Origin of the sequence: Lysobacter sp. 22409 (genome assembly GCF_052045105.1) — a bacterium.
In the GTDB taxonomy this organism is placed as follows: domain Bacteria; phylum Pseudomonadota; class Gammaproteobacteria; order Xanthomonadales; family Xanthomonadaceae; genus Lysobacter; species Lysobacter antibioticus_B.
Map to the genome: position 1 here is coordinate 33092 of NZ_JBQEOE010000019.1, position 44285 is coordinate 77376.

At 67.8% G+C, this 44285-nt stretch carries 31 protein-coding genes and 1 pseudogene; 9 read left to right on the top strand and 23 right to left on the bottom strand.

The window, feature by feature from the left end:
* Positions 1-1065: 1065 nt before the first annotated feature.
* The 6 genes and pseudogenes from ACTJJK_RS11785 to ACTJJK_RS11810 all read left to right on the top strand — a co-directional run bounded on the left by ACTJJK_RS11785 (position 1066) and on the right by ACTJJK_RS11810 (position 10113).
* Positions 1066-2235, top strand: a complete 1170-nt coding sequence (locus tag ACTJJK_RS11785; protein WP_440730296.1) for a nitrate/nitrite transporter — start codon at positions 1066-1068, stop codon at positions 2233-2235.
* A gap of 20 nt (positions 2236-2255) precedes the next feature.
* Positions 2256-4709 carry a nitrite reductase large subunit NirB gene (gene nirB, locus ACTJJK_RS11790; RefSeq protein WP_036148771.1) on the top strand — a complete coding sequence of 818 codons (2454 nt, stop codon included), beginning with the start codon at positions 2256-2258 and terminating at the stop codon, positions 4707-4709.
* Between the two features lie 3 nt (positions 4710-4712).
* Positions 4713-5057 carry a nitrite reductase small subunit NirD gene (gene nirD, locus ACTJJK_RS11795; RefSeq protein ID WP_031372318.1) on the top strand — a complete coding sequence of 115 codons (345 nt, stop codon included), beginning with the start codon at positions 4713-4715 and terminating at the stop codon, positions 5055-5057.
* A complete protein-coding gene (locus tag ACTJJK_RS11800) occupies positions 5057-7879 on the top strand; it encodes a nitrate reductase (protein ID WP_440730277.1) in 2823 nt (940 codons plus the stop codon). Before nirD ends, ACTJJK_RS11800 begins: the two co-directional genes overlap by 1 nt.
* Before the next feature lie 79 nt (positions 7880-7958).
* A pseudogene (gene cobA, locus ACTJJK_RS11805) lies at positions 7959-8669 on the top strand (uroporphyrinogen-III C-methyltransferase); the annotation flags it as partial.
* Between the two features lie 292 nt (positions 8670-8961).
* Entirely contained in the window at positions 8962-10113 is a 1152-nt protein-coding gene (locus ACTJJK_RS11810) for an XVIPCD domain-containing protein (RefSeq protein ID WP_440730278.1), read from the top strand.
* 167 nt (positions 10114-10280) lie between these two features.
* On the opposite strand, the gene ACTJJK_RS11815 is transcribed toward ACTJJK_RS11810, so the two are convergent.
* The 23 genes from ACTJJK_RS11815 to ACTJJK_RS11925 form a co-directional block, all read right to left on the bottom strand.
* A complete protein-coding gene (locus ACTJJK_RS11815; RefSeq protein WP_440730279.1) occupies positions 10281-11882 on the bottom strand; it encodes a DUF6519 domain-containing protein in 1602 nt (533 codons plus the stop codon).
* Positions 11883-11900: 18 nt separating this feature from the next.
* A complete protein-coding gene (locus tag ACTJJK_RS11820) occupies positions 11901-14153 on the bottom strand; it encodes a hypothetical protein (protein WP_440730280.1) in 2253 nt (750 codons plus the stop codon).
* An 8-nt stretch (positions 14154-14161) separates the two neighbouring features.
* Entirely contained in the window at positions 14162-17320 is a 3159-nt protein-coding gene (locus ACTJJK_RS11825; protein WP_440730281.1) for a putative baseplate assembly protein, read from the bottom strand.
* The gene (locus tag ACTJJK_RS11830; RefSeq protein ID WP_440730282.1) at positions 17317-19827 is read right to left on the bottom strand and encodes a putative baseplate assembly protein; all 2511 of its coding nucleotides are present in this window, start codon (positions 19825-19827) and stop codon (positions 17317-17319) included. The genes ACTJJK_RS11825 and ACTJJK_RS11830 overlap by 4 nt, the downstream gene beginning before the upstream one ends.
* A 19-nt stretch (positions 19828-19846) precedes the next feature.
* A complete protein-coding gene (locus tag ACTJJK_RS11835; RefSeq protein WP_031372326.1) occupies positions 19847-20203 on the bottom strand; it encodes a GPW/gp25 family protein in 357 nt (118 codons plus the stop codon).
* A gap of 28 nt (positions 20204-20231) precedes the next feature.
* Positions 20232-20591, bottom strand: a complete 360-nt coding sequence (locus ACTJJK_RS11840; protein ID WP_031372327.1) for a hypothetical protein — start codon at positions 20589-20591, stop codon at positions 20232-20234.
* Positions 20592-20601: 10 nt separating this feature from the next.
* Entirely contained in the window at positions 20602-21144 is a 543-nt protein-coding gene (locus ACTJJK_RS11845; protein ID WP_031372328.1) for a phage baseplate assembly protein V, read from the bottom strand.
* Positions 21141-22268, bottom strand: a complete 1128-nt coding sequence (locus ACTJJK_RS11850) for a hypothetical protein (RefSeq protein WP_440730283.1) — start codon at positions 22266-22268, stop codon at positions 21141-21143. Before ACTJJK_RS11850 ends, ACTJJK_RS11845 begins: the two co-directional genes overlap by 4 nt.
* Before the next feature lie 4 nt (positions 22269-22272).
* On the bottom strand, positions 22273-22596 hold the full coding sequence (locus ACTJJK_RS11855) for a hypothetical protein (RefSeq protein WP_031372330.1): 324 nt from the start codon (positions 22594-22596) through the stop codon (positions 22273-22275).
* Between the two features lie 66 nt (positions 22597-22662).
* Complete coding sequence (locus ACTJJK_RS11860; RefSeq protein ID WP_031372331.1) at positions 22663-23316, bottom strand: hypothetical protein; 654 nt, start codon at positions 23314-23316, stop codon at positions 22663-22665.
* A gap of 24 nt (positions 23317-23340) precedes the next feature.
* Positions 23341-24132, bottom strand: a complete 792-nt coding sequence (locus ACTJJK_RS11865; protein ID WP_440730284.1) for a hypothetical protein — start codon at positions 24130-24132, stop codon at positions 23341-23343.
* A complete protein-coding gene (locus ACTJJK_RS11870) occupies positions 24132-24767 on the bottom strand; it encodes a hypothetical protein (protein WP_223620173.1) in 636 nt (211 codons plus the stop codon). The genes ACTJJK_RS11865 and ACTJJK_RS11870 overlap by 1 nt, the downstream gene beginning before the upstream one ends.
* 106 nt (positions 24768-24873) lie before the next feature.
* Positions 24874-25587: a hypothetical protein gene (locus tag ACTJJK_RS11875; protein WP_440730285.1), complete on the bottom strand. Its 714-nt coding sequence runs from the start codon at positions 25585-25587 to the stop codon at positions 24874-24876.
* Positions 25584-28103 (bottom strand): eCIS core domain-containing protein, encoded by a 2520-nt coding sequence (locus ACTJJK_RS11880; RefSeq protein ID WP_440730286.1) that lies wholly within the window; start codon positions 28101-28103, stop codon positions 25584-25586. Before ACTJJK_RS11880 ends, ACTJJK_RS11875 begins: the two co-directional genes overlap by 4 nt.
* Entirely contained in the window at positions 28100-28360 is a 261-nt protein-coding gene (locus tag ACTJJK_RS11885; RefSeq protein ID WP_223620176.1) for a hypothetical protein, read from the bottom strand. Before ACTJJK_RS11885 ends, ACTJJK_RS11880 begins: the two co-directional genes overlap by 4 nt.
* Positions 28357-30474: an ATP-binding protein gene (locus ACTJJK_RS11890; RefSeq protein WP_440730287.1), complete on the bottom strand. Its 2118-nt coding sequence runs from the start codon at positions 30472-30474 to the stop codon at positions 28357-28359. The genes ACTJJK_RS11885 and ACTJJK_RS11890 overlap by 4 nt, the downstream gene beginning before the upstream one ends.
* Entirely contained in the window at positions 30471-31754 is a 1284-nt protein-coding gene (locus ACTJJK_RS11895) for a DUF4255 domain-containing protein (RefSeq protein ID WP_440730288.1), read from the bottom strand. The genes ACTJJK_RS11890 and ACTJJK_RS11895 overlap by 4 nt, the downstream gene beginning before the upstream one ends.
* Positions 31751-32713, bottom strand: a complete 963-nt coding sequence (locus ACTJJK_RS11900) for a hypothetical protein (protein WP_440730289.1) — start codon at positions 32711-32713, stop codon at positions 31751-31753. Before ACTJJK_RS11900 ends, ACTJJK_RS11895 begins: the two co-directional genes overlap by 4 nt.
* Positions 32710-33492, bottom strand: coding sequence for a hypothetical protein (locus ACTJJK_RS11905; RefSeq protein ID WP_152566252.1), 783 nt, complete (start codon positions 33490-33492; stop codon positions 32710-32712). Before ACTJJK_RS11905 ends, ACTJJK_RS11900 begins: the two co-directional genes overlap by 4 nt.
* Positions 33489-34013, bottom strand: a complete 525-nt coding sequence (locus ACTJJK_RS11910) for a phage tail protein (RefSeq protein WP_031372341.1) — start codon at positions 34011-34013, stop codon at positions 33489-33491. The genes ACTJJK_RS11905 and ACTJJK_RS11910 overlap by 4 nt, the downstream gene beginning before the upstream one ends.
* A gap of 30 nt (positions 34014-34043) precedes the next feature.
* Positions 34044-35951 carry a phage tail sheath family protein gene (locus tag ACTJJK_RS11915; protein ID WP_031372342.1) on the bottom strand — a complete coding sequence of 636 codons (1908 nt, stop codon included), beginning with the start codon at positions 35949-35951 and terminating at the stop codon, positions 34044-34046.
* 28 nt (positions 35952-35979) lie between these two features.
* Positions 35980-36246 carry a hypothetical protein gene (locus tag ACTJJK_RS11920; RefSeq protein WP_031372343.1) on the bottom strand — a complete coding sequence of 89 codons (267 nt, stop codon included), beginning with the start codon at positions 36244-36246 and terminating at the stop codon, positions 35980-35982.
* 194 nt (positions 36247-36440) lie between these two features.
* A complete protein-coding gene (locus ACTJJK_RS11925) occupies positions 36441-37481 on the bottom strand; it encodes a sigma 54-interacting transcriptional regulator (protein ID WP_440730290.1) in 1041 nt (346 codons plus the stop codon).
* 406 nt (positions 37482-37887) lie between these two features.
* Between ACTJJK_RS11925 and ACTJJK_RS11930 the strand changes: the two genes are divergently transcribed.
* The 3 genes from ACTJJK_RS11930 to ACTJJK_RS11940 all read left to right on the top strand — a co-directional run bounded on the left by ACTJJK_RS11930 (position 37888) and on the right by ACTJJK_RS11940 (position 44268).
* Positions 37888-38910 carry a N(4)-(beta-N-acetylglucosaminyl)-L-asparaginase gene (locus ACTJJK_RS11930; RefSeq protein ID WP_031372345.1) on the top strand — a complete coding sequence of 341 codons (1023 nt, stop codon included), beginning with the start codon at positions 37888-37890 and terminating at the stop codon, positions 38908-38910.
* 8 nt (positions 38911-38918) lie between these two features.
* Positions 38919-39647 (top strand): copper homeostasis protein CutC, encoded by a 729-nt coding sequence (locus tag ACTJJK_RS11935; protein WP_031372346.1) that lies wholly within the window; start codon positions 38919-38921, stop codon positions 39645-39647.
* A 1720-nt stretch (positions 39648-41367) separates the two neighbouring features.
* A complete protein-coding gene (locus tag ACTJJK_RS11940) occupies positions 41368-44268 on the top strand; it encodes a TonB-dependent receptor plug domain-containing protein (protein ID WP_031372271.1) in 2901 nt (966 codons plus the stop codon).
* Positions 44269-44285: the final 17 nt, after the last annotated feature.

Genomic DNA, 44285 nt, shown 5'->3' on the forward strand with positions numbered 1-44285 from the left:
TACCTTTCTTTTGTTGCTTATGACAAAAGAAAGTAACCCGCCGCTTTAGTGGCGGAAGCTCTTAGCGTTTGATCCTGATCCTGATCTTACTTGAGCGATGCGCCGCAAGACCGAAACGACGCGGTGGCGGCTTGTGACCGAAGGAAATCCAGTAGGGCGCCGCTCCTACTCTTAGATGCCACGACCACGCGTCTCAATCTCTCGTCGCTTCCGGCTGGAGGTCAGGGTAGGAGCGACGCAAGTCGCGACCGCGTCCTGTCGTTCTCCGGCGTTTCCGGCCGTAGGATAGCGAAGCAACATCAAGTGCAGAGCTTCCGTCCGCTGACGCGGCCGGGTTACTTTCTTTTGCTAAGCCCAAAAGAAAGGTAACCAAAGAAAAGGGCTCTCCTTGCAAGGGCACAGGCCACGAGTGCGATGCTGTCGCCGGGATTTTTCGATAGGACATCCTTGTCCTATCGAAAAACGGCGCACGTCCTGTGCGCCGCCCTCCGGGTCTCCATTGGACCGGTAAAGCGAGAGCCACAGCCAGAGCCACAGCCAGAGCCAGAGCCAGAGCCGCGGCCTGAAATCGGTACTCGCTGCATGGATCTGCCCGGGCATAGCCAAAACCGCCATCCGCTCGGGACGCTGACCCAAGCGCCAAAGACACCGAACCTACCCCCCCCCCCTGATGCTGCGTTGCACAAACATGGTGCAAGCCCGCTCGATTTTGGAGCGCGACGCTCCCCAGGCACCGAGCACGCATCCGTGTCGCTCACCCAAGTGATTGAAATCGTGACGAACCCAGCTCGTTCGCTTCGATGCGCATAGTTGGCACGGCTATTGCGTAGCCTAGTAGGCGGGTGCAACGGCGCGTCCGCGACAACCTGATTCCGGCAGACGGGCCAACGGCGGTCCGGCCTGTCGAAGACAACGGCGTCTTTCCGGTGCGAACCGGGAAGGCGCCGTTTTCGTTTCTCCCCCTCACGGCCGCTGCGGGACGCCTGGATCGGGCGTCCGCCGCGGCCCCGTTCGGAGATTGCGCGGATGGATCGATCCTTCTGGCGGGCCGGGCATACGCCCACGCTGTTGTCGGCTTTTCTGTATTTCGATTTGAGCTTCATGGTCTGGTACCTGCTCGGGCCGATGCAGGTGCAGATCGCCCAGGCGCTGCATCTGGATACGCAACAGCGTGCCTTGATGGTGGCTGCGCCGATTCTCTGCGGTGCGGTGTTGCGCTTGTTCCTGGGGATGTTCGCCGACCGCGTCGGCGCCAAGCGCGCCGGCTTGATGGCGCAGACGGTGGTGATCGCGGCTTTGTTGGCGGCGTGGTGGCTCGGCGTCGACAGTTTCGCCCAGGCCTTGTTGCTCGGCTTGATGCTCGGCGTCGCCGGGGCGTCGTTCGCGGTCGCCTTGCCGCTGGCCTCGCGTTGGTACCCACCCGAGCATCAGGGCACGGCGATGGGCATCGCCGGCGCCGGCAACTCGGGCACGGTGCTCGCGGCCTTGTTCGCACCGGCGTTGGCGGCCGCGTTCGGCTATCAGAACGTGTTCGGCCTGGCCTGCATTCCGCTGGTGCTGGTGCTGGCGGTGTTCGTGGTGTGCGCCAAGGACGCGCCGGTCGACACGCCGAGCAAGCACTGGGCCGATTACGGCCGGGTGCTGGTCGGCAACCGCGACTCGTGGTGGTTCATGCTGTTCTACGCGATCACCTTCGGCGGTTTCGCCGGCTTCGCCAGCGCTTTGCCGGGTTATTTCCACGACCAGTTCGGCTTCGAGCCGAAGATCGCCGGCTGGGCGACCGCGGCCTGCGTGCTCGCCGGCTCGGTGATGCGGCCGCTCGGCGGTGCTATCGCCGACCGCATCGGCGGCACCCGCACCTTGCTTGCGGTGTATCTCGCGGTCGCGACCCTGGTCGCCGTCGCCGCGCTCGGCATCGGCGGCCCGGTCGCAACCGTGGCCTTGTTCGTACTCACTCTGCTATGCCTGGGCGCCGGCAACGGCGCGGTGTTTCAGCTCGTGCCGCAGCGCTTCGGCGCCGACATCGGCCTGATGACCGGCTTGATCGGCATGGCCGGCGGCATTGGCGGGTTCTTGCTCGCCGCCGGCATGGGCGTGCTGAAGCAGCATACCGGCAGTTATGCGCTGGGTCTGTGGCTGTTCGCCGGCTGCGCGGCGTTGGCCTGGGGCTTGTTGGCGAGCCTGCGCCATCAGTGGCGCCACCGTTGGGCGGCGCTCAGCGCCGCACGCGTCTGAACCGGCCCCGGAGCGAACTCATGAAGAAACCCAGATTGGTGGTGGTCGGCAACGGCATGGCGGGCGCACGCACCCTCGAAGAGCTGTTGAAGCTGGTCCCGGACATGTACGACATCACGGTGTTCGGCGCCGAGCCGCATCCGAACTACAACCGCATTCTGCTGTCGCCGGTGCTGGCCGGCGAGCAGGCCTTCGACGATATCGTGCTGAATTCTCTGGCGTGGTACGCCGAGCACGGCATCCGTCTGCATCTGGGCAAGGAAGTCAGCCGCATCGATCGGGTGCGGCGTCGGGTCATCGCCGCCGACGGCACCGAGGCCGAGTACGACCGTCTGCTTATCGCCACCGGTTCGCTGCCGATCGTGCTGCCGGTGCCGGGCAAGGACCTGAAGGGCGTGATCGGCTACCGCGACATCCACGACACCCAGGCGATGATCGACACCGCCAAGGTGAAGCGGCATGCGGTGGTCATCGGCGGCGGCCTGCTCGGGCTGGAAGCCGCCAACGGCCTCAAGCAGCGCGGCATGGAGGTGACGGTGGTGCACCTGGCCGGCTGGCTGCTGGAGCGCCAGCTCGACCCGGTCGCCGGGCAATTGTTGGAGAAGTCGCTGACCGAGCGCGGGCTGAAGTTCCGCCTCAACACTGCGACCCAGGAACTGATCGGCAACGAGCAGGGCGAAGTGACCGCGGTGCGCTTCTCCGACGGCAGCGAAGAGCCGGCCGACCTGGTGGTGATGGCGGTCGGCATCCGCCCGAACATCCAGTTGGCCCAGGCCTCGGGCATCCACTGTGCGCGCGGCATCGTCGTCAACGACTCGCTGCAGACCTTCGACCCGCGCGTTTACGCCGTGGGCGAATGCGTCAGCCATCGCGGCATCGCCTACGGCCTGGTCGCGCCCCTGTTCGAGCAGGCCAAGGTCTGCGCCAATCACCTGGCGAACTACGGCATCGGCATCTACAGCGGCTCGGTGTCCTCGACCAAGCTCAAGGTCACCGGCATCGACCTGTTCTCGGCCGGCAACTTCATGGGCGGCGACGGCAGCGAGGAGATCGTCCTGTCCGACCCGGCCGGCGGCGTTTACAAGAAGTTGGTGATCAAGGACGACCGTTTGATCGGCGCCTGCCTGTACGGCGATACCAACGACGGCGGTTGGTACTTCAAGCTGCTCAAGGACGGCAGCCGCATCGACGACCGCCGCGACCAACTGATGTTCGGCGAGAAAGCGCTCGGCGATTCCGGCACCGCCGGGCAGAACCGGGCCAGCGCCATGACCGACCGCGACGAGGTCTGCGGCTGCAACGGCGTGTGCAAGGGCACCATCGTCAAGGCGATCAACGAGCAGGGTTTGTTCACCGTCGACGAGGTCAAGAAGCAGACCAAGGCGGCGAGTTCCTGCGGCTCTTGCACCGGCCTGGTCGAGCAGATCCTGATGAACTGTCTGGGCTCGAACTTCCAGGAAACCCCGAAGACCAAGGCGGTGTGCGCCTGCACCGACCACAGCCACGGCGACGTGCGCAAGGCGATCCGCGAGCACCGGCTGTACACCCATGCCGCGGCCTACGCCTTCCTGGAGTGGCGCACGCCGAACGGCTGCGCGACCTGCCGGCCGGCGATCAACTATTACCTGCTGTCGACCTGGCCGCGCGAAGCGGTCGACGACCCGCAGTCGCGCTTCATCAACGAACGCGCCCACGCCAACATCCAGAAGGACGGCACCTTCTCGGTGATCCCGCAGATGAAGGGCGGGGTGACCAATGCCGGCGAACTGCGGCGCATCGCCGATGTCGCCGACAAGTACGCGGTGCCGATGTTGAAGGTCACCGGCGGCCAGCGCATCGACCTGCTGGGCATCAAGAAAGAAGACCTGGTCGATGTGTGGAAAGACCTCGGCATGAATTCCGGCCACGCCTACGGCAAGTCGATCCGCACGGTGAAGACCTGCGTCGGCAGCGAGTTCTGCCGCTTCGGCACCCAGAACAGCACGCAGATGGGGATCGACCTGGAAACCATGCTCGCCAACATGTGGAGCCCGCACAAGGTCAAGCTGGCGGTGTCGGGCTGCCCGCGCAACTGCGCCGAATCCGGGATCAAGGACGTCGGCATCATCGCCGTGGACTCGGGCTGGGAAATCCACATCGGCGGCAACGGCGGCATCAAGACCGAGGTCGCGCGCTTCCTGGTCAAGGTCAAGACCAGCGACGAGGTGCGCGAATACACCGGCGCTTTCCTGCAGCTGTACCGCGAAGAGGCCTATTACCTCGACCGCACCGTGCATTACATCGCCCGCGTCGGCATGGACTACATCGTCCAGCGTGTGGTCGAGGACGCGGCTAACCGCAAGGCCTTGTTCGAGCGCCTGCTGTATGCGCTGGAAGGCTTGCCCGACCCCTGGGCCGCGCGCATCGCCGGGGCGCGCCCGCGCGAGTTCCAGCCGCTGCGCATTCCTGCCACGCTCGTCGACGCGGAGGCCTGAGCCATGGAATCGACTGCCTCCTGGTTGCGGGTATGCCGGCTCGACGACATCCCGGTGTTGGGCGCGCGGGTGTTGGAAATGGCCGGGGCCGACAACATCGCCTTGTTCCGCACCGCCGGTGATCGCGTGTTCGCGATGGTCGACCGCTGTCCGCACAAGGGCGGGCCGCTGTCGCAGGGCATCGTCGCCGGCGACAGCGTCACCTGTCCGCTGCACGGTTGGAACATCGCCCTGGCCAGCGGCGAAGCCTGCGCGCCCGACGTCGGTTGCGCGCGCAAGTTCCCGGTGCGCATCGACGGCGACGAGGTGTGGCTGTCGCTCGACGCCACCGCGCGGAGCGAGGCTTGATGGAAGATCTGGCGCTGCACGAGGAGATCGACACGGTGCCGGCGGCGGCGCCCGAGTTGCGGCGCACGCGCACGCGTTCGATCTGCTGTTACTGCGGGGTGGGCTGCGGGGTGTTGATCGATGCCGAACACGGCCCCGACGGCAGCCGCATCGTCGGCATCGAAGGCGACCCCGAGCATCCGGCCAACCAAGGCCGGCTGTGCACCAAGGGCCGCAGCCTGCCGCAGACCGCGAGCAGCCTGAGCGGGCGGTTGTTGGCGCCGGAGCTGCGCCACCTGCGGCAGGAGCCGCGCCGCCCGGTCGATTGGGCGCTGGCGCTGGATACGGTGGCCGACCGCCTGGCCGGCATCGTCCAGCAGCACGGCCCGGACGCGGTGGCGTTCTATATCTCCGGGCAATTGTTGACCGAGGATTATTACGTCTTCAACAAGCTCGCCAAGGGCCTGCTCGGCACCAACAACATCGACACCAACTCGCGCCTGTGCATGTCCAGCGCGGTCGCCGGCTACAAGCTGGCGCTCGGCGCCGACGGCCCGCCGACCTGTTACGAAGACCTGGAACTGGCCAAGACCGTGCTGTTCGCCGGCAGCAACATGGCCTATGCGCACCCGGTGTTGTTCCGGCGCCTGGAAGCCGCACGCGAGCGCGACCCCGAGGTGCGCTGGATCGTGATCGACCCGCGCCGCACCGACACCGCGGCGATGGCCGACCTGCATCTGCAGATCCAGCCCGGCACCGATGTGGCGCTGTTCAACGGCATGCTGCATCACTTGATTTGGGAGGGGCGGGTCGATGCGGCGTTCATCGCCGAACACACCGACGGCTATGCCGAACTGAAGCAACTGCTGCGCGACTACACCCCGCGTATGGCCGCCGAGTTATGCGGCATCCCGGTCGCCGACCTGATCCAGGCGGCGGACTGGTTCGGCCGCGACGCTGCGGCGTTGTCGCTGTACTGCATGGGCCTCAATCAGTCCGCGCACGGCACCGACAAGAATCTGGCCCTGATCCATCTGCATCTGGCCACCGGCCAGATCGGCAAACCCGGCGCGGGGCCGTTCTCCCTGACCGGCCAGCCCAATGCGATGGGCGGGCGCGAAGTCGGCGGCATGGCGACCATGCTCGCCGCGCATCGCGAGATCGGCAACGACGCCGACCGCGCCGAACTCGAACACCTGTGGGGGCTGCCCGGACACAGCCTGTCGGCCAAGCCCGGTCTGTCGGCGGTGGCCTTGTTCGAGGCCTTGCGCAGCGGTCGGGTCAAGGCGGTCTGGATCGCCTGCACCAACCCCGTGCATTCCATGCCGGACATCGGCCAGGTGCGCGAAGCGCTGCAACAGGCCGAGTACGTGATCGTGCAGGAAGCCTTCCGCAACACCGACACCGTGCCCTATGCCGACGTGCTGCTGCCGGCGACGAGCTGGGGCGAAAAAGAAGGCTCGGTGACCAACTCCGAACGGCGCATCTCGCGGGTGCGTGCGGCGGTGCCGGCGCCCGGCCAGGCCAGGCCGGACTGGTGGATAGCCAACGAAGTGGCGCGGCGCCTGGAGGCGCGCTTGGGGCCGCCCGGCTTCGCACCGTTGTTCGCGTTCGATGGGCCGGCGCAGATCTTCGACGAGCATCGCCGCCTCACCGTCGGTCGCGACCACGACATCGGCGGACTCGACTACGCACGCCTGGACAGCCAGGGGCCGCAGCAATGGCCGTTCCCGGCCGGCGCCGCGCAGGGGCAGGCGCGGCGCTACGGCGACGGCGTGTTCGCTACCGCCGATGGCCGCGCGCGCTTTCACCCCACGCCGTATCGGCCGGTGGCCGAAGCGACCTCGGCGCGTTTTCCGCTGCGTCTGTTGACCGGCCGCCTGCGCGATCAATGGCACGGCATGTCGCGCAGCGGAAGAGTGCCGGGCCTGTTCGCGCACAGCCCCGAACCGGGCCTGCGCATGCAGCCGCAGGACGCGGCACGTCGCGGGCTGGCGCACGGCGATCTGGTCAAAGTGATCAGCAAGCGCGGCGAATTGGTGCTGCCGCTGGAACTTTCCGACGAGGTCGCCTCCGGCACGGTGTTCGCGGCGATGCACTGGAGCGGGCAGTTCCTGTCCAGCGGCGGCATCAACGAGGTCAGTCAGCCGGCGGTGGATGCGCGTTCGTTGCAGCCGGAGCTCAAGCATGCGGCGGTGCGGATAGAGAAAGCCGAATTCGCCTGGCATCTGCTCGCGGCGCGGCGCGGCGATGCCTTGAGCCTGCAGGCCGCGGTGCAACCGCTGCTCAGGGATTGCGGCTTCGCTGCGATCACCCTGAGCGCCGATGGCCAGGTCGACGGGCGCGATGGCGAGGGCGTTAGCGATTCCGCCTGGCTGGTGCTGCGCGCTGCCTTCGAGAATATTCCGCCGAGCGAGTGGCTGGAGGCCTTGAGCGAAGCGCTGCAGTTGCACGCCGGCCGCGACACCCTGGAGTACCGCGACGCGCGCCGCGGCTTGTTGAAGCGGGTGTCGTGGCGCGCCGATTGCGGCGACAACCGCATCGACGGCCTGCTGTTGACCGATGCGCAGCGCCACGGTGCCGGCGAGAACCTGCTCGATTCGGCCCTGTCCGAGCGGCCTTGGAGCGGCTCGCGTCTGGCGGTGTTCGCGCAGTCCGGCGGTGGCGGCGCGCGCGATGCGGTGGTGTGCAACTGCCTGCAGATCCGCGAGTCGAGCATCCGTGCCGAGATCGCGCGCGGCGCCGGCGTCGCCGAACTCAAACAACGCCTGGGTTGCGGCACCGTCTGCGGCTCCTGCGGGCCGCAACTGAACCAGCTGTGCCGCCAGGCGGCGCAGGCGTGATCGCGAATTCCCGGGCCATCACTACGGAGTCATCATGGATCGCATCGTTTCCGACTCGTTCCGGCGCGCACCCAGCGAAGTGGTGTTGCTGTCGGCCGGCCCCGGCGACCTGGAGCTGCTGACGATCAAGGCCGCGAAAGCGCTCGCCGCCGCCGAGGTGGTGCTGCTCGACGAATTGGTCGACCCGCGCATCGTCGAACTGGCGCCGCTGGCGCGAGTGATCCGCGTCGGCAAGCGCGGCGGTTGCCGTTCGACCCCGCAAGCTTTCATCTGTCGCTTGATGCGCCGTTATGCACTGCAAGGGCAGCGGGTGGTGCGGGTCAAGGGCGGCGACGCGCTGTTGTTCGGCCGGGCCGGCGAAGAGATCGATTTTCTGCGACGCGCCGGCATCGAGGTGCGCATCGTCAACGGCATCAGCGCCGGTTTCGCCGCCGCGGCGAGCCTGGGCGTGTCGCTGACCCATCGCGATCACTGCCACGGCATCACTTTCGTCACCGCGCATACCCACGACCACGGCGAACCGGACTGGGCCGCGCTCGCGGCCACCGGCACCACCCTGGCGATCTACATGGGCATGAGCCGGATTGCGAACGTCGCGAACGGCTTGCTGCGGCATCTGCCCGCGCAGACACCGGCGGCGATCGTGCAGGGCGCGAGCCAGGACGGCGAAACGCGCTTGTTGACGACATTGGAGCGATTGGCCGGCGACGCCGCGGGCATCGGTATGGGTACAGGCGGCGGCCGGCCGGGTGTGATCCTGGTCGGTGCGGCGTTGGCCGCAGCGCGCGCTAACGCTGCGAACACCCTTGCGGGTCGAGTCGGTCTGGCCTGGAAGAATTGTGTCGACCGGTACAAATCTTCGCGTCTGTCGTTGAGATCGCAATCGTTATTCGAGCCGATCCGTACCGAAACAGAATGCGTTGACTAGCGCAAATACTCGTGTCTGCAGTTGAATTCGGGCTTGCGCTGCGTGTTTTTATTCGTACATGCTTCAAGTGCTCGACGGTGTCGGGCATGCGCTGACGTCATGGTTTACGGATGTGCGCATCCAGGACAACTGTGTATTTCTCAGGAGATCTTCCATGCCGACGTCCGATCCAAGCGGCTCCTCTTCCGGATTTCTGTCGGGCCTGTTTGGCCGCTTCCAAGGTCAACCGCGGCCCACGCCCGAGCCGGTGCAGCCGCAGCGTCCCAAGCTCGATCCGGTCAGCGCCGCGGCGATCATGGAAGACGGCTACCAGCCCAAGAGCACCGGCAAGACCGGCGATTGGCAGCGCGTCGACGACGACATGCTGAAGAAGCTCAATCTGGACCCAGGCAAATTCCACAGCAGCCCCAGCGGCATGCATGCGACCTTGTATCGCAAACCCGGCTCCGCCTCCGAGTCCGAAGGGTTCGTGCTGGATTATCGTGGTACCGCCCGACTCGGTGATTGGTCGGCGAATTTCCGCCAGGCCCTCGGCATGAAGAGCGCGCAGCACGAGGAGTCGATGACGCTCGGCAAGGAAGTCAGCGCTGCACTCGGTCCGAGCCTGGTCGGGGTGACGGGGCATTCCAAAGGCGGCGGCCAAGCGCTGCTGGTCTCACACGCGATCGGCGTCGATTGCGTCACCGCGAACCCGGCCTGGCCAAGCCAGGGCACGCTCAAGGCCTACGGTTTCAACCCCGAGACTTTTCACAACGGCAAGGGCGGCCCATCGGTGACCAACCTGGTCGTCGGGGGCGAACCCTTGCAGAGCCTGCAAAGCACTGGTGCGGTCTCGCTAGTGCCGCCCAGGCAGGGAACGGAGTTGCAGGGGCCGAAGTTCGAGTTCAAGCCTCAGCAGCACAGCGGTCTGCGCGGTCACGAGCCCGGCGACGACCCGGACCTGGACATGGCGCGTTCCATGTTCGCAGCCATGGATGGGAGCAAGCATCTGCTCAAGTTGCACGGCATCGGAACGGTGCGCGACGCGCTGCAGAATCGCGAGGTCGCCGAGTTGGCCGACATCGCGCAGAAACGCGGGCTGTCGAAGGTCGATCACATCGTTGCGGAGAAAGACGGCGGCAACGGCCATTTCCTGGTCGAGGGCAAACTCGGCGATCCCAGCGCGAAGTACGCCAAAGTCGAGGGCGCCTTGCCGAGCGGTGTCTTGGGCCAGCAGTTGATCCAGAGCATCAACCAGCATGAAACGTTGAATCGTCAGCAGACTCCGCTACAAGTGGCGATCCAGCCGCATACGCGCTACGTCTGAGGCGCGCGCCATGTCTCAAGGACGCCGGTCTTAACCGCACCGGATCCGGGCGCTGTCGGACGCGCGGATCGAGTCGCGGCAGCGGTTCGGTCCGCGCAGCGCACGCCGGCGTGCAGGCCGGTGGCCTTCACGGTCACGCGGCCGGCGTCCGCGTGTTCCGGTCCCACCTATTTTTCCGTCCGTTTGCGTTTCGTCGTTGTAGTTTTCTTGGCCACGGCGGTGTCCTGCGGCGCGCGCTTGACCGCCTTGACCGTTCCGATGGTGGTGTCGCCGGACACCGCGTCGTTGAAGCGTTCTTGGGTACCGCAGCTGCGGTCGGGGTAGACGACGCAGGTGCAGGGGTCGACCCCCGTCATACCGTCGACGTTGAGGCCGACGAAACCGAGCGGAGCGTAGCGGTGTTCGACCCCGAGCGGCGGCCGCAGTTCGGCGACGCCGCCGTTGCGCGGCCATTCGATGTCGCCGGTGGCGACGCGCGCCGGAATCAGCCAGTAGTCGCCGCTGCGATACTCGCCGTCGGCGGCGAAACGGATCTGGATGCCGTCCTCGAGCGCTATCCAGTACAGCTCGCCGGGCTTGAGTGGCTTGCCGTCGTCGGGCTTGTCCACCGGCACCGCGCCGTCGACGAGCGCGATGTCGCCCGTACCGACATGGTCCCAGCGCCGTACCTTGGTCGTCGCATTGGGGCTGCGGCCCTGGGCCTGGGTCAGCGTCAACACGTTGCCTTCGACGCCGCTGATCTGGCTCAGCTGGCCGGGACGGCCGAGCAGGTCGTCTTGTTCGTCGGTGATCTCGACCCATTGGCGCTCGCGGAAGTCGCGCGCGTTGGCGACTTCGAGCTTGTCGCCGCCGCCGCCGATCCAGCGCGTCAGCACGCTGCCGTTGTCGCGCGACCATTTGAAGGTAGCGCCGAGGTTGCCGTTCTCGTTGCCGCGATGGATCTCGACCCGGTACAGATGGTTTTCGGCGCCGCGATACGCCGAGTCTGGGTCGGTGACACAGGGGTCGTCGAGGCGCGGCAGTTCTTGCAACTGCGCGGCAAGTTTCGGCCGTTGCCGATCGAACAGCAGCAGCGGTGCGGGGCAGGCCGAGCGATAGTCTTCCTCGAGTTGGTCCAGGCCCTGTTGCAGGCGTTCGATTTCCTGTTTCAGGCGCTCGCGCTCGGCTTCGTCCTGGGTTTGTTCGAGGCGTTCGTTGAGGACTTCGATGCGCTCTTCGAGCCGCTCCTGGATCGTCTCCAGTTTCAATGCGCGCACTTGCCAGATCACCTGGCGCCGGCTGCAGGTGTCGGGCCCGCCGAGTGCGACCTCGCGCAGCTGCGGCATTTCCACCGCGGTGAGATGGCGCTCCCACACGTCCAGATAGACCCAGAAACGGCTGTCGTCCTGGTTGGAGGACGATTCCAGCCACGATCGCAATGGATCGCCCGAGCCGGGCTGCTCGCTGGCCGCCGCCGGGGTGAAATGCGGCTGCGCCAGATAATCGCTGCCGTCGCATTCGCACAGCACGCCGTCCACGTAATAGCGGCCGGCGCCGATCCGCAGCGAGCGCTTGCCGTCGTGCTGCTCCAGGGTCAGCCCGAACCCGGGTGTTCCGGCCGGCGCCGCATAGGGGCCGAACACGTCGCGGGCGAGCGTGCGCAGGAGATGCAGCAGGATCGCGCCCTGTTCGTTCGGGTCGGCATCCAGGGTGACCCGGCCCTGTTGCAGCAGGACCTGGCTGAAATGATGGCGGGGATCGAAGCTCGCCCGTGAGAAGTCGCCTTTCATAGCTGCTTTCCTTCCAGGTCAATCGGCGAAGAGAAGTCCGACGGTCATGCCGGCCGGGGTGTATTGGTCGAGCCGCGCGCGCAGGTTGGCCTCGCGTTGCGGCTCGTAGAGGTGGTGGTAGACGCCCATCTGCGATTCGTCGTCGGCGCCGCGCAGGATCTCCGGCGCGCAGTGATCGAGCAGCCGCGCATAGCCGGGCCGGCCGTAGCGGCGCGAGCGATAGCGCGGCCGCACCCGCAGGCGTTCGGCGGCGATCTCGCGCTGCTCCAGCGGCGCCGGCAGCTTGCGTTCGCGCACCGCGGCGATCGCGCCATCGGGTTGGCAGCGGTAGCGTCGCGGCGTGCGGCAGTGGCAGGGCACGTGGCTGAAACGCACGCAGCCGATCTGGCGGCGGGCGACGTTGAGGCAGTCGTTGAACAGGCAGTTCTCGGCCAGTTCCAAGGCATGCGCCTCGATCGTGCCGAACACGGTGCAGCGAAGCAGCTTCAGACGCGCATGCGCGACCGCCGAGGTCGCCGCTCCGATCGCTTCCTGGCGCGGGCCGGCGGCATCGACGATGCTGTCTTCGATCGTCAGCGGCATCGGATCGCTGCCGACCTCGTCCTGCTGGACCTGGATCGAGCCGACGATGCTGCGTTCGATCCGCACTTTGGCGCGCAAGTTGTACAACTCCAGGCTGGGCTCGGCCGGGCGGTCGGGTTCGCAGCCGCAACCGATGCCCCATCCGGGTACCAGGGTGCAGTGGCGGATCGACAGCTCGGCGGCGCAATCGGGTTGCCGTGCGGCCTGTTCGGCGTAGGTCTCGGGCTCGCGCGGCGCGGACACATGCAACGGCCGTCCGGTCAGCAGGATGCCGTCGAGAGCGAAGCGGCTGCCGACGTCCATCTCCACGGTCAGCGCATCGGCCAGGTCGGTCTGCCAGTCGATCAGGCGGATCACCGGACGCACACCGTTGGCTGCGCGCAAGCTCAGCGACTGCCCCGGTCGCAACCGGATATGCAGCGGTTCGACCCAGACCCCGCTGTGGATCAGTTCGATCACCGCGTGCTGCGGCGACTGTTCCTGCCACAGGCGCAGGGCGTCGGCGATGCGCGGCACCGGCGCGGGGGCGTCGGCCGAAGCGTCGTGCGCGCCGGACTCGCCGACCCGATACAGGCGGTAGTCCTGCGCCGGTCGGCGCATCGTCCGCCGGTACTCCCCGCCGCCGAGGTCGGCGGCGAAGCCGTAGTGATAGCTGACGCGCACGCCTTTCTTCGGAATCTGGTTCGGCGGGAACATCAGCCGGCCGAGCACCGGATCGATCGCGACCTTGCCGCGCGGCACGCGATAACGCCAGCCGCTGAGGTCGGCGACCACGATCGCGCCGACCGGGAGCGGTTCGTTGGCGTCGTGGCCGGCCCAGCGTTCGGCCCATACCGCCAGGCTCTTGCCGATGCCGTATTCGTCGTCGAGATGCCGTTCCAGGGCACGCCGACGCAGCGGCATCGGCAGGTTCTCCTCGCCGGCGAGATGGTGGCGGTCCGGTTCCGGGCGCGGCTTGCGGTACAGCGGCGCGTCCTGCCCCAGCACGCTGAAGGTGAAGCAATGCGGGCCGGCATCCTCGACGCAGTAGGCGGGTGTGCGGGTGACCGGATAGCTGCGCATGCGCCAAGCGAACACGCCGACGCTGGGGATGTTGTAGCGCCCCGGGCGACGCGGCGAAGCGATCCGGCGCACGTCGACGCTGTGCGCAAGCGGGTCGAACGGCCCGCCGCACAGATCCAAAGCGGCCATATCGCGCAGAGAAGCAGTGCCGAGCCGGTGCAGGTGCAGGTGATCGAGGTTTTGGGCACGGTCCAGGCGCTGGAAGAACTCGACCGCGCGCGCCGGCCAGCCGGCGACGTCGCGGGCTAGGTCTTCGAGCAGGGCGACCGTGCCTTTGCGGCGACGATGCTGGATCGACTGGGCGACCTCGCGCCGCGGCACCAGCGCGCGTTCGAGTGCGCGCCCGGCTTCGTCGCGGCGCTGCACCGGTGCGCCGGCCGCGTCGACCGGGCGATAGCCGATCAGATCGGCGAGGTAGGGCACGACCCAGTCGTCGGCGGTCTCGATGAACCAGTTGTCGTACAACTGCGCGATATCGTCCTCGACCAGGTTCATCTGCTCGGCGATCACCCGCAGCAAGGCCTGCAGCGGATAACCCTGTTCGGTGTCGCGGATGCGGTGGATCGTCGGCAGCAGCCGGTACAGGCGGTCGATGCGCGGTTCGATGTGCAGCGAAGGGATGTCCATGTCGTCGCTCACTGGACCGGATTGAGGATCAGGGTGTCGGGCACGTTCGGCACGAAGCAGGCGAGCCGCGCCGGACGGATCGTGTCGCCATCGGGCTCGGCGGGGCCGGCCTCGACGCGGGCGGGCGGCTGGACCGGTATCGGCTGTTCGTCGTTGCCGTTGAAGCCGCTGTCGCTGTCGCCGTAGACGATGGCCTGGACGATGTCGGTGATCTCGTCCTGGCTTATCAGCCGGCGTTGGTCGCTCTGCCAGTCGATGACGGTCTCGGGGATACCGCCGAAGCTGTCGACGTCGACCCAGTCGACGCCGCGCACCGACTGCATCGCCGCGACGATCTCGCACAGCAGGGCCGGCCGGGCCAGGGCGCGTTGGTCGAAGCCGAAGCGTTCCAGCAGGCGCTCGCGTACCGCGGTCGCGACCGGCTCCCAGCGATGACCGGGCAACAGACGCAGCCGCGCCTGCAGCACCAGGGCAATGCGTTCGCGCATGGCCACCTGCACCGACAAGGCGGGGTCGCCGAGTTCGCGCAGGGCCTGCATGAGGTTGCGATAGAGATCGGAGTTCGGGTCCAGCGGCATGTCGTCGACCCCGGCGACGGTGATGTGCACCACTTCGCGCACGCCGTCGCTGAGCCGCGCCGCCACGGCCTTGGCGATGCCGGCGAACATGCGGGTGAAGTCGGCGTAGTCCGACAGCGACACCAGCCGGTCCAGCGCCATCAACGAACGCGGCGCGTTCTCGCGGATCAGCCCGATGCTTTCGCGGTCGGCGCCGCCGGAGGCGTGCAACGGATTGATCACCTCCTTGATCCCGAGCGGACGGCTGATCAACAGCGAGATCTGTCCGGCGCGCACGTTGCCGCCCTTGCCGATGCCGTTGCGGTATTCGGCGCGCAGGTTCTCGAAGCCGCTCGGCGGGCGCAGGCCGTTGACGCCGTCGCCGAACACCACCGAGGTCACGCCGTCGTCGCCGGTCACGGTGACGTAGGCGCGCGCGTCGGGGCCGAGCCCGGCCAGGCTGTCGGTTTCCTGCCACTCCACCTCGTTGACCAGCACCTTGAGCGTGCTCGCCGCGCCCGCGGCGGTCGGCGCGGGGCGCCAGGTCAACGGCGGTTGGCGCAGGGCGAAGCGTTGCAGCGGCCGGCGTGCGTCGCTGCTGCCGAGCACCTCCTTGCGGGTCTCGCCGTGGCTGGCCGCGACCACGTTGGCGTGGATGCGCAGGCCGTCGCGGTAGTACACGTAGGCCAAGGGTGTGGCCAGGCGCAGGGTGGTGTGCGGACGGTCGCCGGGACGCCAGAAGTCGCTGCCGTGCTCCAGGCCGGCGATCATCATCAGCTCGCTGACGCGCACGCCGCGCACCCCCGGAATGTCGCTGCGCTCGCCTTCCACCACCACCCAGCGACCGGACTTGAGTTGCTCGTGCAACGGGCCCAGTTCCAGGCGGCTGCCGGAGACGTCGTCGAGAATCGGTTCGGCCGCCATCTCCAGCCGGCGCCGTTGCGGGTGCAGCCAGGTCTGGCGCAGTTCGTCGATCCGGCGGCGGGTCTGACCGTCGGCGACATCGCGCCAGGCGCTGTGCTCGCCTTCGGCGCCGAATTCGATCCGGGTGCTTTCCTGCGACAGGCCGTACGCGCTGCGCGGCCCGGTATGCGCGCTGGCGACGTGCATCACCTGATAGCGCGCCAACAGCTCGGTCGGCAGCGGTGGCCGCACGACCAGGACCCGGTCGCCGATCGCGAGCAGCGGATCGGCCTTGCCGAGGAAGGCGTTGCTGTCGCTTTCGTCGTCCTCGTAGACCCAGTCCGCCCACGATTCCACCGGCGGGATGGTGTTGTTGGTGGTGCCGGGCATCGGCTTGGACGAGCCGGCGCCGAACAGGGTCTCGCCGGCGCCGAGCACGTGCACGGCCGTCAACGAGGGCGTCGCCTGTTCGGGGCTGGAGCCGCGCCAGGCAGCGTAGTAACTGTCCTTGAGCGTCGGCGCGAAATCGGTGATCAGTTGTGGCTGCACATCGGCGTCGTAACTGAAGGTTTCGTCGAGTTTGCGCGGCAGGCGCAGGGTGTTGGCGGCCTGCAGCCGGCGTGGCGCCAGCAGATGCTCGACCGCGTCGTCGGGCCCGCCGTTCGGCGCGCTCGCGCCCGGTAGTCCGAGTTCGGCCAGTGCCTCGCCGAAAGCGTCGATGGCCTGCATGGCGTTGCCGTTCTCGACCCCGCCGTTCAGCAGGCCGGCCCATTCGTCCATCGGCGGACGCGGAGCGCCGAGGCGCAGCGCATTCAACAGCTGCGCGCAGTTCTCGATCGCGCGATCGTCCTGGGTAAAGGCCAGTTTGTTCTGCAGGATCTGCAACAGCGGGTGCGCCTGGTCCTGCAGTGGCGGCAGCGGCTGCAGGCGCAAACGCGTGCGCTGCCCGGCGAAGTCGGGTTCGACCGCGACCACGCGACGTGCGACGTGCACGGCGGTGGCCGAGGCGCCGAACTGGAGCAGCAACAGGTCGCCGGGCAGGACACCGGTGTCCACACCGACCGCGTGGATGCTGTCGAGGGCGAGCACGTTGGCCAGTTCGATCCGCTGCGGCCGCTCACGGCGGATCTGCAGGTCGTTCCACTCGCGCCGCGCCTGCAGCGCCTCGTCGGTCTCGAACGACTGCGGCAGTTCGCCGGGGCCGGGGATGCTCTGCGCGCGGGTGCCGACCGGCAGTTCCACGGGCCCGGCCTGGTTGTCGTCGACGGTGTAGGACAGGAATACGCTGGACGAGACGCCGGCGCGCGGGGCGTAACCGACCAGGCGCGCCAGTTCGACCAGGGAGCGGCGTTCGCCGGCGGTGCGCAGATAGCCTTCGTTGGCGATGCGCTCCTGGTAGAAGCTCAGCACGTCCGAGACCGTGGCCCAACCGTCGAGCAGGGCGATCGCCGGATCGGCCGGATCGCGCGTGGTCAGCGGCTGCAAGGGCCGCAAGCTGCGTGCGGCCTGTCGGCCGTCGCCGGGCACTTCGACCTCCATGCTCGGCAATCGCGCTTTCATGCTCGCGAGGAAGCGGCCGTGGGTGCCGACCCGGTAGGCCAGCGCCGGCAGTCCGCGCCGGTTGTCCAGCGCCACCGGCGTCGACGCCGCGACGCCTTCGCAGCAGCCACAGCGGGCGCTGCCGCATCCGCAGTCGTGAGCGCTCATCGCCCACCTCCGACGAAGATCGAGAGCTTGCCGTGCTCGGGATAGTTGGGGTCGTTGTCGAGGCGCGCGATCTCGTGCGCGCCCAAGCGCAGGATGCCGTCCTCGAGTTCGCGGTTGGCGGCCGCGTACAGGCGTTGCAGGCGGATCACGCGGGCGCATTCCACGCCGGTCACCGCCATCGCTTCGGCCACCAGTGCGCTGGCCCGCAGGCTGTGGCCGAAGCTCAAACGATCGGGGTGGAAATAACCCGGCTGGCCGTCGCGGCGGCGACCGGCGCCGAAGCGTTCGAGCAGTGCGGCCTTGATCGCGCCGCGCTCGTAGCCGGGCAGGGCACAGACTTCCAGGCTCAGTTCGATCGGCACGTACACCGCCGTTTCCACATGCAGGTCGTGGCCCATGCGGCGCACGCGGTGCAGGGCCGTTTCGACCTCGCCGATCAACTCGGCGTCGGCCGGCACGCGACCGTACGGGTCCAGGGCCACGTCGGCTTCGTACCAACTGCCGGTCCAGACCAGTTCGCTGGCGGCGCGCTGCACGCGCAGATCGCGTTCGGCCAGGCGCGCGTAATCGTCGGCGGTGATCGCGCGCAGGCGTTGCTTGCGGAACGCGTCGGGCGCCAGCAAGCGCGCCTGCGCCAGCGGCTCGGGGTCGATGCCGCCTCGCGCCGGCAGAGGATTGTCGACGCGCACCTGCAAGCCGCTCCATTCGCCGCGCAGATGCACGCGGTTGATGCCGTGGGCGCCGACGTTGCCGGCGCTGCCGTTACCGAGCCGGTAGCGGGCGGCGAAGCGTCGGCCCGGCTCCGGGCGCTTGCCGAGGTCGTCGTCGCCGAAGCGCAGATGGGCCAGGCCCTGGTTGTCGATCTCCACGACCACATGGCGGTCCTCGTCGCCGCTGCCGAGCAGATCGAACACCGGCGTCCACGAACCGCCCTCGTCATCGTCCAGCCGCAATGAAGGCAATGCTTCGCGCGGATCCTGATCGAGGCTGGCGGACGCAGCGCGACTGGCGGCCGGCATCTGGGTGCGATGGGTCAGCGGCGCATCGGGCAGGTGCCAATGGAAGCGGCCGGGCCGTTGCACGAGTTCCGACGGTTGGCCCTCGCATTCGCATTCGGCCTGGCCGTGTGCCTCGGGCACCGTGCCCAGGTCGAGGGGGCCGGCGCGACGGCCGTGGTCGGCCAGGACCACGTTGCCGAGCGCCATCGACACTTCGCGCAGACGCGCGCAGCCCGGCGCAGGGCCGAGCGCGCTGAGGCACAGCGCGAACGGCAGCGCGTCGTCGACATGCCATTGCACCCGCAGCAGAGGCATCGGCCGTGGGTCGTCGGGACCGGTGGGATAAAGCGTGTCCTCGATCGCCTCGACCCGGGTCAGCCGCACCGGCCAGACATGGGACGGATCGGCATCCGCCTCGAGTCCGCTGCGCGGCCCCAGCATTTCCTTCAACAACAGCACGTCGCCGGCCTTCAGCTCCAGCGCGCGTGTCTCGCCTTGCGATTGCGCCCATGCGTCGCGCAACACCGCCGCCGTAGCACCGCGCGGCAGGCAGCAGTCGTCGCGGCCCCAGTCGTAGAACGCGATGCGGTTGTGCGCGCTGCGCAGGGCGATCGAGCCTGAGTCGCCACTGGTCAGCGGCAGGAAACTGTCGTAGCGGCCGTGATCGTCGGACGCGAGCGTGCGCATGGCTTCGTCGCCGAGCAACGGCGGCACCGGCGCATCGACGGCGATGCCGCTGAGGAAGGTGATGTCGGCGACCGCCACATCGAGATCTTGCGAGGTTTCGATGGCGACCCAGGCGCGGGCATTGCAGCCTTCGTGCAGGCGATAGTCGACCAGGCGCGCGTGCCGGCGCACCGAGATGCGTTGGCGCGCGGTGTCGAGATAGGCCTCGGTCGCGACCGCGTCCTGGTAGTAGCTCAGGTAATCGCCGGCATAGGCCAGCAGTTCGATCAAGGTGACGCCGAGATCGGGCACATGCTCCGGGTTCCAGTCGGGCGAAACCAGTGCGAGCCGGTCCTGGATCAGGCGACGGAAACTGGCGTAGTCCTTGGCCAGGTACGACAACGCGGGTTCGTTCGGCGGTTCCTCGATGCAGGCCGGAGCCGCCGCGCAATCCAGGTCGGACGGGCAGCCGGCCTTGAAGGAGAACTCGGCGCTGGCGTACATCGGGTCCAGCCCCTCGATGTCGAGCAGGCGCAAGCGGTAACGCGAATGGTCGCCTCGGCGATCGAGACCTACCGTCAACCAATCGTCGACATCGGGTTCTCCGCTGGGGTGAGGGTCGACGTCGACGATGCCGATGTCGACGATGCGGGTGCCGCCTTCGATGCGCAGATGGCGCAGCAGCCCGGGACCGTCCTCGCCGAGCTCGGGCGGCAGCTTGCCGAGAAAATAGACGTGCAGTTCGAGCTGGTCGGCGGAGACTTCGACGAAGTCCAGGCCGACCCGTCCGCCGAAGGCGCGGACATCCTGGCGGCGCGGATCGTTGCAGCATGAAAGAGTCATGACGGAATCCCTGCCTCGGTCAGATCGCGCGGGTGAAGCGCGCGCTTTGCTCTTCGCGGGTGCGCAGCAGCACGTAACTCAGCTCGACGGTCAATGCGGCGTCCTGCGCGCTGACCTGCAAGGCGCGCACTTCGATCACGTCCTGCAACCAGCGTTGCAGCGCCGCCTGTAAGGTGAATTGCACGGTCGCGGCCAACTCGGGGCTGTTGCCGGCGAATACCAACTGCAACAGCCCGCTGCCGAAGTCGGGCCGGTTGACCCGTTCGCCGGCCTGGGTGAACACCAGTTGCTCGATCATGTCGCGCACATGGCCGGCATGATCGGTGGCGGCGCTGCGGCCGCGGCCGTCGACATGGAAAGGAAAGTCCAGATGCATGGCGATTCTCCGGCTAGTGCTGCAGCGGCTACATCGCGAACACGCGGGCCTGCATGGCGCCGACGATCGGCGCGCCCTGCGGGATCTGTTCGGCGCTCTGGCAGATGCCCGGGGCCGGCCCGGGCGCCGGCGTCAGCATCGCCGGCAAGCCCATGACGGTGACCCGCGCGCTCGGCATCGACCAGCGCACGGTGACGCAGGGCTGTGGCTTGCCGTTAGGCAGGGTGAAGGGACAGCCGGCGACGACGATGGTCGGCGCGCCCGGCGGGATCGTCGCTACCGGTTGCCCCATCACCAGCACGCGCGTCTGCACCGGCGCGATCTTGGCCTGACCGACCGCGTGCTGGCAGGTCATGACGGCGTTGGCGTGCAACAGATATCCAGGCATGGCCGCGTCCTCAGGTGATCGCCATAGCGACTTTGTTGAAGGTGATGGTCGGCCCGACCAGGTAGATCGAGGCGCCTTTGCCGTTGTCGATGTAGATGCCGCTGTCGTTGACCACCAACATCGCGCCGGTGGTGCTCTTGAGCACGATGCCGCCGGTGATCGGCGTAGGCGGCATGTCGCTGACCATGAGCATGTTCTGCAGCAAGGACTGGATGACGATGTTGGGATCGGCCGGATTGCCGAGCTTGGCCATGGCCGGCGGATCGGCGCTGGTGTCGAAGCGACAGCCCAGCCACACCGGCTTGTTGACGTCGCCGTGTTCGAACATCAGCCACACGCCGGCGCCGACCGGCGGTACCGCGTACACGCCCATGCCCGGGCCGGGCGGCCCGGACAGCGGCGTGCAGGGCTCGGCCCAGGTGGTCGGCACGAAGCCGGCCACGTCGACCGCGGTCAGCAGCAGCCGGCCGCGGAACTCGGGATCGGTGTTCATGGCGACCGTGCCCCGGTAAATGCCCGGATACAGTCGTACGCCGCTGGATCCGTCGCTCATATCGGCACCTTCGGAGTCAGGGAAATCAGCCCGTCGCGGCTGAGCTCGAAGTTCTGCTTGAATTCGCCGCGCTTGATCTTGTGGGTCACGCTGTCGACGTAGTAGAGACCGTCGTAGGCCAGCCCGGCGCCGCGCACGCCGACCATCAGCTTCGAGCGCAACACATGGCCGTAGCGCAACACGTCGAGCGAACCGCTGACGGTGATCGCATTGGCCGCGCCCTTGAGCATGCGGCCGAGCATCTTCTTGAGGGTGAACTCGGTCGAGTCGCCGCCGGTGTCGTGCGACATCACCATCTTCAGCGGCGGCGTCGGCCGTGCGCCGAGCGGGGGCTGGAAGATGTTCACCGACGGGATCGGAATCACCAGCGGCAGGCGCCCGGTGATCGGGTCGTGGACATTGACCAGCAAGGTCTCTTTGGCCAGGCCGTCGAGCTGGAAACTCATCGACTCGACGTTGGTGTGCGCATCCATGTTGATGCTCAATGCCGGTTGCGGCACCGGGATGCGGATGTTCGGCCCGAGATAGGCGATGCTTTGCCCGGGTAGGGGGCCCGGTTCGACGTAGAAGACGAAGCCGCTGTCGTCGGCGATCTTCTTCAGGTGCTCCAGGTCGGTGCCGTTCTGCGCTTCGATCTTCTTGGTCATGATCGGCTGTTCGGGGATGAACGGCGGGATCACGATCGGCACGATGCCGAGTCCGGCGTATCGGGCCAGGATCTGGTAGGCCTGTACGGTCGAAGACATGTTGGGATAGGGCAGGGCCAGTTCGACCAGGTCCATCGCGGTGCTCAGATCGTCGCCGGTGATGGTCAGCACCGACTGCCCCGGTTCGCTGCTCGGCGCGAGCTCCTGCCGTGTCACCAGGCCGTCCATCAGCACGTGCGGGAATCCGCCCAGCGTGACCATGACCACCACGCGGGTGGTGATCGGGTCGAAATAGCCGGCCGGCAGCAAGGTGGTCAACAGCATCGAGTCCTTGCCGACGCCGAAGCTGAGCTGGAACCCGCTCTTGTCCTTGCCGCTGGTGATCTCGACGCTCTGCAACGCATCCACGACCGCGCGCGGCGCCGGCACCGGCACCGCCGGCCCGATCATCAGCGTCAGGTGGATGCCCTGGACCATGGCTTTATTCCCGTGCCGGCGGCGGCACGCCGTCGGGCAAGGTGATGCGCACGCGTTCGCCGACCGTGTCGGTGAGCTCGTCGGGGTGCATCACGCCGTTCGCATCGCACAAGCGCCAGAACGCTTCGGAATCGCCGAGCTCGCGTGCGGCGACGAGGTCGGGGCGTTCGCCTTCGACCACCGTGTGTTCGTGCAAGGTGACGAAGCCGTCCAGCGGCGGCAGGAACCGCCGTTGCAGATAGGGCACGACCGTGCCGTCTTCGCCGACCCGCATGGCCACCGGCACCGCGTGGTAGCGGCTGCCGGGAGGAAAGTCGTAGTTCGCCATCGCCGTCTCCTTCGTCGTTGCAGCGGATCGAAATCCGCGTCGTCCCGGTCGATCTCCCGCTCGCGGTCAGAACACGCCTGGAATGCCGAGGGCGCGGAAATCCGCGCCGATCGCCTGCGCCGCGAGGCGCTCCTTGCTGAGCAGGTAGCTCATGAACAAGCCGCCGCCTTTGCTGTCGAACCCGATGTCGTCGATGCTGAGTACGCGCAGGCCTATGCTGAGCTTGGCCCTGATCGGGTTCAGCGATACATCGAAGGCCTCCTCGGTGATGCTCAGCTCGGTGATGCGCACCGGCGCGATCCGGTTGGGGCCGAACACGAACACCGACAGCGGCGCCAACGCCGGGGCTATTTCCAGCGAGCCGGTCGCCGCGATCGCATTGGCCGCGAACAGGTCGCCGCTGGCAGGGTGGACCAGCGCTTCGATCGCGGCGATCTGCGGATGCAGGCCGCTCAGCGTGGACGACACCTGACCGGCCTCGAGGGCATCGCTGGCGTCGATCTCGGCTTCGAGCTTGATCGTTTCCGCCGGCGGCCCCTTCAAGCGCAGCGCTTCCGAACGATCGCCGGATTCGCCGCCGATGCCCTTGATCTGCAGGCTGCGGGTCATGCTGTCGGGGTTGTACTGCAGGCCGATGATTCGGATTACGTTGCCGCTCGTGGGGTCGAGCAGTACCAGGCCGCCGCGCAGCAGTTTCGGTGATCGTGGGTATCCGCTCATCGTCTGGTTTCCCTGTCGGCCCGATCAGAAATCTCTACTGAAGAACGGGAAAATCGGCGTCCTGATATCGTTGGGGTGGTGGACTTTCCATTCCGATTGCATGCGGTCCATGACGTTCGGGTTCTCGCGCGCGTTGAGCTGGTCGGCCTGCATGCGCAGCCCCAGATTGAGCAAGTCGAGGTTGAGCGGGCCCAAGCGCAATCGCTCCGGCATGCCGATCGTGCGCATCAGCTCGGACGATCGTTGCGCCTCGGCGACGAAGGAATCCGCATCGCGCGAGCCGAAGTAGCTGCCGCGGGCGCTATAGGCGCGGCGGATGCCGAGCCAATCGATACGAGAGTTCATATCGGTCGATGGCGGTCGCCAGAAATTCGGGTCCAGGCCGCTCAGCGGAGCCATCGGTCCGAACTGCGCCTGCAACGGTAACCGCAGCGGCATCAATGACGGTGCCGGTACCGGAGGAGTAAGGGACGTCGCCGGCAGCGGGGGCGACAAGCGCAGCGGCGGCACCAGCGAAAGGCGCGGAAAGCGCGGGCGCGGCGAGAGCAGGGACGGCGGCTGCAGGACGAAAGACGGCACCTGCGGAATCGTGGCGGTGTCATCGGGCTCGGCGCGTCCGCCTTGAGGCGCGGCTTGCGGTGCGACTTGCGGCGCGTATGCGTTGATTCGCGCGAAGTCCACGCCTGCCGATGGCCGCGCATGGGATAGACGCTGGCTGGACTCGTGGGTGGCCGCCAGGTTCAGGCCCGCGGAGGCCCGCACCGCGGTAACGGAGTTTTTTCGGCATAGGCGAGGATGAAGGCCATGGCGCTCCATCAGCGGGTTCCTCGCCGCGGCGGGAAATCGAATTTTGTCTCGAATTGAAAGTCGTGGCCCTCGCCTTCGTCCTTAAGCTCGTCTTGAGCCTGTTGAAACAGCTCCGTCCTGCCCGACGGCCCGAACATGTGGAGAGGGTCGGGGTCCAGGCCCGGATCCTGGTCGAACAGGGTAGTGACGAACGACCACAGCCATTCCGCCTTCGGACCTAACTTGGGAACAAGCGATTCGCGGCCCGGCAAGCGGCTGAGGTCGACACGAGGAACCTCCAGCCGCGGCGGAGACTCGGGCCCTTCCACCCACTTCGGCAATTTGTTCTGCGGTGAGGGCAGCGGCAGCTTCAGCTTTTTTCTTGGCCAGGCCGACGGCGCTGGCTTGAACGGCGAGCGCGGTTTGGTCAAGGGCGCGATCAGCGACATATGGGCGGGCAAACGCATTCGGCCGGACTGTGAAGAGACCGGCTGCATCAGGTCGGCGGAATCGATCCGGACCTGGGAGCGCGGCATGCGCGCCACGATTTGCGACGCATCAGAGGGGGTTTTTTGCTCGGTGTCGTTCGGGCGCAAGGCGAACGGACTGGCCGCCGCCGAGTTCGCCGGTTTGAGCAGGCTGCGTTCGATGGCGTGGCGTTCCATCAGTCGCCCCTCAATAAGCCGCATACTTGGCTTCTGCGCGGGTGGGCGCAGCCGCAGGCCGCAAACGCTGCATGCGACGGTCGCGGCATGGTCGCTGCGGGCGGTTTCACGACACCGACTCCAAGGCGTCCAGCGCTTGCCTGGCGCGTTCGACCACGGCCGCCTGCGGATGCTGGGTCAGGGCGCGGATTTGTACCCGCGCGGCATCGCGCATCGCGAACAATTCGGCGAGCGCCGGTTCGCGACGTTCGATCGGACCATCGAAGACTTCCTGCGCGAGGGTGGCCGCGGTCGCCGCGACGGCGGCGTCGTCGCGTTCGAGGAAGAACGACAGCGTCAGTTCCAGCGGCGTCGCGTGCGTCAGGTCGAGCGCGCCTTCCTCGCTCGTCGCCAGCTTCAGGGCGCGCCGGCAGGTCAGCGTCAACAGATCGTGCTCGCCGTCGGCGATGGAGCGGCGGCTGTTCTCGAGGGCGACGAACTGGTTCAGCAGCAAACTCTGGCGCCATGGCGTGTCGGCCGCGACGACGACCAGGCCGATCGGGCCGCCTACATCGGGTACGCCGGCGCAAGGGTCGGCCAGCGTCGTGCCGCTGCCGGCCAGGGTGGCATGGAACGCGAAACCTGCCGGGCGTTGCTTGGCGCGGTCGCCGCCCACGGCCAGATGCAGGCGGCCCGGGCCTTCGACCTCGATGAAGTAGTGCAGCGCTATCGGCGCTCCGGCAAGCAGGAGGGTACTGGCGACGCGCAGACCTGCGCGCACGCGCAGCCCCTCGACCTCGAACGATTGCAGCGCTTCGTGCTGTTCGGATCGCATGTTCATCTGAAGCGGATCCTGATGGTGGCGCTGCGCGCGGCGAGCACCGAGTCGGTCGCAGTCACGGTGACCACGCCGGTGAAACCTGCCGGTCGTGTAACGGTCGCGGCGACCGCTACGCCGGGCGGACCCGCGTTGACGGCCACGACGACGCCTGCCGCGGCGGCGGCGGGATCGACGATGAAATTCACCACCCGTCCGCCCGGATTGGCATTGAGGGTGACCACGCTGGTCAAGACGCCGACCGGCACCGGGCTGGGCGCCGCGCGCATGTTGCGCAGGCGCACGGCCTCGACCCTGACGCGGCCGTCGGCACGGCGGTTGGGGAAGATCGTATCGGCCGCGCGCAGGCGGAAATTTCCGGCGCGCAGGCCGGCGGTCAGCGTCGCCGCCGCCGGCAACGCGGCGGGATTGCCTGCGGTCACTGCGCTATCGCCCGCCAATACGTTCCATCGGGCACTGCGTGCGGCGACGGTCGAGGCGACGGTCAAGCGAGCCGTTGCCCTGCCGTCGGCAGCCAAGGCGGTCGCGCCGGCGGCGGTCGGCGTCGCCGTCACCGCGCTGAACACGATCAGCGGATTGCCGGCATAGGGATCGTTGCGCGGTGGAGCGGCAACGCCGCCGAAGCGGTGATCGGTGCGGAACTGGAATCCGGCCGTGGGCGAACCGCGCAGGGAGCGTTCGTGCACGCCGTCGGCGAAGGTGCGGCTGACCACCGCGCCGGCGCCGCGCCACGACGAGTACTGGAAGCGCTGGCGGAAGTTCCAGAAGCGCGGCAACTGCCGCACGCCGGGTCCGACGAAGCGATTGACGTCGATGGCCGGCAGCCCGTCGGCGACGTTGGGCAGGGCGACCGGCGTGACCAGTTGATCGACCCAGGCATTCGCCGGCACGGCCAAGAGCAGATTGAAGGCGTTGTTGAAGCCGATCGGCGGATTGACCGGAGCGAGATTGAAATCGTTGCGATTGAGGGTGATCAGCTCGCCGACGATGCGGGTCAAGGGCGCATGCGCGGCGTCGGAGGATCGGAAGGTGATGCGGTTCTGCACGCCATAGGGACCCGCGCCGCCGGCGAAGGTCAGCGCGGTGACCCGGGTCGGCACGGCATTGACGGTCAGTTCCGCCATCAGGCCGGAAGCGCCGACCACCGGTGCGGCGACCGGCTGGGTCTCGTCGAGTCGCGCACCGGTGGCGGTGTCGGCGACGCGCACGCGGATGTCGCCGGTCTGCGCGCCCGGGGTGATGACGTTGCCGGCGACGCGGGCGCCGAGCGCGCGGCGCAAGGTCACCCGCACCGGACGGCCGCCGGGCGCAGTGATCGCGTTGACCGTGGCGGTGTTGCCGTTGATGCCGTCGCGATTGGGCTCGGCGGTGCCGGCCGGCGCTGCGCCTGCCACCAATGCCGGCACCGGGGCCAACGCCGGCGCCGCGGCATAGGTCGCACTGGTCACTTGGACCAAGCGCACCGCGATGGAGTTTGCGTTGTCGGCCGGCGTGCCGGCGACCTCGGCGCGAATCGTCAGCGCCGCGCCGCCGACCACCGTGCCCGGCGGCGGCTGCACGGCACGGATCCTGACCCGACGGCCGCCGCCCACGACGGACACGCCGGCGGGGACGGCGCCGCCGGGATTGATCGTCCAAGTCAGCGCGCTGCGACCGGCGACCGTAGCGGTGGCGGTGATGTCGTTGCCGCCGACGCCGAGCTCGGCCGAGGAGACGGCGACGGCGGTGACCAAGGGCGCGGCCTGGGCCTGCATCGGCGCAGCCGCGATGTGTTGCGACAAACCCGATCGTGCCGGCAATGCACCGGCGCCGAGATCCTGCTGGACGACGTGGGTCAGCTCGTGCGCGAGCAGATGGCGATGCTCGGCCGCTTCGGGATCGGCGACCTTGTCCCCGAAGATCAGATTGCGCGCATAAGTGAAAGCGCGCGCGCCGAGTCGGCCGGCCGCGGCCTGCGCGCCGTCGCCGGTGTGCACGCGCACGCCGGAGAAGTCCCACGAGAATGCGTTCTCGAACGCGCTGCGCAGCGATTGCGACAACGGCCGGCCCGGGCCGAGTTCGGCGATGCGCGCGGCCGATGCGGGCTCCTGTCCGGTGTCCTCGCCCGCGGAAGGATCGGTCGGCAGGGAGAGCCGTTGTACGGCGGCCTCGGCGATATGGTCGGCCTCGCGCTCATGCCCGCTCGCAGCTTCGATGCGCTGCGGCAGGACCGTGGCGGCGAGCGAAGCCGGCGCGGGTCGACGCGCCGTCGGCGTTGCGCGCAAGGCGGACGGTTGGCGTTGCAGCGAGGGCCCCGGCGGAATCGCGGCGAGAGTGGCTGCGTTGGACGCGTTGGTGGTGGGACGCGCATTCGCCGCCGCCGGTGCCGACGAGGCGGCGGGCGCATGTCGCGCGCATTCGCCGCAGGTCGCACCGGCAATGGTGTGGTTGCCGCATTCGCAGCGACGCGCAAGGACGCCGGCACTCGCCGGTACCGGCGCCAGCGCCGAAGCGGCCTTGAGCGCAGCGTTCTTGCTCATCTTCGGATCTCCCGCCCCAGGGCCGTGGCGACGGAGCCGGCGACGGCGCGCGCCAGTCGCGCGGTTCCGGCATCGGTGCGGACCGCCGGCGCCGTCAGCCGCGCCAGCGAGGCACCGCTGCGTGCGTCCGCCAGGCGGCGATCGCCGATCAGGCGCGCCAACTCGTCGGTCAAGGCACGTACGAACTCGCCGCACTGCGCATCGCCGATCCTCGCGCCATGCACGACCACTCGCTCGATATGCAGCTTGACGCTCATCCGGGCCTCCGGCCGGCGCCCGCGGCGAATTCGCTTTCGTTGACCGGCTTGCCGAGTTTGCGCAGTTCCACCCGCAGCGAGGCCAGCAGCAGCGGCATCGATACGGCGACGCCGGCCTGGGCGGCCGAGAACGCGGCGTTCAAGGCGATGCTGTGGATGTTGCCGCCGGACAGGCCGAAGCGGGCGAGGCGGTCGTAGTCGAGCGTCTCCCTGGGCACCCCGGGCGCGAGCGCGTTGTGCCAGATGCGTGCCCGCTCGTTGGGCCCGGGGAACTGGAAGTTGACCACGAAGCGCAGACGGCGCAGGAACGCGCCGTCGAGCGCGGACTTCATGTTGGTGGCCAGGATCGCCAGTCCGGAAAATGCCTCCATGCGTTGCAACAAATAGTTGATCTCGATGTTGGCGTAACGGTCGTGGCTGTCCTTGACTTCGCTGCGCTTGCCGAACAAGGCATCGGCCTCGTCGAAGAACAGGATCGCGCCGCCTTGTTCGGCGGCGTCGAACACGCGGCGCAGGTTCTTCTCGGTTTCGCCGATGTATTTGCTGACCACCGAGGACAGGTCGATGCGGTACAGATGCAGGCGCAGCTCGTTGGCGATGACTTCCGCCGCCATGGTCTTGCCGGTGCCGCTCTCGCCGGCGAACAGGGCGCTGAGCCCCAGGCCGCGGTTCATGCGCTGGGCATAGCCCCATTGCTGGTAGACGCGGTGCCGCTCGTGGACTTGGCCGGCGATCTGGTGCAGCAGGCAGACGGCTTCCTCGCCGAGCACCAGGTCTTCCCAACGCGCCTTGGGCTCCAGGCGCTGGGCCAACGAGTCCAGGCGCGACACGGACAGATCGCGGCAGGCCTCCCAGGCATCGCCGCCGCGCGCCTGTGCGCTCGCGGCGACTTCGCGTATTTGCTGCAGGTTGAGGCGGAAATGCCCGGACAGCGCCTCGGCCTGGCGTTCGCGGTCCGGCACGGCCGCGGGCAGTGCCTCGCGCCAGGCCGCATGCTGTTCCGCCGCGCTCGGCAGCTGCACTTCGACAGTCCATTGCGCGCCGTCCACGCGCAGTGGCGAAACCGGCAGGCCGACGAAGGCGAGTCCGAGCGGATGCCCGAGCAAGGTCCGCAAAGCGTCCGCGGTTTCGCCGCTGTCGGCATCGAGTTCGTCGGCATCCAGGTACAACGCGACCGGCAGCAACAGGCTTTCGCGGTGCCAGAGCCGGGCCAGGGTTTCCAACTCGCTGCGCACGGTCGGCAGCGAACGCACCGGCAAGGTATACAGGCGGCAACCGAACGCGGCGCAGGCATGGGCGGCGATCGCGTAGCGACTGCCGGCGTCGCCGCCGGTCAGTTGCACCAGCGGCAGTGGGCCGGGATCGGTGTCGCTCTCGTCGCGTTCCGCGCCATGGGCGCGCAGGATGGCCACGATCTGTTCAGTCTGCCGTTGCTGCGAGGGGGCGATCGGCGGCAGCGTCGGCTGATCGCGCAGCAGCGCTTCCAGGCGTGCGTCGAGCAGGTTCAGGCTCTTGGCGTAATTGACCACGCGTTCGTCGGCGCGCAACGCGGCCGCGGTCAGCGGCGTCGCGCCGGGTTGGCTGATCTCGATCAGGCGCAGATGACGCAAGGGGCGCTGCGGTGCGAGCGCGTCCCATACCGGTTGCTCGAACAGGCGCAGCGCCAGCGCGAAACTGGGATAGGGCGCACCTTGCACGGCCGCGATCATGTCGGGCAGGGCAGGGTCCAGTTCCATCGCCACGCAGAGCAGTAGGGTGTCGGTTTCGAACGGGCTCAAGCCGAGCCGCTCGGCCAGCAAGAGCAGGGCGGGAGCGGGTTCGGATTGCGCCGCCTGCGCGCGCGCCGCGGCCGCGGCTTGCTCGTCCGCCGTCGACGGTATCGAGACCGCCGAGACTTCGACCGGTGCGGCCCCAGCGCCGCGCGCGAACCAGCGCGTCGCGCTGCGCTCGCTGGCCGGCGGCGCTTGCGCCGTCGCCGTCGCCAAACGCTGCACCCGCAGCCGTAGCCAATGCAGGGACGCGGTAAGGTAAGCATGGTTCGCTTCGGCCCAGCGTTCCATTTCGTCGGCCACGCGAGCGTGCATGTCGGTCTCCTGGTCGCTGCGGGGGGTCATGCCACCACCACGGTTTGTTGCGGGTCGAACTCGAATCCGTCGGCTCCGACGATGCTGGGCAGGCTGTCCAGGCCGTCGACGCGCAAGCGCACCGGGTAGTCGCCGGCGGCCACGTCGGGCACGGTGAACTCCAGTACGCTCGCTTCGGCCGGATCGGCGGGCGTGTCGATGCTGTCGGCCCGCACCTGGATGTCGCCGAATACGAGGCGTACACCGTCGTGCTGGGCCGGCAACAAGCGCGGCCGGCACCGGATCGTCAATGCGAGATCGCCGGTAGGTGCGGCCAGCGGAGTCACTTCGATCAACGGCGCGAGCGCCAGTACCACGGTATTGCTGAGCAGCGCCGGTTGTCCCGGCGACGCTTCGCCGCGCAAGCGCACGGCGTATTGCCCGATGCGCCAATCCGCCAGCGCGCCGGCATCGCCGGGCGCCGGCAGCGCAACGAGCAGGGAATGTTCGTCTTCGCCCGCGCTCGCCGGCAGGGTTTGCTGCAGGCCGCCGCGTGCGGCTTCGAACATCGCCTGCGCACCGGTGGCGACCAGTCGCTCGCCGCGCAAGCGCAGGACATCGCCCAGGCGTGCCGTGGGCAGCAGTTCCGATGCCGCCGGACGGACTTCGTCGAGGCGAGGGGCGGCCGCCGCGAGAGCCTTCGGCCCGCGGTCGTCGGCGCCGCGCTTGAGCACCGGCAGCGCGCTGCGCGCACCGGCGTCGGACTCGATCAGCACCACCGATACCTGGTAAGCCATGGAGGGGCGGTAACGCGCCTGCATCGCCGTCCACAGCTTGGTCAGCTCTTCGGTGTTGAGATACTTCGGGGTGATCTTGATCCACTCGATCTGGTCGGCGAGGCTCAATGCGGAGAAGTCGCCGAACGGCGGCGTCGGCGGGCCGAGCACGATGCGCAACTGCGCACGGCTCAGGGTGGGCGTTTCGTGCAGGAACTGCATGCCCAGGCCGAGCAGGGCTTCGGCCGCCAAGTCCTGGGCGCCGTAAGCGGTGAGCAGGTAATGCAGGTCCAGGGCCAGAGGCGGTGTGCCCATGCGGGCGCCTGCGCCGTCGCGGGCGGGCAGTTCCTGATTGCGCCAACCGCTGTTGGGCGTGACCTGATAGAGAAACAGATTGAGCTGATTGGGCTCGGTCTGGCCGGTGGTGATACGGTCGGGCGGCAGGGCGCTGACGCTGACGCTGCCTATCGCCGACAGATCGAGCCCGAGCAGACCGTTGCCGATCAGGTCTTTCAATCCCGCGGTGACCGCAGCGATCGCCAGCGCGTTGCTCATGGCCGGCCTCCATGCCGCCGGCGCAGATAGTCGTCGAGGCCGAGTTTCGGTTCGCGCGTCGGGCCCGGCGCGGATGCACCCGCCACTGAGTTAGGTGCAAGGGCGCCGACCTCGAGCCGCCCGATGGTGACCTGTATCGGCGCCGGAGACGATGCGAGCGGCGCAAGCGATGTCGCGGCCGCGCGGCCCGGGTTCGCTACCGGTGCGACCGGCGCCGCGTCGCGTCTGCGCGACATCGGGCTGGGCAGGGCTGCCGGGACGCTCAAGCGCTGCGGCTCCGCGGCGGGCTCCTGGGCATGCAGGGCGGCGGTCAACCTCGCAGCGTCCGCTTGCACTTGCGACTGCGTATGTTCGATGCGGGTCAGGCGCTCGACCCGTTCGATGTGTTCGACGCGGGCGGTACGTTCGATGCGCTCGCTGTGCGGCTTGGGTTCGTAGACGCCGGCGGTCTGGGTCGGGCCGATCGGTGAGTTCCGGTTCGGATGCGCATGCGGATGGCGTTGCGCGGTGGAACCGGATTCGGCGTGGTCGGCCGGGCGATGGCTGCGGTAAGGCGATCCCGTCGGGACGGAAACTGCCGTCGGCACCGACAGCGGCACCGACAGCGGCACCGGCGGCGGTGCCGAGGCGGCGATGGTCGGCGCGGGATTGGCGACGGGGGGAACGGCTTCGGATCTCGGCAGCGCTGAGGCGCCTTCCAACTGCGCGTGCTCTTCGATTGCATTCGGCCGGGCGAGTGACGGCATGGGCGCCGGTGCCGCCGCGACGACGATCGATTCGACGATGTCCGGGGCCGGGCCCGAGGGCTGCCGTGGCTCGAACAGCGAGGGCCGACGACGGGTCAGCAACGGCGTCTGCTGGCGAGTCCGCGCCACTACGCGATCGAGGAAGCCGTCGGCATCCGCGCGGGGACGCGCCGGACCGCGCACGTCGCCGGCCGTGTCGTTGCGGGCGCTCATGCTTGCACCATGTCGAGATAGAAGCGACGCCGGGCCGGCGCCATGGCGAGAATGTCGCGCTCGCTCCAGGCGTAATTGCGCGCCAATACGTGAACTTCGGCGAGCAGATCTTGCGCCCAGTCGTCCAGTTCCTCCCACAGGTAGCCGGCGACGTCCAGCGACGCCGACCAGGCGTGCCGACAGGAGGGGCATTCGACCGCCAACTGCAGGTCCGCGAGCGGGTCGTGATCGGCCATCGCGGCGATGAGGCGCCGGCGCAGCGACGCCGGCAACTGCGCCGCGGCCAATGCCTCCCGCCCGCAGTGCGCGCTGACTATGCAGCGTTGCAACAGCAGGCCCACGCTTTCGTCCTGCTCGGCGCTGTCGTCGAGCGCCTCGATGTCGTCGCTGCAGGGAGGGCGGAAGTAGATCCGGTAATCGCGGTGCTTGAGCAACAAGGGCTCGCGCGGCGAAGGCATCTGCGCGGGCAAGGGACAAACCTCGCCGGCATCGAAGTCGGTTTCGAGACGGTCGCCGCAGGCCGGGCATGCGGCGACGGCGCGCAGGCGTCCGCCGAACAAGCTTTTCTGGAGCAGGAGCAGGCAGGCATCGCGATCGCCGAGGCAGAGTCCGCGCCAATGCGAACGATCGTATTCGGGCCATACCGCCGCCAGCAGGCCGAGCGCACGCTCGGCCGGCGATGCCGAGTACGCGGTTTCCCACACGCGCAGCAAGGCCTCGATCATGCCCGAGGCGGAGGTCGTCGCGACGTACGATGCTGGCGCGCCAGCGGCACTCATGCAGGCTCCGTGAAGCTCGGTTCGGCCGGCTCGACCACATCGACGTCGCGCTCCCAGCCTTCGTTTTCCAGCTTCAGCCGCTGGATCGCGACCGCATTGGCATTGGCGTCGAGATCGGGCAGCGACTGGAACTCGGAGACCCAGCAGCGATACACCTTGTAGGCGATGGCGAGCTGGCCGGCTTCGTTGTAGACCTCGATGATCAGGTCCTTGCGGAAGTCCTTGAGCGACACCTCCGAGCCCAGGCCGGCACCGTAGTTCCAGACTTTGTTCGCCCACTGCTCGAATTCCTTGTCGTGGGTGACGCCGCGTTCGAGCGTGACCGCCTCGAATTCGGTGCGTCCCGGCGATTTGCGGCTGCTGCTGGGGTCGCCGCCGTCGCGGTGCTTGACCACCTCGGTACTGCGTTTGAGTGCGCTGACCTTGCTGATGCCGGCGACGTATTTGTTGTCCCACTTGACCCTGAACTTGAAGTTCTTGTACGGGTCGAAGCGCTGCGCATTGACGGTGAACTGGGCCATGGAAGTGCTCCTGAGGCGTGGATGAGAAACTCAGACGTCGATCTGGCCGGCGATCTGCTGGATGCGCAGGACCACGAATTCGGCCGGTTTCAACGGCGCGAAGCCGACCACGACGTTGACCACGCCCAGGTTGATGTCGTTCTGGGTGGTGGTGTCCTTGTCGCAGCGGACGAAGTAGGCGTCGCGCGGCGAACTGCCCTGGAACGCGCCCTGCCGGAACAGGTTGTGCATGAAGGCGCCGACGTTGAGGCGGATCTGCGCCCACAGCGGTTCGTCGTTGGGCTCGAACACCACCCATTTCAGGCCGCGGAACAGGCTCTCCTCGATGAACAAGGCGGTGCGACGCACCGGCGTGTATTTGTATTCGTCGGCGAGTTGGTCGGCGCCGCGCAGGGTGCGCGCGCCCCAGACCACGCGGCCGCTGGCCGGCATCGCGCGCAGGCAATTGATGCCGAGCGGGTTGAGCTCTCCGTTTTCGGCGTCGGTCAGCGGCACCGACAACTGCGGCACGCCGACCAGGGTCGCGTCGAGACCGGCCGGCGCTTTCCACACGCCGCGGCTGGCGTCGGTGCGAGCGAAGATGCCGGCGACCGCGCCGCAGGGAGCGAAGCTCTCGATGCCGTTGTCGCGCAGCAAGTTGGGCTGGCGCAGGCGCGGGAAGAAGATCGCGGCGTTGCGGCTCTTCGGGTCGGCGACGGTGTCCAGGCCGGCGATCGCCGCCTCCTTGCTGGTCCAGCCGCTAGGCGGATCGATCACATGGAAGGCGCGGCGCCGTTCGCAATAAGCGGTCGCGGCCGAGAGCACGATCGGTTCGGCGTCGAACTGGATGCCGTCGACGCTCTTGTACGGCGGAATGCACAGCAGGTTGAACAGGTCGGACTGTTCGAGCGCGTACAAGCCCTTTTTCAGCTGCATGCCCTGGTCGGGCAGGAAGTGCAGCGCGCCCAGGTGGCCGCCGTCGGAGGCGGCCTGGTCGGCCTCTTCGTATTTCACCGCCAGCGCCGCGCGCTTGGTCTCCCAGAGCGCGCGTGCGGCGTCGATATCGGCTTGCGACGCGCCGGCCTTGATCAGGTCGTCGAGCTCGGTCTTGGCATCGCCGACCTCGGCTTCGGCGGTGGTGATCGCATCGGTGCCGGCGCTGACCGAACCGGGCAAGGCGCCCTTGACCCGCACCAGGGCCGACTCGGATTCGAGTACCCGGTCGATGCGGCGCGGGCTTTCGACCACGGTGACGTTGAGATAGGTTTCCACCGCGCCGCCGGGGCTGGCGTCGCGTATGGTCAGGTTGAACAACGCGGAAGGGGCTACGCCGAAAGCCAGTGCGACCTCGGCGTTGGGCGAGGCGACGATCTCGCCGCGCAACTTGCCGCCCCAGGCGCCCTCGTAGGCGGCCTCCAGCGACAGTTCCTCGATCGTCAGCGGCGCGCGCGCGGGCGCGATGCTGGCCTTGGCCGCCTTCTGCACCGTTTGCGCGGTCGCACCGGGCTCTTCCGAAGCCCCTTTGGCGACCAGGGCGACCGCTTTGGCCGCGCTCTTCTCCGGGTCGTTGGGGTAGGTGTTGGCCTTGGTCTCGGCCGCCGTGGCCGCTGCGGCGGCGCTGTCGCCGGTGGCGGCAGCGACGACCGCGATCGCGGCCGCTTCGGCGGCGGGACTGGCGAAGCTGGCGGTGGTGGAGGCGTACAGGCGCACGATGATCGCCTGGCTGCCGCCGTTGAGGAAGAAATCGCGCACCGCGTAACCGAGCTGGCTCTGCAGCCACAGTCCTCCGTAACGACGTTCGAAGTCGCCGAAGCCGTTGATCACGATCGCTCGGTCGACCGGCCCGCGCCGGGCGCGTCCCACGAAGGCGGTGATCGAGGTCGCGACCCCGGTGATGGTGCGGACTCCGCTAGGAATCTCCTCGACGTAGACGCCCGGGTAGGTGAGCGCAGCTGGCATGACCATTCTCCTTGCTGGGTTCGTGGAATCACAATGCGGGGGGCATCGGTGCGCGGCCGAGCGAGTACAGCGTGGTGCCGTCGGGCAGGCGGCGCAGGCGCAGGGCGCCGTCGCCGACCAGCCGTTCGAGGGTCGCTTCGATGCGCGCGTGGGCGGTGACGTAGCGTTGCTGCGGCAACCACCATTGGACGATGCCGTCGAGCGTGTCGGCGGCGAGCGGATGCGCGCCGATGTAGCCGAGCACGGCGGCTTCGATTTCTGCGTCGCGTTCCTGCGCTCGCTCCGGCGTCGTCATTGCTGCGTTTCCTTGCTCCGACGAGGGATAGCAAGCAATCGTCGTGCCAACTTCTTCGCGGTTGCAGCGAGCGGCGAGGAAGTCGCGGCAAGGTCATGAAAAACGGAGCGAAGCCGGCTCGAAGGCGGCAGGGCGGCGTGGTATGCGGCCGAGGCCGGCGAAGGCATCCGGGTGCGCGCGGACACCTGCGGCGTTCAGCCGATGCGCAGCCGGTCGCCGTGGATGCCGTGGCGCTTGAGCAGCTTGCCGAGGTGCCGGCGCTCGGTGCGCGAGATCTCGGCGGCGTGGCTGATGTTGCCCTTGGCCTGTTGCATCAGGCCGATCAGGTAGGTGCGCTCGAACACTTCGATCGCTCGGCGCTTGGCCGAGGCGAAACCTTGTTCGTGCGGGATCGGATCGACCGGCGTCGAGTCGACAGGCAGCGAGTCGACAAGCGCGGATGCAACAAGCGCCGATTCGGCAGGCGCCCGCGCTTCGGCATGGGCCGTCGCATCGGTCAGGCTCAGTTCCTCCACGCCGATATCCAGTCGGTCCGAGCGCAGACAGGCGCGCAGGATCGCGTTCTCCAACTCGCGCACGTTGCCGGGCCAGCGTTGCCGGGCCAACGCCTGCAACGCCGCAGGACTCCATTCGCGCGGCGGCATGTCCTGGTCGCGCACGACCTCCCGCAGCAGATGCCGGGCGAGCAGGACGATGTCGTCACCGCGTTCGCGCAGCGGCGGAAGGGCCACATACAAGGCGTTAAGGCGATACAGCAAGTCGCGGCGGAAGTGCCCGGCCTCGACCGCCGCGAGCAGCGAGATATTGGTCGCCGCGACGATACGCACGTCGGCCACTCGCAGCGGCCGTTCGCCGATCGCGCGAAACTCGCCGTTCTGCAGGAAGCGCAGCAGGATGGTCTGCGCACGCGCGGACAGGGAGTCGATCTCGTCGAGGAACAAGGTGCCGCCGTTCGCATATTCGACCAATCCGGGCTCGCTGGTACGCGCATCGGTAAAGGCGCCGCGGCGATGGCCGAACAGTTCCGATTCGAGCAATGAATCGGGCAGGGCGCCGCAATTGACCGGAACGAACGGCCCCAGGCTGCGCGGGCTGGCGTAGTGGACCTCGCGCGCGGCCAATTCCTTGCCGGTACCGGTCTCGCCTTCGATCAGGATCGGGGCATTGCAGCCGGCGTAACGTCGCAGCAGGCGCCGGATGGCCTGCATCGGCTCGGACTCGCCGATCATCGACATAGACGGTCCCGTCGGCTTCGTTGCGGAAGTCCGTTGCATGACACATCTTCCTTGTCGCTTGGCTTCCGGCGCGGGCGTGCGACGCCGAAACGGGGGAGACGGGCCGCAGCCGCGGCCACCTGCTAGGGAACGTAAGCGATGGCGGACGGCGGCCAAACCGGGCGAGCGCCCAGGCCGTGGCCGTTCCGGCCCCCTCCCGCGTCGTGCGGCTGCCGCCTGCATCAAGGATGCGCAAACGCGTTGAAATTCGTCGAAAGCGCGAGGTAGCCGGTGCCATGACACCGCCCCGGGCCGAATCGGTCGGTTGCGCAGGCGTGCTGCGCGCGGCCTGTCCACGCTTGCGCGCACCGACGGCGACGACTAGCGTGTCGGCGGTCCGCGCTTCGCGCCGTTTCGAATCCATCTCATGACCTCCCGCCGTCGTTTCCTGCACAGCTCGTTGCTCGCCGCCACTTCCGCTGCCTTGCCTGCATTCGCCGCCACCGGGCAAGCCCCGGGGCGAGGCGGTACCGGTGCGAAGCTGGTGTCGACCTGGGACTTCGGCGTCGGCGCCAACCAGGCCGCCTGGCCGGTGCTCGCTGCCGGCGGCTCGGCGCTCGATGCGGTCGAGGCGGGCGCACGCTGGGCCGAAGCGGATTTGTGCAACAGCACCGTCGGCCGCTGCGGCAACCCCGACCGCGACGGCGTGCTGACCCTGGACGCCAGCATCATGGACGGCGACGGCCGTTGCGGCGCGGTCGCCGCGCTCGAAGATATCGCCCATCCGGTCAGCGTCGCGCGCCGGGTCATGGAGCGCACGCCGCACGTGTTGCTGGTCGGCGCCGGGGCGCAGCAGTTCGCGATCGAGCAGGGCTTCCCGAAGCAGGCCCTGCTGACCGACAAGGCCCGCGCGGCCTGGCAGGAATGGCGCAAGACCTCGAAGTACGAACCGAAGATCAACGCCGAGCGTCTCGACACCGCCAAGCCCGGCGACAGCAGCAACCACGACACCCTCGGTATTCTCGCCATCGACGCCAGCGGCAAGCTCGCCGGCGCCTGCACCACCAGCGGCATGGCCTGGAAACTGCACGGCCGGGTCGGCGACAGCCCCATCGTCGGTGCGGGGCTCTACGTCGACAACGAAGTCGGTGCCGCGACCGCGTCCGGCGTGGGCGAGGAAATGCTGCGCAACGCCGCGAGCTTCCTGGTGGTCGAGCTGATGCGGCAAGGCCGCAGCCCGGACGAGGCCTGCCGCGAGGCGATCGACCGCCTGGTGCGCAAGCGTCCGCAAGCGAGCAAGACCTTGCAGGTCTGTTTCCTGGCGATCAACAAGCACGGCGAAGTCGGCGCGCACGCGCTGCACCGCGGCTTCGTCTACGCGGTTTGCGATGCCGGCAAACGCGATGCCTTGCTCGACTCGCGTTCGGTCTACACGACCGAACAGACGTGAGCGGCGCGATGAGCCGGCGCAGCCTGGAAATCTCGGCGAATTCGCTGGGCTCGGCACTCGCCGCGCAAGCCGGCGGCGCCGACCGGGTCGAGCTGTGCGAGAACCTGGGCGAGGGCGGCACCACGCCGTCCTACGGCACGCTGGCGGTTGCCCGCGAGCGTCTGCGCATTCCGTTGTACGTGCTGATCCGCCCGCGCGGCGGCGACTTTCTCTACGACGACTCCGAGCTTGCGGTGATGCGTGCCGACGTCGAGGCCTGCGTGCGGCTCGGCTGCGACGGGGTAGTGATCGGCGCGCTCGACGCCGACGGCGAGGTCGATGCTGCGACCTGCCGCGAGCTGATCGCAGCGGCCGGATCGCTCGGCGTGACTTTCCATCGCGCCTTCGATGCGGCGCGCGACCAGGGCCGGGCGTTGGAAGCGGCGATCGCTCTGGGTTGCGAGCGGATCCTGACCTCGGGCGGCGCTGCCGACGCCTGGAACGGCGCCGACCGTATCGCGGCGCTGGTGGAGCAGGCGGCCGGGCGCATCGGCTTGATGGCCGGTGCCGGTGTCACCGTGCAGAACATCGTCGCGCTCGCGCAGCGCGCGGCAGTCGGCGAGCTGCACGCCTCGGCCAAGATGCCGAAGCGCTCGGCGATGCGCTATCGCAACGAGGCGTTGGCGGGGTTGTCGGCGGATTGGGAGCAGAGCGATGAGCAGCGGGTGCGAGAGTTGGTTCGCGCCTTGCTCGGTTAGTGGTGCATGGTCTTCGGGGGGGCGAATCGCGCTCCTAGGTTAGGAGCGGCGCGAGCCGCGACCGCGGCACCTCAATTTCTCGGCGCTACTGGACGTAGCTCCCTGTAGGAGCGGCGTAAGCCGCGACCAAGGGATGGGTAGAGGCTGCACGGCCGGTGTTATTGATCGAAGTCGCGAACTGTTGCCGGGTAGGAGCGGCGCGGGCCGCGACCGCGCCACCTCAGTTTCTCGGCGCTACTAGACGTAGCCCCGTGTAGGAGCGGCGTAAGCCGCGACCAAGGGATGGGTAGAGGCTGCACGGCCGGTGTTATCGATCGAAGTCGCGAACTGTTGCCGGGTAGGAGCGGCGCGAGCCGCGACCGCGCCACCTCAATTTCTCGGCGCTACTAGACGTAGCCCCGTGTAGGCGCGGCGTAAGCCGCGACACGCTAGCCACGCCTGCGTCGTTTGCCGCCGCGAAGCGTTGAAGCAATATCAACATCAAGGTCTAAAGCTTCCGTCCGCTGACGCGGCCGGGTTACTTTCTTTTGCTAAGCCCAAAAGAAAGGTAACCAAAGAAAAGGGCTCTCCTTGCAAGGGCACAGGCCACGAGTGCGATGCTAGCGCCGGGATTTTTCGATAGGACATCCATGTCCTATCGAAAAACGGCGCACGTCCTGTGCGGCGCCCTCCGGGTCTCCTGGTGTTCTCGCAAGCTCGTCGCTGCGCCAAGCTCTTCACGGCAACGGCAACGGCAACGGCAACGGCAACGGCAGGCACCTTCTTACGCTCTGCTTAGCCCTGGCCCTGGCCCTGCCTCGCCTTCGCTTTTGTTGTGGGTGTGCGTCGTCCCGCACTAGCGAAGGCAATCGAAGCCCCGGAGGGCGGCGCGCAGGGATGCGCGCCGTTTTTCATCGGGACAGGGATGTCCCGTATGAAAAAGCCCTGCGTATGCACCGCTCGTGCGGGCCTGTGATTCAAAGAAAAGCATTTTTCTTTGGTTACCTTTCTTTTGTTGCTTATGACAAAAGAAAGTAACCCGCCGCTTTAGTGGCGGAAGCTCTTGGCGTTTGATCTTGCTTCAACAAAGTCAGCAGCAAGTGCAGAGCTTCTGTTCGGTACTACGCCAAGCTCATCACGGCAGCGGCAGCGGCAGCGGCAGCGGCAACGGCAACGGCAGCGGCAACGGCAGCGGCAACGGCAACGGCAACGGCAACGCGGTGGACCTCGGAGGAGGGGCACAAGCCGCGACCGCGAACCGTGGGCAGCGCCGCAAGCCGGAGGTCGGGTCGCGGCTCGCGCCGCTCCTACCCAAGAGCGAGGCATCGCGGACGAGGGGCAGGGGCTGGGCTCGGCAGGCCGACCCGGTTCGCGCATCGCGCGCAGGCGGCGATGCCTTCGGCAGGCCGGCACGCAAAAATCGATTCGGGCAGGCCGAGGCCCTGCGGCCTTCACGGCTGTCGCCAGACTCGGCAAAACAATCACTTACCGGCGTATCGGCGACCGGCTCGTCGCGGCGACTGTGTACGCGGTCTCCCTAGCACACCCTCATTGCTGCGCCGCGTCATGCAACGCGGTCCCAGGTTGTGGTTAATTTAGATCGATCCAATTTGGGGGTTGGGTATGCCGGGGCGGTCTTTCGGGGCCATCCGGGCAGTTTACTTAGATCGAGAGAAAAGCCGTTTGAGACCAGGGAGCGGTCGCCATTGCAGTCCACTTTTTCTTGGGGAGCACCGCGAAGATGAGCCATTCCACCCTGCGACGCAGCGCACTGACCGGTGCTTTGCTGTCGATCCTGTTCGCGCCTGCCGTGGCGCAGGCGCAGTCCGCCGAGACGCCGGCCGGCCAGGCCAGCGCGGGCGCCGACGAGAGCAGCCGGGCGAACAAGCCAACCGAAATCGACAAGATCACCGTCACCGGCTCGCGCATCAAGCGCAGCGAGATCGAAGGACCGGCGCCGGTCTTCACCATCACCGCCGCGCAGATCGAGAAGGAAGGTTTCAACACCGTCTACGACGCGCTGACCACGCTGACCGAAGCCATGGGCACGGTCGAGTCCGACATCGCCTGGGGCCAGCACACGGTCAACGCCAGTCCGCTCAACCTGCGCAACATGGGCCCGGGTCGCAGCCTGCTGCTGATCAACGGCCGTCGCGTCGTCGATTACCCGCTGCCGTACCAGGGCAAGAGCAACTTCGCCAACTTCAACAACATCCCGACCGCGATCGTCGAGCGCATCGAAGTGCTCGCCAGCGGCGCCTCGGCGATCTACGGCTCCGATGCGGTCGCGGGCGTGATCAACGTGATCCTCAAGAAGGAATTCCAGGGCGACCAGGTCAAGATCCGCGGCGGCACCTCGACCCGCGGCGGCCGCGATTCGATGGACCTGTCCTGGGCCGGCGGCCGCAGCGGCGACAACTGGAACGTGACCTACGCATTGCAGTGGTTCCACCGCGAAGCGTTGCCGGCAAGCGAGCGCGAGTTCATGGACTCGGAATTCGATGCGCCGGCGACCTCGCTCAATCCGCAGGACCGCAAGGTCGGCGTGCTGCCGTCGGTCGGCATCCGCATGTTCAACGCCGGCACCGGCCAGCGCATGATGCCGCCGGCCGGCGCCTGCGATCAGTACGGTTCCGAGTTCTTCCTGCAGAACCGCCGTACCTATAACCGCAACAGCAACACCATCGGCAACACCGGCTGGCAGTGCGGCCAGAAGACGGCCTACCAGCACTGGACTCTGCGCAACGGCAGCGACGATCGCTCCGGTTACGTGTACGGCAACTACGATTTCGCCAACGGCATGCAGGGTTGGGTCACCGCTGGTGTATGGAGCTCGCGCGGCACCAACATGACCTTCATGCCGGCATGGAGCTCGGGCGGCACTTACCACGACGTCGGCCTCAACGCCGATCTCGACCTGGTCAAGCGCTTCACTCCGCAGGAAATCGGCGGCGCCAAGGGCGGTTACACCCGCTCCGACGAGTTGTCCTGGGATCTGTCGGCCGGCCTGCGCGGCCAGTTCGGCGATCGTTTCGACTGGGACTTCAGCATCGGCCGCGCCGAATACACCGTCGACGAGAAGTTCCCGACCGTGCTGCTGGCCGAAGCCGACCGCTACTTCCTCGGCGCCAATCGCGATCGCATCGACCAGAACCGGTTGTGGAATCCGATCTCGCCGCAGGACTACGCCTCGATCACCACGCGCGGTAAGAACCGCGCCGAATCCTGGCTGACCTCGGCCAACTTCATCGTCAGCGGCGACCTGTTCGAAGGTTGGGCCGGCCCGATCGGCTTCGCCGCCCAGCTCGAAGCGGCCAAGCAGGGGTATAGCCTTGCGCCGGATCCGAACACCATCGGCGACAACCGCAAGTACGACCAGACCGCCAATCTCGATCTGGGTTCGGGTACGCGCAATCACTACGCCGCCGGCGTCGAGTTCAAGATTCCGCTGCTGGAGTCGCTGACCGCATCGCTGGCCGGCCGTTACGACAAGTACGACGCCGTATCCGGCGACGCCGCGTCGACCTACAACGCCGGCCTGGAATGGCGCCCCTTCAGCAACCTGTTGGTGCGCGGCACCTATGCGACCAGCTTCCGTGCGCCGGACATGCACTTCGTCTACGCCACGCCGAGCACCTCGGTTGCCGACCAGACCGATTACCTGAACTGCCTGCGCGCGGGCCAGCAGGGCAACTGCACCTGGGACGCCGGCTTCAAGGTCGAGGACGCGAACATCGCGCGCCAGGGCACGCCGAACCTGAATTACGAAACCGGTAATTCCTGGACCGCCGGCTTCGTCTGGGACATCACCGACGGCCTGTCGGTGTCGACCGACTACTGGCGCATCGAACTGGAAGACGAAATCGACGACGTCGGAGCCAACGACGTGCTGCTCGACGAGGCCTACTGCCTGACCGGCAAGACCCCGACCGGCGAGCCGCGCGTCAGCGCTCCGAGCGCGGACCGCTGCAAGCTGCAGATCGGCCGCGTCACCCGCGCCGCCGATCCGGACGGCGCCGGCCCGCTGCTGGGCCAGGTCACCGATATCCGCACCGGCCCGGTCAACCGCGCCGCGCGCAACGTCGAAGGCGTGGACGCGTCGTTGAAGTACCGCTTCACCACCGAGCGTTGGGGCGATTTCAGCCTGGGCCTGAACTACACCAACCTGCTCAAGCTCGAAACCCGCACCGACGCAAGCGAAGAGATGCAGGACAAGCGCAACGACGAACCGCGCAGCAAGTTCCGCGGCAGCGTCAACTGGCAGCGCGAGAAGTGGAACGCGACCGTCTACGCCGACCGCGTCGGCAGCGTGCCGAGCGTGCGCTTCAACGGCTGCCTGCCGTTCTCCGACGGCTACGTGCCCAACTCCGACAACTGCGTCGACAACGACTCGGCCAGCCCGACCTTCGGCCAGGCGACCAAGAAGTACTACGGCCGCGTCGGGCCGGCGATCACCTGGAACCTCAGCGCCGGCTATCAGATCACCGAGAAGGCCAAGGTCAACTTCTACGTCAGCAACATCTTCGACGAAGTCAACGAAGAGAAGGACCCGTACAAGAAGGACTTCGCCTTCATCGCCGACCGCATCTTCAGCCCGGTCGGCCGCGAGGTCGCCATCGAGTACGTGCTGGACTTCAACTAAGGCAGGCCAACCCGTCG

Bases quoted from the DNA above. Each gene is read 5' to 3' on its own strand.
- ACTJJK_RS11920 (WP_031372343.1), bottom strand. From the start codon at position 36,246: ATGACGACGCCGGAGCGAGCGCAGGAACGCGACGCAGAAATCGAAGCC.
- ACTJJK_RS11815 (WP_440730279.1), bottom strand. From the start codon at position 11,882: ATGAAAGGCGACTTCTCACGGGCGAGCTTCGATCCCCGCCATCATTTC.
- ACTJJK_RS11940 (WP_031372271.1), top strand. From the start codon at position 41,368: ATGAGCCATTCCACCCTGCGACGCAGCGCACTGACCGGTGCTTTGCTG.
- ACTJJK_RS11935 (WP_031372346.1), top strand. From the start codon at position 38,919: ATGAGCCGGCGCAGCCTGGAAATCTCGGCGAATTCGCTGGGCTCGGCA.
- ACTJJK_RS11930 (WP_031372345.1), top strand. From the start codon at position 37,888: ATGACCTCCCGCCGTCGTTTCCTGCACAGCTCGTTGCTCGCCGCCACT.
- ACTJJK_RS11855 (WP_031372330.1), bottom strand. From the start codon at position 22,596: ATGGCGAACTACGACTTTCCTCCCGGCAGCCGCTACCACGCGGTGCCG.
- ACTJJK_RS11885 (WP_223620176.1), bottom strand. From the start codon at position 28,360: ATGAGCGTCAAGCTGCATATCGAGCGAGTGGTCGTGCATGGCGCGAGG.
- ACTJJK_RS11900 (WP_440730289.1), bottom strand. From the start codon at position 32,713: ATGAGCGCCCGCAACGACACGGCCGGCGACGTGCGCGGTCCGGCGCGT.
- ACTJJK_RS11880 (WP_440730286.1), bottom strand. From the start codon at position 28,103: ATGAGCAAGAACGCTGCGCTCAAGGCCGCTTCGGCGCTGGCGCCGGTA.
- ACTJJK_RS11915 (WP_031372342.1), bottom strand. From the start codon at position 35,951: ATGCCAGCTGCGCTCACCTACCCGGGCGTCTACGTCGAGGAGATTCCT.
- ACTJJK_RS11820 (WP_440730280.1), bottom strand. From the start codon at position 14,153: ATGGACATCCCTTCGCTGCACATCGAACCGCGCATCGACCGCCTGTAC.
- ACTJJK_RS11870 (WP_223620173.1), bottom strand. From the start codon at position 24,767: ATGGAACGCCACGCCATCGAACGCAGCCTGCTCAAACCGGCGAACTCG.
- ACTJJK_RS11800 (WP_440730277.1), top strand. From the start codon at position 5,057: ATGGAAGATCTGGCGCTGCACGAGGAGATCGACACGGTGCCGGCGGCG.
- ACTJJK_RS11835 (WP_031372326.1), bottom strand. From the start codon at position 20,203: ATGCATCTGGACTTTCCTTTCCATGTCGACGGCCGCGGCCGCAGCGCC.
- nirD (WP_031372318.1), top strand. From the start codon at position 4,713: ATGGAATCGACTGCCTCCTGGTTGCGGGTATGCCGGCTCGACGACATC.
- ACTJJK_RS11925 (WP_440730290.1), bottom strand. From the start codon at position 37,481: ATGTCGATGATCGGCGAGTCCGAGCCGATGCAGGCCATCCGGCGCCTG.
- ACTJJK_RS11890 (WP_440730287.1), bottom strand. From the start codon at position 30,474: ATGACCCCCCGCAGCGACCAGGAGACCGACATGCACGCTCGCGTGGCC.
- ACTJJK_RS11840 (WP_031372327.1), bottom strand. From the start codon at position 20,591: ATGCCTGGATATCTGTTGCACGCCAACGCCGTCATGACCTGCCAGCAC.
- ACTJJK_RS11910 (WP_031372341.1), bottom strand. From the start codon at position 34,013: ATGGCCCAGTTCACCGTCAATGCGCAGCGCTTCGACCCGTACAAGAAC.
- ACTJJK_RS11850 (WP_440730283.1), bottom strand. From the start codon at position 22,268: ATGGTCCAGGGCATCCACCTGACGCTGATGATCGGGCCGGCGGTGCCG.
- ACTJJK_RS11905 (WP_152566252.1), bottom strand. From the start codon at position 33,492: ATGAGTGCCGCTGGCGCGCCAGCATCGTACGTCGCGACGACCTCCGCC.
- ACTJJK_RS11875 (WP_440730285.1), bottom strand. From the start codon at position 25,587: ATGAACATGCGATCCGAACAGCACGAAGCGCTGCAATCGTTCGAGGTC.
- ACTJJK_RS11865 (WP_440730284.1), bottom strand. From the start codon at position 24,132: ATGGAGCGCCATGGCCTTCATCCTCGCCTATGCCGAAAAAACTCCGTT.
- ACTJJK_RS11825 (WP_440730281.1), bottom strand. From the start codon at position 17,320: ATGAGCGCTCACGACTGCGGATGCGGCAGCGCCCGCTGTGGCTGCTGC.
- ACTJJK_RS11895 (WP_440730288.1), bottom strand. From the start codon at position 31,754: ATGAGCAACGCGCTGGCGATCGCTGCGGTCACCGCGGGATTGAAAGAC.
- ACTJJK_RS11810 (WP_440730278.1), top strand. From the start codon at position 8,962: ATGCCGACGTCCGATCCAAGCGGCTCCTCTTCCGGATTTCTGTCGGGC.
- ACTJJK_RS11845 (WP_031372328.1), bottom strand. From the start codon at position 21,144: ATGAGCGACGGATCCAGCGGCGTACGACTGTATCCGGGCATTTACCGG.
- nirB (WP_036148771.1), top strand. From the start codon at position 2,256: ATGAAGAAACCCAGATTGGTGGTGGTCGGCAACGGCATGGCGGGCGCA.
- ACTJJK_RS11860 (WP_031372331.1), bottom strand. From the start codon at position 23,316: ATGAGCGGATACCCACGATCACCGAAACTGCTGCGCGGCGGCCTGGTA.
- ACTJJK_RS11830 (WP_440730282.1), bottom strand. From the start codon at position 19,827: ATGACTCTTTCATGCTGCAACGATCCGCGCCGCCAGGATGTCCGCGCC.